We start from the raw sequence: 56785 nt of genomic DNA, 5'->3' as shown, positions 1-56785 counted from the left end.
GCAACCCTCGGCGGGGTGTATCTGCTGCTGCCGGCAGACCGCTGGATGCCGGCGATCACCGATGCGGCCGGGTCCCTGCTGCACATCGAGAACTGGGTGCTGATCCAGCGAGGCGTGGACTACTACGCGGCCGACGACTCGGTCGCCTCTGCCTTCCAGCACTTCTGGTCGCTGTCCATCCAGGGCCAGGTGTTCCTCCTGTGGCCTCTGGTCATCGCAGCGTCAGTGCTCATCGCGCGGTGGCTGCGGCGCCCGGCCCGGATGGTGCTCGCGATCGTGTTCGCCCTGGTGCTGCTCGCCTCCTTCGCCTGGTCCGTGTACTCCACCGCGACCCAGCAGGAGATCGCCTACTTCGATACCTTCGCCCGGCTGTGGGAGTTCGCCGCCGGTTCCCTGCTGGGTCTCCTCCTGCCGGTGTGGGAGGCGCGTCGCGACGGGCGCATCAGCCGGAGCGGCCCCGCCGGATCAATGCCGCGGATGGCCGTGGGATGGGTCGGGATCCTCGCCCTGATCGCCTGTGGCCTGCTGATCGACGTGCAGGGCGCGTTCCCGGGCTGGATCGCGGCCTGGCCCTTGCTGGCGGCGGCGCTCGTGCTGATCGCCGGGACCACCGGACACCGGTTCGGGGTGGACCGCCTGCTCTCGACCGCCCCGGCACGACTGCTCGGCGACATCTCCTACGGCCTCTACCTCGTGCACTGGCCGCTGCTGGCCCTCTACCTCGCCGCCACCGGGAAGGCCCGCGCCGGTGCGCTCGACGGTCTGGTGCTGATCCTGCTCTCACTGCTCCTCGCGTATCTTCTGACCCGACTCGTCGACAGCCCGATCCGACGCTGGCCGTGGGCGGGCGAGAAGGCCTGGCGGGGCGGCCTGGTCGCCGTCTCCTGCCTGGTGCTGGGGCTCGCCCCGGTGTTCGGGGCGCAGCAGTACCTGCTGGGTGCGCAGCGCGAGGCGGAGGCCCGCGCGGTGGCCGACAACCCCGGAGCCCGGGTCCTGGATCCCGACTACACGGTCCATCCCGAGGCCGATCCGGATGCCGCGGTCCTCCCCACCGCCGCCCTGATCAGCAAGGACTGGGTCTCCGGCAGCGAGGCCTGCACCGACGAGCTCGCCCCGCAGGACGCGGAGACCGAGCAGCTCGAGCCGATCTGCCGTGTGATCCCCGGAGATCCGGGCAAACCCGTGATCGTCAGCGTCGGCGACTCCCGGATGGAACAGCTCTCCGGCGCCCTGATCCCCTTGGCACAGCGGGAGGGGTGGACCCTCGTGACGATATGGAAGGGCGGCTGCACCTACGCCCCCGACCAGGAGCTCTCCCCCGACTGCGATGCCTTCGGCGACGCCGCCGACGCCTACCTGCAACGGGTGCAGCCCGAGGTGGTCGCCGCCACCACCACCGCCTTCGGCCGCGACGGCGCCGAGACGGTGCCCGACGGCATGGAGAGCACCCTCGGCGACCTCACCGCCTCAGGCTCCACCATCATCGCCATGCGGGCCCTTCCCCGCCTGCAGATCGACCCTCCGGTGTGCGTCGAGGAGACTGGTCAGGACGCCTCCGAGTGCGCCCCGCCGCTGCCCGAACCCCTCACGCAGGAACGGCCCGACGCCGAGATCCTCGCCGCGACCGACGGAGAGGTGCACGCCGTGGACCCGAACCCCCTGATGTGCCCCGACGGGGTGTGCGCCCCGGTCATCGGCAATGTCATGGTCTCCCTGGACCGCGATCACCTCACCGGCACGTACGCGGAGTCCATGCAGGGCGGGATCGACGCCCAGCTCGCCGAATCGGGCTTCCGCTGGTGACCGCCGAGCCCGCCTCCGCCTCGACCCACGCCGGCCGTTTCCGCCCCGAGCTGCATGGCCTGCGCGGCCTCGCCATCGGCCTGGTCGTCCTGTACCACGTGTGGTTCGATCGGGTCTCCGGCGGCGTGGACGTGTTCCTCTTCCTCTCCTCCTTCCTGCTGGTCGGAACCTTCGTGCGCCGCCTGGATCGCGGGGACGCGATGCGCCCGCTCGCCTACTGGGCGCGCACCTTCAAGCGCCTCCTGCCCCCGACCGCGGTCGTGGCCCTCGCGACCTTGGCCGGGGTGTACCTGATCCTGCCCCCGGACCGCTGGGTCCCTGCGATCCATGACGCGATCGGCTCCCTGCTGCACGTGGAGAACTGGGTGCTGGTCCAGCGCGGCGTGGACTACTACGCGGCCGACGACTCCGCGGCCTCCGCCTTCCAGCACTTCTGGTCGCTGTCGATCCAGGGCCAGATCTTCCTCGTCTGGCCCCTGCTCATCGCCGCCGCCGTGCTCACCGCGCGCCGTCTGCGCCGTGCACCGCAGTCCGTGCTGGCCGTGGTGTTCGGTGCGGTGCTGCTGCTCTCCTTCGGATGGTCCATCTACTCCACGGCGACGCAGCAGGAGATCGCCTACTTCGACACCTTCGCGCGAGCGTGGGAGTTCGCCGCCGGCAGCCTGCTGGGATTGGCGCTGCCGGCCTGGGAGGAGCGCCGGGACGCCCGGCGCGGTCGGCACCATCGACGAGCTGCGGCCCCGCCGTCGGTTTCCGTGCTCAGGATGGTCGCGGGCTGGACCGGCATCGTCGGCCTGATCTCCTGCGGTTTGCTGGTCGACGTCCAGGGCGCTTTCCCCGGATGGATCGCCGCCTGGCCGCTGGCGGCCGCGGCGCTGGTCCTCGCCTCCGGAACGACCGGTCACCGGTTCGGGGTGGACCGGGTGCTCGCTACCAGGCCCGCCCGGATCCTCGGCGACCTCTCCTACGGCCTGTACCTGGTGCACTGGCCGCTGCTCGCGCTCTACCTCGCCCATGCCGGGAAGGACCGCGCGGGCCTCGTGGATGGCCTCGTGCTGATCCTCCTGGCCCTCGTGCTCGCCTGGCTCCTGACCCGTCTCGTGGACACCCCGGTTCGCCGCTGGCGCTGGGCCGGGGCGCGCACCTGGCGCTCCGGTCTCGTCGCGCTCAGCGCTCTGGTGCTCGGGCTCTCTCCGGTGGTCGGTGCGCAGCAGCACCTGCTGAGCGAGCAGCGAGAAGCCCAGATGCGCGCCATCGCGGACAATCCCGGTGCCCGGGTCCTCGATCCCGAGTTCGCCCCGCATCCCGACGCCGACCCGAGCGCGGAGCTCCTGCCGACCGCGGCGGCCGTCGGCAGCGACTGGGTGTACGGCGACGAGGAGTGCTCGGGGGATCTCGCCCCGGCCGGCGAGGAGCGCGAGATGCTCGCCCGCTGCCGCGTCGTCCAGACGGATGAGGGCGCCCCGCTGCTGATCACGGTCGGGAACTCGCGGCTCGAGCAGGTCAGCGCCTCGATCATGGAGGTCGCGAAGGAGGAGGGATGGACCGTCGTCACCCTGTGGAAGGGCGGGTGCGTCTACACCCCGCACCACCGGGTCGACGAGGAGTGCAATCGGTTCATCGACGCCGCCCACTCGTACATCCGCCGGGCCTCCCCGGACGCCATCGTGCTCAACACCACCTTCAACCACCGCGATCAGGGCGAAGACGTCCTGGACGGGATGAAGGAGACCCTCGACGAGCTCGTCGACGACGGGACCCACGTGATCGCCATGCGGGACCAGCCTCGCCTTCCCGCAGATCCGCCGGCCTGCATCGCGGAGCACGGCCCGGAGAGCCCGGAGTGCACGCCAGCGATGAACCAGGACCTGACGCACGAGCGTCCGGATGCGGCCCTGCTCGCGGAGCTCGGCCCCGCTGTCCATCCGATCGACGTCAACGACCTGGTGTGCCCCCAGGACGTCTGCACTCCGGTGATCGGCAACGTGATCGTCTCCCTCGACGACGATCACATCACCGGGACCTATTCACGATCCATGCAGGACGGCGTCGCCGCACGACTCCAGGACGCGGGGTTCCGATGGTGACGCCGAGCGCCGGCCAGCACGCCGCAGCGCCCTCCGACTACCGCACCGAGCTGCACGGCCTGCGCGGCCTCGCCATCGGCCTGGTCGTGCTCTATCACGTGTTCATGGACCGGGTCTCCGGCGGCGTGGACGTCTTCCTGTTCATCTCGGCGTTCTTCCTCACCGGCAGCTTCGTGCGGCGCCTGGAGACGGGCAGACCCATCGCCCCGCTCGCCTACTGGGCGCGCACCTTCAAGCGCCTGCTGCCCCCCGCTGCAGTCGTGATCCTCGGGACCCTGGCCGCCGTGCGGCTGTTCCTGCCGGCGAGCACCTGGATGCCCACCATCCACGACGCCATCGCCTCGATCCTGCAGGTCGAGAACTGGCTGCTGATCCACCGCGGCGCCGACTACGAGGCCGACGCGAGCATCGCGACCTCTCCGCTCCAGCACTTCTGGTCGTTGTCCATCCAGGGGCAGGTGTTCCTGCTGTGGCCGCTGCTGTTCGCCCTGTGCGCGCTGCTCGTGCGTCGTGTGCGCATCTCCCCGCGCAGGATCCTGCTGATCACCTTCGCCCTGCTCGCCCTGGTCTCCTTCGTCTGGTCCGTGGTCTCGACCGCGACCCAGCAGGAGACGGCGTACTTCGACACCACCGCCCGGGTCTGGGAGTTCGCGGCCGGGTCCCTGCTGGCCCTGCTCCCGGACTCCGGTCTCGGCGAGCGCCCGCGCACCGCACGGGTCCGCCGCACCCGGGTGGCCCTGGGCTGGGCCGGACTGGCGGTGCTGATCTCCACCGGCGCCCTCATCGACGGCCGGTCGATGTTCCCGGGATGGATCGCCGCGGTCCCGCTGCTGGGCGCGACCGGGGTGTTCCTGGCCGGGACCAGTGGTTCCCGCCTCGGAGCGGATCGCCTGCTCAGCTCGAGACCGTTCACCCTCCTGGGCGACATCAGCTACGGGCTGTACCTGATCCACTGGCCGATCCTGGCGATCACCCTGCTGGCCACCGGGCGCTCCGCGGCCGGCCCCGTCCTCGGCCTCTCGATCATCGCGGTCAGCCTGGTCCTCGCCTACCTGCTGACCCGCTGGGTGGACACCCCGATCCGGCGCTGGCGATGGGCGAACATCTCGGCGCCGCGTGCGGGCCTGGTCGTCCTGTCGGTGCTGGTGCTCGCCCTGGGCCCCACCCTCGGCGCGAGGGCACTGCTGGAGCGGGCGGCCGACGAGGCCGAGCGCCGTGCGGTCGCCGACAATCCCGGTGCGCGGGTCCTGGATCCCGATTTCGTGCCGCACCCGGACGCGAACGGCGACGCCGCGCCGCTCCCGTCGGCCGCAGTCCTCACCCAGGACTGGGAGAACCTCGAAGCGGGCTGCGAGGGCGAGTTCGAGCCCGCGGACAAGGCCGTCGCGGATTCCTGCCGCATGATCGACGCCCCCGAGGGCGCGCCGGTGATCGTCGCGGTCGGCAACTCCCGGTTGGCGCAGAGCGCGGTCGCCCTCGAGGAGGCGGCCCGGGAGCATGGCTGGCGCCTGATCATCCTGCGCGCCCCCAGCTGCATGTTCACCCCGGGCATCGCCTCGTACCTGGGGCCGGAGTGCGACGCCCAGAACGACGCCGCCCTCGAGTACCTGCGCACCCTGCAGCCCGAGGCCGTCGCCGTCTCGACGACTATGGTCCTGCACGAGGGGCCCGAACGGGTCAGCCCGGTCACGGAGCAGACGGTGCCCCAGCTGCTCGACGAGGGATTCGAGGTGATCGCCCTGCGCGATGCGCCGCGCGTGGCACAGGACCCCGTGGCCTGTCTGGAGGCGGGCGGCACCCCGGAGGACTGCACGCAGCCCCTCGACCCCGCGGTGATGCCGCAGGAGCGCCCGGACGCCGCAGTGCTCGCGGAGCTGTCCGATCGCGGTCCGGGCGGGCTGTACCCGGTGGACCTGCTCCCGGTGATCTGCCCCGGGTACTCGTGCCCGCCGCTGATCGGCAACATCCACGTCATGTTCGACGAGGACCATGCCACCGCGACCTACATGCGGTCCACCGGCGAGGAGACCGACCGGCAGCTCACCGAGGCCGGTTTCGGATGGTGACTCAGACGCCCTCGACGGAGCGTCGGGCGATCTGCTCGACGACCGCGATGACCTCGCGCGCCCGCGTCACGTTCTCGTGGTCCGGGCCGTACTCGCGCTGGGCGTCCTTCAGCAGCTCGTCGACCTGGTAGAACGCATCCTCGAAGTGCCCTGCCTCGGCCGTGGCCTCGGCGAGCTCGCCGCGCAGCGCGATCGCCTCCGGGGTCAGGGACTCACCGTGCTCGAGCAGGTCGAGCAGGCGTCGGGTGGCGTCGTGGACGCGCTGCTGCGGGGTGCTCATCGCGGTCTACTCCGGGGGCAGGTCGGTGGTCGGGGGCAGGGATGATCCTACGCGGGCAGTAGTCTGGGCAGGCCATGGAGATCAATCCCTACGAGTCGCGTCTGCGCATGCTGCAGCAGATCGACGGCGTGCAGATGCAGCGCGAAGCGGCCCCCGACGAGGAGACCGCTGGATGTCCGGGATGCCCGTACTTCTGGACCTGCCCCGTCCCGCACCGCGGCGAGGAGGTCAAGGCACCCCTGGAGATCGAGCTCGCAGACGTGCAGGACGATATCGGCCCGCGCGCCGCATACCAGCCGCGCGACGAGACCGACGTCGGCTGGACCGACGACTGGGTCGACGAGAACGGTCACCGCCTCGAGCAGGCGGAGCTCGCGGAGATCACCGCGCCGGAGCCGCCGGAGCCAGCACCGAGCCCTGGTGACCGCGGTCGCCGACGAGTCCCCCGCCGCGGCCTGTTCCGCCGCCGCGGCTGAGCTCGAGAGTCCGGGTCAGGCGTCCAGCGGGGCGCTCGACCCGGCGTCGGCGTCCACGGGGCAGCGCCCCTCGCGCAGCGCGACGCGGCCGAGATCCGCAGAGGACAGCGCCGCGGCGACCTCGCCGTCCAGGCGCGGCGGGACCGTGCGGTCCACGCGCATCCAGCCCGCCGGGGAGACCTCGCCCCCCTCGCCGTTCTCGCCCGGAGATGCCTCCGCGGCGTCGCGAACAGTGGAGATGTCGATCCCGAAGATGGTGTGGAAGGCCTCGACGTACGCGTCGGCGAAGCCGGTCTCGGCGAGGTGTCGGGCGCGTTCGGCCGGCTGGTGCATGACCTTCGCGAGAATCTTGCGGATGCTGCGTTCGAGCACGTCGGCGGTCTCCCCGGCGACGTCGCGGCGCAGGCGGTCGATCTCGTCGTCGGCGGAGTCGGCCACCTCACGGCGCAGAGCGGCCATCGCGGGGTCGATCCGCCGCACCTCCTGCTGCACCCGGAAGGCCTCGACGTTCTCCGCGACGATCCCCCGGGCGGTGACCAGCGCCGGATCATCCGTCACGTCGACGCCGACCCTCAGATCGGTCAGACCGAGCACGGTGACGCCCTTGAGGTGACGCACCAGCGGGTGCAGGTCGGAGTGCAGGGCGAGGTCCAGCACGACGGTGCGACCCGCCGCGAGGAACTGCTCGGGGAACAGGGAGGTGCCGCGACCGGAGCAGGCCAGCACCAGATCGGCGTCGGCCAGCGCCGCATCCAGGCCGTCCGGTTCGATGATCGTGGCACCGTGGCGCTGCGCGAAGCCCGCGGCGCGCCCCGAGGGCGAGAAGACCCGCAGGTCGGTGACGCCGCGGCGGGCGAGGTCGGCGAGGCCCAGTCGGGCGTAGGCGCCGGTGCCGACGATGAGGGCGGTGCGCCCCTCGAAACCGCCCAGCTCGATGCCGGCCCGATCCACCGCGACGGCCGCGCCGGAGCGCCCGGCGGCGCCGACGGGTGCCTGGGTGGCGACCTGCTTCGCGCAGCGGAAGCCGTGCTGGAAGAGGTCATGGAGCATGGAGGTGGTGCGGCCGTCCCGGCGCGCGGTCTCGTAGGCCTGGCGCACCTGCCCGGCGATCTCGGCCTCGCCGAGCACCAGGGAGCGCAGTCCCGAGGTGACCTCGTAGAGGTGCAGCGGGACCGGGGCGTCCATCGCCGCGTCGAAGCAGAGGGAGACCGCCTCGCGCTCGAGTCCGCTGGTGCGGGCGATCGCGTCGATCACGAGATCCAGACCCTCGTGGAAGCGGTCGGTGTCGAGGTACACCTCGAAGCGGTTGCAGGTGCTCACCACGACCTGGCCGGCGACCACCGGGGCGGCCCCGGTCGCGGCGGTGCGCTGCGTCTGGAGCTCCTCGATGACCGCGGGGAGGGTGTCCGCACCCCGGGTGAGGGCGTCGAGCACATCGAGATCGACGTGCTCGTGGGTGGCGCGGAGGGCAGCGAGCATGGGCGCCAGTGTAGGCCTGCCCGGCGGCGTGTTCCACGCTCTCGGGAAGCATGTGCACAATAGGTGCGTCATGACACAGAACAGCACGTCAGAGCCACCTTTTGCCGACATCGCGTCAGATAGTTCGCGACGCGTGTCAGAAACCGGGATCGCCGCAGGCCCGGCCGTTGGCACCACCCCTGACACCCCCACTCCGGCCCCGTCCTCCATCCGCCCCGAGACCCCTGCCGAGCTCTCCGCGCTGCCCGCCGAGCACCCCGCCCGACGGCCCGTGGCCGAGGGCGGTGTGGCAGGCGCCTCTGTCCTGAGGGAGCTCCGGGGTGACCGAGCAGACACCCCCAGCGTGTGGTTCATGCGACAGGCCGGGCGCTCCCTGCCCGAGTACCGCTCCCTGCGCGAGGGCACCACGATGCTCGACTCCTGCGTGCGCCCCGACATGGCGGCGGAGATCACCGTGCAGCCCGTGCGCCGCCACCGGGTCGACGCCGGCATCTTCTTCTCCGACATCGTGGTCCCGGCCCGCCAGGCGGGCCTCGGGGTCGAGATCCAGCCCGGTGTGGGCCCCGTCTTCGATCACCCGATCCGCACGGAGGCCGACGTCGACGCCCTGCCCGCGCTCGGCGACGACTACGAGGCGGCCCTCGAGCCGATCCGAGAGGCCGTGCGCCTGACCGTCGCGGAGCTCGGCACCACTCCCCTGATCGGATTCGCCGGCGCCCCTTTCACCGTGGCCAGCTACATGGTCGAGGGCGGGCCCAGCCGTGACCACCTGCGCACCCGCGCGCTGATGCGCTCCCAGCCCGAGGTGTGGGCGCGCCTCGCCGCCTGGGTCGCGGAGCTGTCCGGTCGCTTCCTGCGCGCCCAGGTGCTCGCGGGCGCCTCCGCCGTCCAGCTGTTCGACTCCTGGGTGGGGGCGCTGAGCGCCGATATGTACACCACCCATGTGCAGGCGCACTCCGCCGCGGCCCTCGCCCGGGTCTCGGATCTGCCGGTGCCGCGCATCCACTTCGGTGTCGGCGCCGCGCACCTGCTCACCCCGATGTGGGAGGCCGGCGCGACCGCGATGGGGGTGGACCACCGGCTGCGCCTGGACCAGGCGCTCGACATCCTGCCCGCGGGGACCCCGGTGCAGGGCAACATCGATCCCGCCGTGCTGTTCACCTCTGAGCAGGCCCGCTTCGAGGAGGCGCGCGCCGTCCTCGACGCCGGTGCGCGCGCGAGCGGGCACGTGGTCAACCTCGGCCATGGCGTCGCGCCGGATACGGACCCGCAGGTCCTGACGGACCTGGTGAGCTTCCTCCACGAGCAGGACGCGCACCGGGCATGACGCAGCGCACCCTCGTGATCGGCGGCGGACTGGCCGGGCTGCTCGCCGCCCGGCGCCACCAGCGCGCTGGGCGCCAGGTGGTGCTCCTGGAGGCCGGCCGGAGCGTCGGCGGCGCGATCGCGGCCACCACGGTCGCGGACGTCGCGCTGAACGCCGGCGCCGAGGCGTATTCGACCGGCTCCGGCGCGGTCGACGCCCTGGTCACCGAGCTCGGCCTCGCAGGGCGGGTCCAGTCCCCCCGCGAGGGCCTGGGCAGCCGCGTGGTCTCCGACGCCGGGGCGCACCGCGCCCCGGGAGCCTCGCTGCTGGGTATCCCGTCCCGTCCGCTCGCGGCCGACGCGCGCGCCGTGCTCGGCTGGCCCGGTGCCCTGCGCGCGAGCCTCGAGCGTTTCCTGCCCTCCGGCTACGGAGCCCGCCCCGGCGCGACCGTCGCGGAGGTGGTCCGCGACCGACTCGGACCCAAGGTGCTCGAGCGCCTGGTGGCCCCGGTGGTCGGCGGGGTGCACTCTGCGGATCCGGCCACCCTCGAATTCGCCGCCGCCTCGCCGCAGCTCACCACCGGCCTGGCGGAGCACGGTTCCCTGACGGCCGCCGTGAAGCGCCTGCGCGGCGGTTCCACCGCGAGCGCCGGCACCCGCGTGCACAGCCTGTCGCCCACCATGGCGGCCCTGCCCGAAGCGCTGGCCGCGCAGATCCTGGCCGACGGCGGGGTCCTGCGCACCGGCGTCGAAGCCGCGAGCACCGCACACTCGAACTCGGACTCGGACTCGGACTCGAGCTGGACTGTCCGCACCACCGGCGACGAGACGCTCCAGGCAGACCACCTGGTCCTCGCCTGCCCGCCCGATACCGCCCGGGGCCTGCTCCTCGAGGCGGTGCCGGAGATCGCGGCCGCCATCCCGCAGGCCCCGTCGGCCGCGGTGCGCCTGGTGGCGCTCGTGCTCGACGCGCCGGCGCTGGACGCCTTCGCCTCCGGCACCGGCGCCCTGGTCGCGCCGGGCACCACGGGGATCCGCGCGAAGGCGCTCACGCATGCCAGCGCCAAGTGGGAGCACGTGCAGCGCCTGGCCCGCGAGGCCCTGCCGTCGGCCGAGAGCCCTCACGTGGTGCGGCTGTCCTACGGGCGTCCCGGCGAGGAGCTGCCTGAGCGGGGCTCCCTCGTGGATCTCGCCCTCACCGACGCCTCCCGCATCCTCGGCGTGGAGGTCGGGCGCGAGCACCTGCTCGACGCATGTGTGATCGACTGGGACCGCGCCATGCGCCAGTCCCTGCCGGGGCATCGCGCAGCCCTCGACGCGCTGGGCGGCCTGCTCGAGACTCTCCCGCCGGCGCGCACCCTCGAACTCGTCGGCTCCTGGAGGGCCGGCACCGGCATCGACGCGATCGTCCGCGCCGATGCCGCGTCCCCTGCATGACGACCTGCATGACGACTCGCACGACCAGCACCTCACCTGCGACGGAAGGACCCCGTTCATGACCGACACCCAGCACCCCGGACCCGCCACGGACACCACCGATCCCGAAGCGCTCGCGAAGATCACCCGCTACACGAGCTACACCGTGTTCCGTCGGCTCTCCGGGCTCACCGAGGACGGCGAGGTCACCCCCGAGCAGATCACCACCGCGCTCGGCGAGGCGACCCAGCTCATGGAGGCTGAGGGCGTCGAGATCCTGGGCTTCTACGACGTCTCCGGCTTCCGCGCCGAGGACGACCTCATGCTGTGGCTGTCCGCCGACAGGCCCGAGGCGCTGCAGTCCGCCCTGCGCGAGTTCGAGAACTCGCTGCCGGGGACCTGGCTGAACCGTGAATGGGCCTCCGTCGGCGTGCACCGCATGGCCGAGTTCGCGAAGGGCCACGTCCCGTCCTTCATGGTCCCCAGCGCCCAGCGCAAGCAGTGGATCACCGTGTACCCCTTCGTGCGCAGCTACGACTGGTACCTGCTGCCCGACGACGAGCGCAACCGCCTCTTGCGCGAGCACGGTCTGCTGGGCCGCGACTTCCCGCAGGTCAACGCCAATACGGTGGCGGCCTTCGCACTCGGCGACTACGAGTGGCTGCTGTCCTTCGAAGCGGATGACCTGCACGACCTGGTCGACATGATGCGCCACCTGCGCTACTCCGACGCCCGCCTCCACGTGCGCGACGAGCTGCCGTTCCACACCGGTCGCCGCCTCGCGTCGCTCGAGGACGTCGCCGCCCTGCTCGCCTGAGCCCGCTCCGATCATCTGAAGGAACACCCGTGACTGACACCGCACCGATGATGCAGCGCCCCCGCGCCGTCGATCCCGCGTCCCCCACCCACACCCGTCGCGGCGAGGCCACGCCGTTCGACGCGATCCTGTTCTCGTCCTTCGGCGGGCCCGACGGGCAGGAGGACGTGATCCCCTTCCTGCGCAACGTGACCCGTGGCCGCGGGATCCCGGACGAGCGCTTGGAGGAGGTGGCGGGCCACTACCGCGCCCTCGGCGGTCGCAGCCCCATCACCGCGCAGAACGAGGCGATGATCGCCGCGCTCGAGCAGGAGCTCGCCCGCCGTGAGATCGACCTGCCCGTCTACTTCGGCAACCGCAACTGGGCGCCCTACAACGCCGACGCGGTGCGGGCTCTGCACGCCGACGGCCATCGTCATGCTCTGGGCCTGGTGACCAGTGCCTACTCCTCCTACTCTTCGTGCCGGCAGTACCGCGAGGACTTCGGGATGGTGCTCGAGGAGACCGCCCTGGCGGGCGAGGTCAGCATCGACAAGGTGCGCGTGTACTTCAACCATCCGGGCTTCCTGGAGCCGGTGGTCGATTCCCTGGGCCGCGCACTCGCGAGCCTCGCAGTGCAGGGCCATGACGCCGAGCGCGTCGCCGTGCTGTTCTCGACCCACTCGGTGCCCACGGCCATGGCCGCGGCCTCCGGCCCCGAGGAGACCCGGGTGGAGGGCTCCGGCGGCTGGTACGTCGAGCAGCACCTGGCCGCGTGCCGCTGGGTCATGGACCAGCTGCACGACGACTCCCCGGAGCTGCCGGACTGGCAGTTGGTGTACCAGTCCCGCTCCGGCGCCCCGCACACCCCGTGGCTCGAGCCCGATGTCAACGACGTGATCGCCCAGCTCGCCGCCGACCAGACGGCCGACGCAGTGGTCGTGGTCCCGATCGGGTTCGTCACCGATCACGTCGAGGTGGTCTGGGACCTGGACACCGAGGCGAAGGAGACCGCACAGGAGCACGGCCTGGCTTTCCGTCGCGTGGCGACCTCCGGTGAGAATCCCCGGTTCATCGCGGCGCTGGCCGACCTGATCCAGGAGCGGCTGGACGCGGACTTCCCGCGCCGTGTGGTCACCGACTTCGGCGGCACCCCCGATGTGTGCGGGGTGAACTGCTGCGTGGGTCGGATGTGCCGCCCCACCACCAGCGCCCTGGACTCCGCACAGGACGTCGAGCGCGCCCGCGCCGAGGCCGTCACAGCCGGTACCTCGTCATGACGTCCCTGTCACCGCTCCTGTCACCGCTGCAGATCGGCACCCGCGCCTCGAAGCTCGCCCTGACCCAGTCGCAGCAGGTGGGCGAGGCACTGGTGGCCGGCACCGGGCGCGAGGTCGAGCTGGTGCACGTGAGCACCCACGGCGACCTGGACCGCACCAGCCCGCTCGCACAGATCGGCGGCACCGGCGTGTTCGTCACCGCCGTGCGCCAGGCCCTGCTGGACGGGAAGGTCGACGTGGTCGTCCACTCCTGCAAGGACCTGCCCACCGCACCGCTCGAGGAGATCGCCCTGGCCTGCATCCCGGCACGGGAGGACCCGCGCGACGCGCTGTGCGCCCGTGACGGGATGACCCTGGACCAGCTCCCGACGGGGGCGAGGATCGGCACCGGTTCGCCGCGTCGAGCGGCCCAGCTGCTGCGTGCCCGCCCGGACCTGGAGGTGCTGGGGATCCGCGGCAACATCGAGACCCGCCTGGCCCGCGCCCTCGGCGCCGAGGCGGACCTCGACGCCGTCGTGCTCGCCGCCGCCGGCCTGCAGCGTGTGGGCAAGGGCGACGTGATCAGCCAGCTGCTCCCGGTCGAGGTCATGCTGCCGGCGCCCGCACAGGGTGCGCTGGCCGTGGAGGTGACTCTCGCCGCGCTCGAGGGCGCCTCCCCGGACTCCGCTCCGGCCTGGTTCGGCGAGGCGCTGACCGCGGTCGATGACCCCGCCACCCGCGCTGCGGTCACCGCGGAGAGGGCCCTGCTGCGCACCCTCGAGGCCGGCTGCTCCGCGCCGGTCGCGGCCTTCGCCGAGATCGACGGCGGGGAGCTGTCCCTGCGCGCGCTCGCGATCCGCACCGACGGTTCCCATGTCGTCGAGGGGACGGCGCGCGTCGCCTTCGACCTCGCCGACGATGATGCGTCGGGCGCCGACTCGATCCCGTACCTGCTGGGCGCGGAGCTCGCCGACGATCTGCTGGAGCGGGGCGCCGGCGAGATCCTGGCCGAGGCGAAGGCCTGATGAGCGCGCCGATGCCTTCCCGCCCTGTCCTGGTCACCCGACCGGCGGAGCGGGGGGACGCCCTGATGTCCCGACTCGAGGAGCTGGGCATCCCGGTCGAGCATCGGCCGCAGATCCGCCTCGTCCCGGAGACGGGCGGGGAGCTGGCCTCGGCGCTCGAGAGCCTCGCTGCGGGGGCCTTCACGCATCTCGTCGTCACCTCCCGCAGCGCAGTAGACGCGATGGGCCCGGTCGCCGTGCCACCGGCCACACAGATCGTCGCCGTCGGCGAGGGCACCGCTGCGGCCCTTGCCGCGGCCGGCATCCCGGCCGATCTGGTCGCCGCGGGCTCGGGGGCGGCAGTGGTGGAGGCGATGCCGGACGCCGACAGGGGGGCCTCCGTCCTGTTCCCGGCGTCGGCCGCTGCTTCTGCGACCGTGCCCGAGGGGCTCGCAGCCAAGGGCTACCGCGTGCACCGGGTGACCGCCTACCGTCCGGAACTGCTCGAGCTGCCCGCGGCGACCATCCGCACCCTGACCGGTGGCGGGTACGCCGCGATCGTGCTGACCAGCCCGATGATCGCCCGCGCCGCGGCCGGGATCGGCGTCCACGAGTCCACTGCCGTGGTCACGATCGGCGCCCCTACCAGCGACGCCGCCCGCGGCGCCGGGATGCGGGTCGCCGTCCAGGCCGAGGAGCCCACCGACGAGGCCCTCGCCCGCGCGGTCCAGGCTGCCCTCGCGTCGCCTCCGGGCGCCGGCCCTGCTGTCCCTGCTCCCTCTGACCCCTGACCCTCTGCCCCCGGACCTCTGTCCCCGGACCTCTGCCCCCGTCGCTCGAAGGAGTGCCCCCCCATGACCAGCCCGATGCCCGTCGGCCCCACCCCGATCGACCGCCCCCGACGCCTGCGGTCGAACACCGCGATGCGCTCCCTCGTGCGGGAGAACACCCTGCGCCCCGCGGATCTGGTGCTGCCGATGTTCGTGCGCGAGGGCGCGAGCGAGAGCTCCCCGATCAGTTCGATGCCCGGCGTCGTCCAGCATTCGATGGACTCGCTGGTCGCGGCGGCGACGGAGGCCACCGAGCGCGGCGTCGGCGGGGTGATGATCTTCGGAGTGCCGGAGCGCAAGGACGCGATCGGCTCCGGCGCGACCGACCCGGACGGCATCCTGAACCGGGCGCTCACGCGCCTGCGCTCCGAGCTGGGGGACTCGACCGTGATCATGGCCGATCTCTGCCTGGACGAGTTCACCGATCACGGCCACTGCGGAGTGCTCGACGCCGATGGTCGCGTCGACAACGATGCGACGCTGGTCCGGTACCGCGAGATGGCGCTCGCGCAGGCCGCAGCGGGTGCTCACCTGTTGGGGCCCTCCGGCATGATGGACGGCCAGATCGCCGCGATCCGCGAGGCGCTCGACGACGCCGGGTACCTCGACACCGCGCTGTACGCGTACACCGCGAAGTACGCCTCTGCCTTCTACGGGCCGTTCCGCGAGGCCGTCGATTCCTCGCTGCAGGGTGATCGCCGCACCTACCAGCAGGATCCGGCGAACGGCCGCGAGGCGCTGCGCGAGCTGGAGCTGGACCTGGCCGAGGGCGCGGATCTGGTGATGGTCAAGCCCGGGCTGCCGTATCTCGACGTGCTGCGGGACGTGGCGCAGGCCTCCCCTGTTCCCGTCGGTGCCTACCAGGTCTCCGGCGAGTACTCGATGATCGAGGCCGCGTCCGCGCACGGCTGGATCGATCGCGACCGCACCGTGCTGGAGTCGCTGCTGGCGTTCCGTCGGGCGGGCGCCTCGACCGTGCTGACCTACTACGCGAGCGAGGTCGCCGGCTGGTACCGCGACGGCCTGCCGGCGCATCTGCGTGAGTTCCTGTGACCCCACCCCTCGCGTGCTGACCGCTCCCACCAGCTGCGCCCTGCCCGCACCCGACCGTCCTGCTCCCGCAGTCCGACAAGGAGAACCCTCATGACCACCACCTCCTCCGCAGATCTCTTCACTCGCGCACAGAAGGTGATCCCCTCGGGGGTCAACTCGCCGGTGCGGGCCTTCGGCTCCGTCGGCGGGACCCCGCCGTTCCTCACCTCGGCCAAGGGCGCCCTGCTGCACGACGCCGACGGCCGCGAGTACGTGGATCTGGTGGGCTCCTGGGGGCCCATGATCCTTGGGCACGCGAACGATCAGGTCGTCGACGCGGTGCGCGAAGCCGCCGGTCGCGGGCTGTCCTTCGGGGCGCCCCAGCCCGGTGAGGTGACGCTCGCCGAGGAAGTCGCCTCCCGCATCGCGCCGATCGAGCAGCTGCGCCTGGTCAACTCCGGGACCGAGGCGACGATGAGCGCTCTGCGGGTGGCCCGCGCGGCGACCGGCCGCGATGTGGTCGTGAAGTTCGCCGGCTGCTATCACGGGCATGTCGACGCGCTGCTGGCCGAGGCCGGCAGCGGCGTGGCCACGTTCGCGATGCCCGGCTCGGCCGGCGTGACGGCGTCCACCGCGCGCGACACCGTGGTGCTGCCCTACGGCGACCGGGATGCGGTCACGGCACTGTTCGCCGAGCGTGGCGGCGAGATCGCCGCGGTGATCACCGAGGCGGCGCCCGCGAACATGGGAGTCGTCCCGCCGCGGGAGGAGGGCGGGGTCGGCTTCAATCGCTTCCTGTCCGAGACTGCGCACGCCAGCGGCGCGCTGCTGATCAGCGATGAGGTGCTCACCGGATTCCGAGCGAGCCGCGAGGGCTATTACGGGATCGACGGCCCCACCGGCACGCACGATGCCTGGGCCCCGGATCTGATGACCTTCGGCAAGGTCATCGGTGGTGGCCTGCCGGTGGGGGCGTTCGGTGGCCGCCGGGACCTGATGGGCCTGCTGGCACCGGCAGGGCCGGTCTACCAGGCGGGCACCCTGTCGGGAAATCCGCTGGCCACCGCGGCGGGGCTGGCGACCTTCGCGGGGCTCGACGATGCGGCGTATTCGACGCTCGGCGCGGCATCGCGCACCCTGCAGCAGCTGGTGGCGGACGCGTTCACCACGGCAGGCGTCCCTCACGTGATCCAGAGCGCCGGCACGCTGTTCTCGGTGTTCTTCCGCGAGGAGCCGGTGGTGGGCTACGAGGACGCGAAGGCGCAGGACACTGCCGCTTTCACTCGGTTCTTCCACGCCATGCTGGAGGCGGGTGTCTACCTGCCGCCCTCGGCATTCGAAGCCTGGTTCGTCTCCACCGCGCACACCGAGGAGGTGCTGGACCGCATCGCCGAGGCGCTCCCGGGCGCGGCGAAGGCGGCCGCGGCGGCCTGAGAGGTGCGCGGCCGGTCGGCGCTGGTTCATTCCCGGTGCCGGCCGTGGCGTCGCGGACGGTCGGCCTCTGCTGACCGGCCCGATCGCCTGGGCGGTCTGGTTCGTCCGGTCGTTCTTGGTCGTCCGGTCGTGCTTGGTCTTCCAGTCGTGCTGGATCGCCCCTCCTGATGGAGGCCGCCGGCCCGCCCGGTCGTCGTGGTGCTTCGCCCGGCGCCGCGCCATCGTCGCGATACGTTCGCTGCACTGCTCCGAAGACGGCGGGCCGCGCCATCTTCCGGCCGAGCGCCCGTCTCGCGAGGCGGACGTCGTCCGGGCCCCGCATCGTTGTCCGGGCCTCGAGCCTCGTGGGTCCCGACGGGTGTTCCCTCGGTTGCGTCGCCAGCGTCGCGCGCATCTGCGCGGCCGCGAGAATCTGGTCGGGTGAGCGCATCGGGCGTGGTGGTGCGGGTGACTCCGGTACGGCTGGTCCACGTGACCCGGTGGCCCGGGACATTCGGATCGGTCTCGCGCTCGACGCTTCGGACCTGCTGCTCCTTGTCGTTGCAGAAGCCGCAGAGGCCCTCGCCGTTGTCGAGGCAGGTGTGACCCCCGGCCGCATAGGGCCGGATGTGGTCGGTCTGTCGGATAGGAGCGTCGCAGAAGGGCCCGCGACATGTCATGTCCCGCCAGAGCACGAATCTCGCGAGCGCTCGCGGGAACGCTCGTGCGATGGATTCCACGGCGACGAGTTCGCCGGTGGTCGGGTGCGTGTAGAGCCTCCGCAGGGTGGCACGGGCGGCGGGCCCGTCGTCGCCGAGCGCCGTGTCCATGTCGTTCTTCCGGTTGCTGAGCACACTGCGCAACTCCTCACGGATGGACTCGGAGGGGACAGGGCCGTAGCCCTCGATCTGGGCGATGTCGCCGCGGCTCGGGGTGAACAGGGCGCGATCGGTGATGATGACGCCGATGTCGAGATCGGTGGCGTCCATGCCCCCCTCGTGGCCCAGCAGGGTGGCAGTGAAGGAGTCTGCCTGGATCGCCTGGTGCCCGCGACGGTCACCGTGTGCGCGCAACTGCTCTGCTTCCAGGGAGAGACGCTTGCCGATCTTCGCAGCGTCAAGAGCTGGAAGGCGTGCAGACACCGTCGCCATACCGTGCTCCCCCGGGCGCACGGTGACATGGCGACGAGTGCGCGCATGCTGGTGGCGCTTCCTCTCACCGCCGGGATCGACCGCTTCGATCAGACCGGCGATCTCGCGCTTCCACCGCTTCCTGCCGGCGGCATCCAGCGTCGGCAGCCGGTCCCCGAGATGGCGGTCGACCTCTTCGCGCTGTTCTGGTGCCAGGGGCGCGAGCGAGTTCGCCGTGCTGTGGACGACGTCTGCTGCGACCTTGCCGCTCAGGAGCGCGTGGAACATCTGGGGCATCGACTCCACGAGGCGTCGACAGGAGCCGACGGAACGGCCGGCAGCGGCCGGCGAACGCCGGGTGATCATCGAGAGCTCACGGGCCGCAGTTCGTTCCGACTGCTCGTCGGTCTCCTCGACAGGTATCGCAGTATCGCTATCCTGCGCGGCGTCCGCCAGGGCCTCGGCGCGCGCTTCCCGGCGGAACGCATCGGCCAGGTCGACCACCGCACGGGCCTCCAGGGCATCCATCGCGGCCCGCTGTTCATGCAGACGCCCGAGCACGGCGGCATAGTGCTGAGGCTCGTACTCCGCGGCCCCGAAGATCGCACCGGGTTCGGCAGCGAGCTCCGCGAGGAGGAAGGACTGATCACCGAGCAGCTCGGCGAGCGCTCGAGGGCCTGCTTCACGCACACCGTCGAGCTGACGCTGGACGGGGTCCTCAGCGTGAGCGTCGAAGTCGTGCACGGAAGCCGTCATGCACCCCATTCTTTCGCGGTGCACCCGCACAGGGAAGGCCTTGAAGAAGGATGTGGAAAACTTCGAGTGGGGAGGGACGATTATCGCTCGCGGGCTTCTGGCGACCCGGCCAGACGTCATCAGATCGCGACCCAGGTCCGCTCAACTGCGCAGGTTCGGCGACACGGGCAGACCATCGTCGCTGGCCAGCGGAACATGGAGCTCTATCCTCCCCGCAAGGGGCCCACCCGAGTGCCGCGAACATGCACCCGTCACTTCTCGCATTGTGGATAACCATCATCTGTGGAGGAAAAATGATTACACGGGAGTCATGGGCTGCATTTCTCTCCCTGACCTCCGCACTGTGGAAAAGCGTCCAGTGGGGAGGGAAGATCGCCGACTCCCCTGCCGCCGGCGCACTCTGCTGACGCCCCGAGTCAGCATGCGACAGTTCGTGACGGGAGGGTCGACAACGTCCGGTCCGGCCACGCACGATGGAGGCGTGTCGTCAGCAGTGCTCGACGCATCGCTCCGTAGCTCAGCCCGGTAGAGCAGCTCCCCCATAAGGAGGCGGTCGCTGGTTCGAATCCCGCCGGAGCGTCCCGAAGTCTGCACGTCCCCAGCTCTCCGACGGGGCCTCGACCCGCAGGAGCACCACGATTCTGCGATCATCTCCGTGCTCCGCATCTCGCCCCCGCCGGGCCGTCCACCTGGCGGGCACCCCGTTCTCGGTGTTCTTCCGCGAGCAGCCGGGGAGAACTCCCCATGGTCGTGGCGGACAGTTCGCCATAGCATTCTGGGACCGACAACCCCGCAAGGAGCGCGGGGACGCCCCGTGCTGGTTGAGCCGTTGCCCCGGCCCGCGCAGCGGGCCTCGATTTCGAGGAGCGACGATGATCCCCTCCCCCAGCCGCCGGAAGCTGCTCGGCGCGAGCGTTCTGCCTGTGGCGCTCTCCCTGGCCGGATGTGGCCTCTTCCGTGGGACCGGTGGCGCTGGCGAGGAACCGGTCTACGCGGACGGCCCCGCCACCGTGGACCCGTCGGCCTCACCGGAACGTTGCCTGTCGGCCGACGAGGCAGCGCTGAGATCTCGTCCCACCCCTCCAGAACGCAGCGACATCGGCCCGGAGAACGAAGCGACCCCGGAGGACCACCTGTCGGCGTACGGGTTGGCTCTGTTCGCGGGCGGTGACCGGATCGCCGCCAACCAGTCGTCGGACGCGCTGATGCTCGGCGAGTCGGACACCTTCGGGACGGTGGTGTGGAACACCGCCGACGGATCGATCATCGAGTCCTACGACAACGGACTCATCGGAGCTATCGCCGCCCACCCCGACGGGCGCCTCGCCATCGCCGGCGCTGCGAACGTCGAGATCCGGGAGAGCGACGGCGAACTGCTCCGGGCCCTCACCGGAGGCGACGAACCATTCGGCCCCATCGTCGGCCACCTCATCAACGATCTCGCCTTCACCGCAGACGGCTCCCGCCTGGTGGTGCTCGGCGCCGACGGACGCGTCACCGTCTGGAACATCGACGCAGACACCTGCGAGATCGAGCACGAACTCGCCACAGAACTCACCTCCGTGATCGCGCTCAGCATCTCCCCCGCAGACGACAGCCTCGCCCTCTGCGGGGAGGGAGGCCCGGTCGAACTCTGGGACCCGAACACCGGAACGCGAACAAGCACTGCGCGGGACATCCCGGGAACCGCTGCCGGACTGGCCCACGCCGACGACGGCACGCTGATCATCTGCACCGACGACGACCAGGCAGTCCACGCCCTCTCCCCCTCCGGGTCGCTGACCACCGGCCCGACCCTCACGAACTCGGGCCCCTACTGGGCGGCAACCGCCCCCGGAGGACGCGTCGCCGTCGTGTCCAGAGGCGGCAACCGGGTCCACCTCTGGGAGCGCGAGACCGGTGAGACCACGGAGCTTCCCGTCGTGCCGGGCTCCGTGGGCCGGCTGGTGTTCTCACCCGACGGCGGCACCCTCTTCGGCGCTTCCCCGGCGCAGGGTGTGATCGCCTGGTCCGGATCGGACGACTGGCTCCGCTTCGAGACCCCCTGACGATCGCCGCGTCGCCGACGCCGAGAAGCCTCCGACGACCCTCCACGACGCTCGGCGTCGGCCGATGACGAAAACCTCGACGGTACTCCTCGCTCTTCCGCTGTCTGAGCCCGTCGCACCCACCCCGTAGCCTCGACGCTGACACCCGCCGCTGCGGGACCCGACCCCCGAGGAGCACCGTGCGCATGGCGCTGACCACCAAGAAGCCCGTGCTGAGTCGCCTCACCCTGTCCGCGCTGGAGCACGGCGACGTCGATGAGCTCGAGGAGCACGGCAGCTACGAGGGCCTCAGCATCGAGGGGGCGGACCTCTCGGGCCGCGACCTGACCGGCGCGACCTTCACCGAATGCGAATTCGTGGGCGTCACTGCGCACGAGACGGTGCTGCAGTCCTCGCGCCTGATCGAGACCCGGATCGAACGCCTCAATGCTCCCGTGCTGGATGCGACCCGCTCCACCTGGCGGGACGTGGAGATGACCGGCTCCCGCCTGGGCGCCTGGGACATCTACGACGCGCAGGTCCGCTCGACCCGCATCGTCGGCAGCAAGTTCGACTGGATCAATCTGCGCTCCTCGACCCTCGAGGACGTCCTGTTCGAGGACTGCATGATCGAGGAGCTGGATCTGAACGGCGCCGTCGCGACCCGCGTCTCCTTCCTCAACTGCCGCGCCGGCAGCGTCTCCCTCGCCCACGCGCGATTGCAGGACGTGGACCTGCGCGGTCTCGAGATGGGCGCGATCAGCAATCTGGAGGGGATGGCCGGGGCGACGCTGGATGCCCAGCAGGTGACCGCCCTGGCGCCGGCCTTCGCGAATCATCTCGGGATCCGCCTGGAGGGGTGAGGCAGGCACCCGCTACCCTGGCGCCCGAACCTGCTTCCCGACGAAGGAGTCGACCGGTGACCGGAATCCGTGCCCTCACGCTCGTCCTCGAGGACCCCTCGGTCGCCGCGGCCGAATTCCACGACGTCCTCGGCTGGACGGTCGAGGCGGACTACGGCAGCTTCGCCTCCGTGACCTCGCCCGACAGCATCCCGCTGTGGATCAATGCCCCGGCAGACGGCCAAGCGACCACTCGTGGCGTGGTGGTCCACGTGACCTGCGACGACGTCGACGCGGCCTTCGCCCACGCGGTCACCGCCGGGGCCCGGGTGGTTCGCGAGCCGACGGATATGGACTTCGGCGAGCGCTCGGCCTGCGTGGCCATCGCCGCCGCTGCGGGCGTCACGATCGATTTCTCCCGGCCCCTGGGCTGATCGCTTTCCATCCCTGGGCAGCAGAACGCGGGCCGAGGTAGTCCTCAACCCGCGCCTGATCACAGATCGTACGCTCAGCCGCGCCGGCTGACCCGCTGCTTCTTCGAACTGATCTCGCCGGTGTTGAACCCGGCCAGGTGCAGCCCGCCGTGGAAGCGGGCGTGCTCGATCTTCAGGCAGCGGTCCATGACCACGTCCAGGCCCGCACGCTCGGCGACCGCGGCGGCCTCCTCGTGCCAGGAGCCCAGCTGGAACCAGATCGCCTTCGCCCCCACCTCGACGGCCTCGGCCGCCACGCCCGGCAGATCGTCGTGCCGGCGGAACACGTCCACCAGGTCCGGCACCACCGGGAGGTCGGCGAGCGAGTCGTACGCCGGCCGCCCCAGGATCGTCTCGGCTCGCGGGTTCACGAAGTACACCTCGTACGGCGAGCTGGAGAGCAGATAGGTCGCCACGAAGTAGCTGGCCCGCGACGGATTCGCCGAGGCGCCGACGATCGCGATGCTCCGGGTGCGGCGCAGGATGCTGAGCCGCTGCGGGGCCGAGGGGCCCTGCCAGGTGCGCGCGGGGGCGTCGACGTCGGCCGCCGGGACCGCGCAGGCGGCGCCTGCGCCCTGGACACTGATCTGGTTCATCGCGAGACTCCCGTCGCCGCCGTGATCGCTTGGTCGAGGTCCCACAGGATGTCGTCCACGTCCTCCAGGCCCACGGAGATGCGGATCAGATCCGGTCGCACCCCGCCCGCGAGGAGCTGCTCGGGGCTGAGCTGCTGGTGGGTGGTGGAGGCCGGATGGATCACCAGGGTACGGGCGTCGCCGATGTTCGCGAGGTGCGAGGCCAGCTGCAGGTTCTCCATCACCTTCTCGCCGGTGGTGCGGGCCGCGGCGGCGCGCTCCTCGTCGGTCCCGAACGTGCCGACGGGCTCCACCCCGAAGGCGAACACGGCACCGGGGCCCAGCGGCAGGTACTTCTGCGCGCGCTCGGCGTGCGGATGCGAGGGCAGGCCCGCATAGGTCACGAAGGACACCCGCGGATCCTCATCGAGCCACTGCGCGACCGCACCAGCGCCCGCGAGGTGGGCGTCCATGCGCTGCGGGAGCGTCTCGACGCCCTGCAGCAGCTGGAAGGCGGACTGTGCGGAGAGCGCCGGTCCGATGTCGCGCAGCTGTTCGGAGCGCAGTTTGGTCAGGAAGCCGTACTCGCCGAAGTTCGCCCACCACTGGACGCCGCCGTAGGACTCCACGGGCTCCGTCATCGACGGGAAGTTCCCGTTGCCCCAGTCGAAGCGGCCGGACTCGACGACCACCCCGCCGAGCGTCGTGCCGTGCCCGCCGAGGAACTTGGTGGCGGAGTGGATGACGATGTCGGCCCCGTGCTCGAGCGGCCGCGCCAGGTACGGCGTGGCCAGGGTCGCGTCGACCACGAGAGGCACACCGTGCTCATGGGCGAGCGCGGCGAGCCCCTCGAGGTCGGCGATCTCCCCGGAGGGGTTGCCGATCATCTCGACGTACAGCACCTTCGTCTCCTCGCGGAACGCCGCGCGGAAGTCCTCCGGGTCGGAGGAGGGCACGAAGGTGGTCTGCACGCCGAAGCGGCGCAGGGTGACATCGAGCTGGGTGACGGTGCCGCCGTACAGCTGCGAGGACGCGACGACATGATCGCCAGCGCCGACGAGAGCCGCGAAGGTGATGAACTCGGCGCTCATCCCCGAGGCGGTGGCGACCGCGCCGATCCCGCCCTCCAGCGAGGCGATGCGCTCCTCGAAGGCCGCAACGGTGGGGTTGCCGATGCGGGAGTAGATGTTGCCGTACTTCTGCAGCGCGAACAGGTTCGCGGCGTCGGCCGCATCGTCGAAGACGAACGACGTGGTCTGATAGATCGGCACCGCGCGGGCGCCGTGGACGGCGTCGGGCGTGCCGCCCGCGTGCAGCGCGCGGGTGCGGAATCCGAAGGTGCGCTCCGGGGCCGATGGAGTCGCGGCCGACGGGGTGGCGTCGGGGGTGCCCGGCTGGGTCTGCTCGTTCATGCGGCGGCCCCTGCCTTGGCCGGGTGATCCGCCGGCAGCGTCTCAGCGGTCGCCGCCTCCGCCTCCTGTGCGCTCACGCCGGGGACGACGGGGAGCAGGTCGGTGTTCAATTCGGTGCCCTGGGCGCGAGCGAGGTCCTTCTCCTTCTCGCGCACGATCGGCATCACGTCGCGGCCGAAGGCGGCGACCTCCTCCTGGAAGTGGAGGTAGCAGGTCAGCAGGAGGTTCACGCCCACCTTCTTGTACTCGATGATGCGATCCGCGATCTCCTCGGGGGTGCCGATGAGGCGGGTCTTGAAGCCGTCGTTGTACTGCACGAGGTCCTCGAAGGAGGAGTCGGCCCACATGCCCTTGCCGTCCTTCGTGGACGCTCCGGCCTCCTGCACGGCCTGCTTGAAGCCCTCCACGGCAGGGCGGTGCGCTTTGGCGACGATCTCGCGCAGGGTCTCCTCCGCCTCCTTCCGGGACTCGCGGGCGATGACGAAGCCGTTCAGCCCGAACTTCGGCTGGCGGCCGGCCTGCTGCGCGGAGGCCAGCACCCCGGCGACGTTCTCCTCGTACCCCTCGAGGGTGCGACCGTTGGAGAAGTACCAGTCGGCGACGCGACCGGCGACGCCCTGGGCGGCGGTGGAGTTGCCGCCGAAGAAGATCTCCGGGTGCGGGCGGCCGGGCACGTCCACCGGCTTCGGGGAGAGGGTGAAGTCGTCGATCGAGTAGTACTGGCCGTCCTGGCTGTACCCGTTCTCGGTGAGCAGTCCGCGCAGCGCGCTGATGAACTCCTCGGTGCGCACGTAGCGCTCGTCGTGCTCGAGCCAGGGCAGGCCGAACTTCACGAACTCGTCCTTGAGCCAGCCGGAGACGATGTTCACCGCGGCGCGTCCGCCGGAGAGGTGGTCGGCAGTGATCAGCCACTTGGCGAGCACACCCGGATGCCACATACCGGGGTGGAAGGCGGCGATCACGCGCAGGCGCTCGGTCGCGCCGAGCAGGGCCATGGAGAAGGCAGAGGCCTCGTGCTGCTTGTCCGCGCCGTAGCTGGCGGCGTAGCGGGTCTGGGTCAGGGCGTACTCGAAGCCGGAGTTCTCGGCGATCTGCGCGAGGCGCGAGTTGTACGGCAGCTGCCAGTCGGTGCGCTGCTCGATCGTGGAGACGACGAGGCCGCCGGAGACGTTCGGCACCCAGTACGCGAACTTCAGCGGCGTCTCGAGAGTCGAGACGGGGACGATGGTGGTCATGGGTCCTCCAGGGTCGGGGTGGTGCAGTCGGGGGTCGAAGGGTCCGGATCGAGCGTCCGGATCACGGTCAGGGATGCGGGGCCACGGCGGGGTCGTCCGCAGGGAGCGCCGCGAGGGCCGCGGCCACCTCGTCGACCGCTTCCGGATTCTGCAGGGAGGTGATGTCCCCCAGCGGCTGCGGCGAGATTCCCGCGCGACGGTCGCGCTCGGCGTGGACGAGCTGGGCGAGCAGGCGGCGCATGATCTTGCCGGAGCGGGTCCGGGGCAGGTCGGGCACCTCGACGAGATGCTTGGGCTTGGCGATGGGCCCGATCTCGCGGGCCACGCGGTTCCGCAGCGCGGCACCGTCCGCAGCCGCCTCTCCTCCCGACGACATGAAGAACACCGCCACGGCCTGGCCGGTCAGCGGATCGTCCACCCCGGCGGCGCCGGCCTCGGCCACTGAAGGGTCCGCGACCAGCGCGGATTCGATCTCGATGGTGGACAGCCGGTGCCCGGAGACGTTCACGACGTCGTCCAGGCGGCCGAGGATCCAGAAGCAGCCGTCGGCGTCGACCGTCGCGGAGTCTCCGGCGACGTAGTACCCGCCGTGCTCGCCGCAGCCGGCGTAGTCCCTCCAGTACGAGTCGCGGTAGCGCTGCGGGTCGCCCCACACGGTGCGGGCCATCCCGGGCCAGGGCCGACGGGCCACCAGCGTGCCGGCGACGCCCGGAGGCTGCTCGGCGCCCTCGGCGTCCACCACGGCCATGTCGATGCCCGGCAGCGGCACGGTCGCCGAGCCGGGCTTGAGCGTGGTCACCCCGGGCAGGGGCACGAGCATCGCGGCGCCGGTCTCGGACTGCCACCAGGTGTCGATGATCGGCAGCTCGCCGCGGCCGAAGGTGCGGTGGAACCACACCCAGGCCTCGGGATTGATCGCCTCGCCGACAGTGCCCAGCAGGCGCAGAGTGGACAGGTCGTGGCCCGTCGGCAGCTCCTCGCCGAACCAGCTCATGAAGGTGCGGATCAGCGTGGGCGCGGTGTAGTAGACGGTGACGCCGTAGCGTTCGATGATCTCCAGGTGCCGCTCGCGATCGGGCTGCCCGGGGGTGCCCTCGTAGATGACCTGGGTGAGCCCGTTGGAGAGCGGGCCGTAGATCTCGTAGGTGTGGGCGGTGACCCAGGCGAGGTCCGCGGTGCACCAGTGCACGTCGTCGCTCTTCGCGTCGAAATGGGCCCAGTGCGCCCAGGAGGTGTGGGCGAGATAGCCGCCGCTCGTGTGCACCAGGCCCTTGGGCTTCCCGGTGGTGCCGGAGGTGTAGATGATGAACAGCGGGTGCTCGGCGTCGAAGGACTGCGCCTGGTGGTGCGCGCTCGCGGTGCCCACGCTCTCGTGCCACCACACGTCGCGGCCCTCGGTCCAGGCGATGTCGAGGCCGGTGCGGCGCACCACCAGCACATGCTCGAGATCGGGGAGATCGCGGGCTGCTTCATCGGCGGCGGACTTCACCTCGATGGCCTTCCCGCGACGGAACTGGCCGTCGGAGGTGACCAGCAGCTTCGCGCCGGTGTCCTGCAGGCGGAAGCGCACGGCCTCCGCGCTGAAGCCGCCGAACACGAGGGAGTGCACGGCGCCGAGGCGGGCGCAGGCCAGCGCGATGACGATCGTCTCGACCAGCACCGGGAGGTACACGACGACGCGGTCGCCGGGGACGATCCCGAGATCCGTGAGGGCGTTCGCCGCCTGGCTGACCCGCCGCTGGAGGTCCTCGTAGGTGACGGACTCGCGGTCCCCCGGCTCCCCCTCGAAGTGCAGGGCGACGGTGGCGCCGTTCCCGGCGCGCACGTGGCGGTCCACGCAGTTCTCGGCGACGTTCAACCGGCCGCCGACGAACCAGCGGGCCGCCGGGACGCTCCGCTCGCCGGTCGCCGGATCCGGCGCGGGCGGTTCCCACTCGTGGGCGGTGTGCCACGGCTCGGTCCACTCCAGGCGGCGCGCGGCCTCCTCCCAGAACGCGGTCGGATCGGCCGAGGCTGTGGCGTAGATGCCCGCGTCCACATTCGCCTGCGCGGTGAAGGCGGCGGGCGCCGGGTAGCTGCGGTGCTCGACGAGGCGGACTTCTTCGGTGATGCTCATGTCCACCTCCGCAGCAGCTTCTTCTCGGCGAGGCCCAGCAGAGCGTTGGTCACGGTGCCGAGCAGTGCGAGCAGCACGATGGCCAGCAGGATCCGGTCTACGCGGCCGGTCTGCTGGGAGTCGTTGAGGATGAATCCCAGCCCCATCGACGAGGCGATGAGCTCGGCGGCGACCAGGAACAGCCAGGCCTGGGCCAGCGCCAGGCGCAGCCCGGAGACCACCGAGGGCACCACAGCGGGCAGCTGGATCGTGCGGAACAGCGACCAGCCGCGCAGGCCGAAGCAGCGCCCTGCCTCCACCAGATGAGGGTCGATGTGGCGCAGCGCGGCGGCGACGGTGGTGAACACCGGGAAGAACGCGCCGATCGCGATCAGCGTGATCTTCGATTCCTCACCGATCTGCAGCCACAGGATCAGCAGCGGAACCCAGGCCAGCGAGGGTACCGCCCGCAGAGCGGCGAGCGTCGGGTTCAGCAGCGCATCGCCGGCGCGGGACAGGCCCACGATCGCGGCGACGGCCAGGCCCACGACGGAACCGACCGCGAAGCCGATCAGCACGCGCTGCACGGAGATCGCGATATGCAGTCCCAGCTCGCCGCGTTCGAGCAGCTCGGCGCCGGCCTGCAGCACGGTCAGCGGGCCGGGCAGACGGTAGGCGGGCACCAGCTCGGCGGCCGTCGTGATCTGCCAGGCGATCAGGATCAGCAGCGGCAGCACCGCGCCGGCGGCGAGGCGCACCCCGATGCGGTCCCAGAGGGTGCGGGGGCCGGCGGGCCGAGCGGCCGACGGCGCGGTCTCCGGCTCGGCCGGCCCGGTCGAGGTGGGCAGGGGGATGTCGGTCGGAATGCTCACTGCTTCGCCACCGCGGCGGTCGCGAAGGCGTCGTGGACGATCTCGCCGCGGGCCTTCTCGACCGCGTCGGCCCCGCCCCGGACGTCCCCGGACTCCGAGAGCATCGGGGAGATCGCCTCGAGCACCGCGAGCTGGTCCTCGCCGGGCACGCCGCTCACGTCGAGGTTCGAGCGCTCGGTGATCACCGTGGTGGCGACCTCGAGGTCGATGCTCGCGGCGTCGGCCAGCAGCTGCGCGGTGGCGTCGAGGTTCTCCAGCGCCCAGCTGCGGGCCTGCTCGTAGGCGTCCACGACCACCTGGGCGACGTCCGCGTGATCGTCGATGAACGCCTCGGTGGCGTTGAGGAAGCCGTAGGTGTTGAAGTCGACGTTGCGGTACACGAGCTGCGCACCGGACTCGACCTGGGCGGCGGCCATGATCGGGTCCAGGCCCGACCACGCCTCGACGCTGCCTCCTTCGAGGGCGGAGCGTCCGTCGGCGTGCTGCAGCGGCTGCAGCTCCACGTCGTCGACGCCCAGCCCGGCCTCGGCGAGGGTCTGGACCAGGAAGAAGTAGGGGTCGGTGCCGGGGGTGGCGGCGACCGAGCGGCCCGCGAGATCGGCGGGGCCGGTGATGTCGCTGTCCTTCCCGACCACCAGCGCGGACCATTCGGGCTGGCTGTAGATGTCGATCACCTTGATCGGGGAGCTGTTGGCCCGGGCCAGCAGCGCGGCCGAGCCCGCCGTGGAGGCCACGTCCGCCGAGCCGGAGCGCAGGAACTCGTTGGCCTTGTTGGAGCCGGCCGACTGCACCCACGTCACCGTCACCGAGTCGCCGAGGGCGCTCTCGATCAGCTTCTGGTCCCGCACGACGAGGCTGAGAGGGTTGTAGGTGGCCCAGTCGATCGTGAGGGTGCCGGTGCTCCACTCCCCCTCGCCGCCGGAACCGCCCGCAGCGCTCTCGGAGCCTTCGCCGGGCACGCAGGCGGCCAGCCCCATCCCGGCGACGGCCGAGAGTCCGAGGGCGGTGGCGGTGCGGCGGCTGATGCGAGGGCTCATGAGGGGATCTCCGTGGGGGTGGATGCAGAGGGGGCGGACGGGGTGGGGGCGGACGCAGTGGGGGTGGACGGGGAATGCACGCCGAGGCCGGCGAGCAGCTCGACGCGGAGGTCGGCCAGGGAACGGTCGGCTCGGTCGCGCGGCCGGACGCCGGGCACCTCGACGGTGCGGGCGATCGAGCCGGAGGTGGGGTCCTCGCGCAGGGAGCGCAGCAGCAGCACCCGATCGGCGAGGTACAGGGCCTCCTCGACGTCATGGGTGACGACCAGGACGGTGGTGGGCTCGGCGGCGTGGATCTCCAGCAGCAGGTCCTGCATGCGCAGACGAGTCAGGGCATCGAGCGCGCCGAAGGGCTCGTCCAGCAGGAGCACCTCAGGGCTGCGGGCCAAGGCTCGGGCCAGCGAGGCACGCTGGGCCATGCCGCCGGAGACCTCGCGGGGCCGCTGGGTCGCGGCATGCTCGAGGCCGACGAGCTGCAGCAGTTCACGCACGCGCTCGCGGCCCGCGCGCTTCCCGGTGCCGCGGGGCAGGCCCAGGGCCACGTTGTGCTCGAGCGTGCGCCAGGGCAGCAGGCGCGGCTCCTGGAAGGCGACCGCGGTGCGAGGGTCGGTGCCCCGGAGCGGGCTGTCGCCGATGCGGATCTCACCGGCGCTGGGCCGGTCCAGGCCCGCGATCAGCCGCAGCAGGGTGGACTTGCCGCAGCCGGAAGGGCCGACCACGGCGACGATCTCGCCGGGGACGACGGAGAGGTCGACCTCTCGCAGGACGACCTGGCGTCCACCGGGAGCGGGGAAGGACCGGCCGACGGTGTCCAGGCGCACTTCGTGAGGCCGCGGGCGCGCGTGCTCTGCGACGGCTGCGGAGGTCCCGGGATCCCGGTGACCGCCCGAGCTGGTGCTGGGAGCGTCGATGATGCTGGTCATGCTCTCGATCATGAACGCCGACGGCGCATCGACGCCAGAATCGCGTCATAAGCCGTCATAGTCACGGTGCGAAGACGGGGAGGAGCACGAGGACGGCGACGGCGAGCGGAAGGCAACGGTCCCTCAGCGGGTGTGGCGCAGGCCATGCGCGAAGGTCAAGTCGCACCAGGTTCCGGGCACTTCGACCCGCCACAGGTCAATGGCCGACAAATCCCTCGACCCGGCTCCTTCAAGCCGCTTCAGGATCGAGGGAGCTGCTCCTAGCGTGGATGTCGCATCCCCCGGACGCCCCGGCTGTGGGCACCGATCCCTCAGGACATCACCGCTCCCCCGAGCGCCGCGCCGCGAGATGCCGCAGACCACCAGCAGCAGCAGAGAAGGACCAGAACCCCATGACTCACCAGAACACGCACCGCGCGCTCGGCCGCGCCGTCACCCCGCTCACCAGCACCCGCCGCGCGGCCCACGTCTTCGGCGGAAGCGCCGTCCTGGGCACGGTCCTGGTCGGCACCGCCTTCGCCGGCGGCTCCGCCGCGATGGCCAACGACGGGGCCCTCGCCGGCTCCGACGAGGGACCCAGCACCACCCAGTCCGCACCCGCCCAGTCCGCACCCGCGGAGACCGCCTCGCAGTCGTCCTCCCAGGAGAAGCTGCGCCAGGGTGACTCCGGCGAGGGCGTGAAGTCGCTGCAGGCCTCGCTGAACGCTCAGGGCGCCGACCTGCCCGAGACCGGCTACTTCGGCTCCATGACCGTCGACGCGGTCCTCGAGTTCCAGGCTGAGAACGGCCTCCAGGCCGACGCCGTGGTGGGACCCGATACCCACGGCGCGCTCGGCGGCGGATCCGCACAGTCCGCCTCGGCGGAGACCGCCTCCACCGAGACCGCCCCGACCGGCGTCCCCTCCGCAGGAGCGTCCGCGGTCCCGGCGAGCGCCTCGTCCGGCAGCGGCAACTCGATCATCGACGCCGCCCGTACCGCCGTCGGCACCCCGTACTCCTGGGGCGATGCCTCGCTCAGCGGCATGGACTGCTCCGGCCTGGTGAACTTCGCCTACGAGGCCGCCGGCATCGACGTGCCGCGCACCAGCGGCGAGATCGCCGCCCAGGGTCGCAGCATCTCCGAGTCCGAGGCCCAGCCCGGCGACCTCGTGATCTGGCCCGGCCACGTCGCGATCTACGCCGGCGACGGCCAGATCATCGACGCCTCCGGCTCCAAGCAGCAGGTCGTCGAGCGCTCGATCTGGGGCAACCCCACCGGGTTCGTCACCTACCGCTGATCGATCCGTCCGGCTTCTCGCCGGCTCTCCGAGGCCCGGTCCCGCATCTCGCGGGGCCGGGCCTCGCCCATGCCGGGCCCGACGAGGGTGCCCGGCAGCGGACGGGGCGGGGCGCAACCCCGCGAGAACCCTCCGGCCGCGCGGCCTTGTGACCTTGCGCAGGTCTTCCCGCCACCAAACCCTGCCGTCGGTCACAACGCCGCGGAACGAGCGGGGCTCGGCAGACGCAACGCACGGAACTCGACACGCAGGCAGGCATTCGACGATCAGCGGCCAGTGATCGGTGCCCGACGATCAGCGGCGCAGGCGGTGCTCCAGGGAGGCCTTCACGCCGCTCCACTCGTCGGCGAGGATCGAGTAGACGACGGTGTGGCGCAGGGTGCCGTCAGGCATGATCCGGTGCGCGCGCAGGATGCCGTCCTGCTGCGCCCCGAGGCGTTCGACGGCGCGGCGCGAGGCGATGTTCAGGTGATGGACGCGGAACTCGACGCCGAGACAGCCGAGCTCCTCGAAGGCATGCGTGAGCAGAGCGAGCTTCGTGGCCGCATTCAGTCCGGTGCCGTGGCTCGAGCCCGCCATGTAGGTGGTGCCCAGCTCGAGGCGGCGATCCCGTCGGGAGATGTTCAGGAACGTCGTCTGGCCGACGACGCGTCCGCTGCCCTGCTCCAGCACGGCCCACGAGACCGTGCGGCCTGCCTCGTCGGACGCGCACTGGGCGGCGACTCGATCGGCGACCTGATCCGGCGCCGGGACGTGCGGCGCATAGGGGATGCGCCAGATCTCGCCGTCGGCCACCACGGCCTGCAGACCCTCGACGTGCTGCGAACCCAAGGGCTCCAGGCGCACGTGCGCGTTCTCCAGAGCGACCCCCAGCGGCTGCTCCATCGCGGCGGTGGGAACAGCGGCCAGCGTCACGGGAACAGTCGGGGTGGGGGCAGGCAGGGTGGGAGGAGTGCTCATCGGTGGTTCTCGATCGCCATCTCGTAGTAGCGCAGCAGATCGTCCGAAGCGTTCTCCCAGGAGTACTTCTCCGCCTCGGCGCGCGCCTCCTGGCGGATCCGTCCCCGCAGCTCGACATCGTCGAGCCGGTCCAGCGCCGCGTCCAGGCTCGCCTCGTCCTTCGAGGTGAACAGGAGCCCGTTGGTCCCGTCGGTGACCTGCTCCATCGTCGGCCCCGAGCGGGCGGCGACCACCGGGAGTCCGGAGGCCATGCCCTCGAGGATCACCAGACCGAGGGTCTCGGTGACCGAGGGGAACACGAAGCCGTCGGCGCTGGCGAAGGCGCTCGCGAGCTCCTCGCCCTCCATGAAGCCCGGGAACAGCGTCGAGGTCCCTGCGAACGCCTGCTCGAGCTCACGCCGGTACGGACCGTCGCCCACGATCGCCAGCGCGACGTCGTCGCGCCGCTCCATCATCGGCCGCAGGGTGTGGATCTCCTTCTCCGCGGCCAACCGGCCCACGAAGACCAGCAGCTTCTTCTCCGGATGCCCCTGGGTCAGGCGCTCCCGCATCGACTCCGCGGCGAAGCGGGGATGGAAGGTCTGCGTGTCGACCCCGCGCCGCACCACGTGCAGGTTGTGGATGCCCTGCTCGACCAGCTCCTGCTTCATGGACTGCGAGGTCGCGAGATTGACGTCGGCCAGCGCGTGGTTGCGCTTGATCTGCCACCACACCGCGGGCTTGCCCCAGCGAGCCCGGTACAGGTCCAGATAGCGCGGGATGTGCGTGTGATAGCTGGCCACCAGCGGAATCCGCTGCCGGCGTGCCGCGTAGGCCCCCGAGGAGGCCAGCAGGATCGGCTGGGCGGCATGGACCACGTCCGGGTGGAACCCGCGGATGATGCCGTCCACGTTGGGGCTGGGGAGGGTGAAGCGCCGATGCTTGTAGAACGGCAGCGTCACCGGGCGGATGCCCACCACCCTGGCCCCGTGATGCTCGGTGACACCCAGCTCCGGGGCGATCACCATGACCTCGTGCCCGAGGTCCACGAACCGTTCGACGGCGTGGCGCAGTCTGGTCACCACGCCGTCGACGGAGGGCAGGAAGGTCTCCGTGACGATCGCGATCTTCACGGAAGGACTCTCACTTCCAGGTGACCGTGGGCATGACCAGCTCGCGCGTGACGCGATCGGTGTTGTTCTGCGCGACCTTGAGGACCTCGGTGAGGTGCTCGTCGGTCAGCAGATGGGGCTCCAGGCCCAGGCTCAGGAGGTTGGTGTTGACCGCGTTGTAGTAGTGGTCGTACTTCTCCACGCGCGGGTTCTCGGTGGTCGCGAGCCCCACCTCGAGGCCGAGGCTGCGGGCAACCTTCTGCACCTTCTCGGCGAGCTCCTTGACGGAGAACTGCTCGGTGAACTGGTTGTACACGCGGAACTCGCCGCGGTCCGCCGGGTTCTCGCAGGCGATCTCGATGCAGCGCACGGTGTCCTGGATGTCCAGGTAACCGCGGGTCTGGGAGCCGTTGCCGTAGACGGTGAGGTCGTGACCGATGGCGGCCTGGACGATGAACCGGTTCAGGGCGGTGCCGAAGATCGCGTCGTAGTCGAAGCGGTTGACCAGGCGCGGGTCCAGTCGGGTCTCGTCGGTCTCCAGGCCGTAGACGACGCCCTGGTTGAGGTCGGTGGCGCGGATGCCCCAGATCTTGCAGGCGAACATGATGTTGTCGCTGTCGTGCACCTTGGTGAGGTGGTAGAACGAGCCGGGCTGCTTGGGGAAGGGCAGGCGGTCCTTGCGCCCCTTGTGCTCGACCTCGATCCAGCCCTCTTCGATATCGATGTTCGGCTGGCCGTACTCCCCCATGGTGCCGAGCTTGACGAGGTGGCAGTCGGGAGCGTGGTCCTTGATGGCCCACAGGACGTTCAGGGTGCCCTCGACGTTGTTGCGGTGGTTCTCGATCGCGTGCTCGCGGTCGATCATCGAGTAGGGCGCGCTGCGGTGCTCGGCGAAATGCACGAACGACTCCGGCTGGATGTCCTGGAAGATCGAGGTGACGGCGTCGTAATCGGTGAGGTCCGCGATCCGCACGGCGATGTCCTTGCCCGAGACCTCCTTCCAGGCGTCGACGCGCTCCTGGAGCGGCAGGATCGGGGTCACCGAGTTGGAGCCCAGCTCCACATCGATCTCACGACGCACCAGGTTGTCCACGATGGTGACGTCATGGCCCTTCTGCGAGAGATACAGGGCAGTGGGCCATCCGCAGAATCCATCTCCACCGGCAACGACGATCTTCATCTCGTGAGTCCTCCCAAAGGTCCAGGTCCCGGCATACGGATGGACACCACAGCCGGATTGTGAAAGTTCGTGTCCACTCTTAACGTAGTGCAGGTCGGGCGCCGCTCAAAGACGAGGTACGCCCGCATTAACAGCGAAGGAACAGGCCATGAAGAACGCGAACGATGACGGATCGACGGTGCGTTCCCCCATGGCGGACGCCACTCTAGCCCGCACGGCTGAAGCTCCGGTGGAGGCTCCGGACGTTGCGGCCGGGTCGGGCCCGACGAGTGCCCCGGCGGTGCTGCCCGTCGCGCTGACCGCTCCCCGGGATGCTCCGGAGGCCGACGCCTCACTCCCCTCCCCCCGGGCTCTGCCGGACACCAGCCATCGCGTGCTGGTGATGGGCATCGTCAACCGCACCCAGGACTCCTTCTTCGACGAGGGCCGCACCTGGCAGCTGGAGGCCGCGGTCGAGGCCGGGCTCGCCGCCGCCACGGAGGGCGCCGACCTCGTCGACGTCGGCGGCGTGAAGTTCGCACCCGGCGAGCCGGTGCCGGTGGCCGAGGAGATCGACCGGGTGGTGCCGGTGGTCGACGCGCTGCGCCGCGAGCTGCCGACGCACGTGCTGCTGTCGGTGGACACCTTCCACGCGGCCGTGGCCGAGGCGAGCATCGGGGTGGGCGCGGATCTGATCAACGACACCACCGGACTGTCGGACCCGGCGATGGCGCCCACCGTCGCCGGGGCTGGTGCCTCGCTCGTGCTCACCCACTCCGTGGCGCGCCCGCGGGAGTCCTTTCCTCACCCCCGGTACGACGACGTGGTGGAGGAGGTGCGGGACTTCCTCGCTGCCCGGCTCGAGCGGGCGCTGGAGGCAGGCATCGATCGCGGCCACATCATCCTGGACCCCGGACCGGACCTCAACAAGAACACCCTGCAGACCCTCGAGGTGCTGCGCGACTGGTCCGAGTACTCCTCGCTCGGGCTGCCGGTGCTGGCCGCCCTGTCCCGCAAGGACGTGATCGGGGAATCCCTGGGGCTGCCGAAGCAGGAACGCCTGGAAGGGTCCCTCGCCGCAGCCGCCTGGGTGATGCATCTGGGCGCGCGCATCCTGCGGGTCCACGATGTGCAGGCCACCGTGCGCATGGTGCGCATGTTCGAGGTCCTCGCCGGCTGGCGCGAGCCCGCCGGCCCCCTCACCCACAACACCTGACCAGGATCCCGCCCACCGGACCGGACCACGTCGCAGCACGTCGCGCCACGTCGCGGCACGTCGCGGCACGTCGCGAATATCCAGGTTTCCTGCCGTTTCTGGCCGAATCGGGCAGAGAACCTGGAAATCCGCGGTCACCGGGCGGGGCGGGGGCTGGGCGGGGCGGGTCAGGGCGGGGCGGGGCCGGGCGGCGCGGGTCAGGGGCGGGTGATGCGCAGGGTCTTGATCTCGAAGGGGCGGAAGGTCAGCTCGACGATGCGGTCGTCCCCGCCGGCGCCGCTGTCCTCCCCACGAGTCAGTGCCGATCGGAAGGCGGGGGCGTCGTCGGCGAAGGGTCGCTCGAGCAGGTCGACCACGGAGACTTCTCCCCCGGCGAGTGCCGCGTCCAGCTCCACGCGAGCGGAGGCGCGGGCTCCGAGGGATTCGTACAGGCGCATCACGAGGTCTCCGCTGCGGTCCTCGGCGAGCTTCACGGTCTCCAGCAGCACGCTCGGGGAACCGACGGTGACCAGCGGCGCGGCGACCGCGGCGGCCACCGCGGCGCTGACCTCGCGCTCGGGCAGATTGAGCCGGTACCCCTCTTGGATCGCTGCGGCGATGTCGGCACCGGGGCGCACCGAGACGCGCAGGGTGTACTGCCCGTGGTCGGCGGTGGGGTCCGGGTACTCGGGGGCGCGCACCAGGGTCAGGCGCGTCGTGGTGGTGGTGCCGCCGTCGTCCGCGCGCATCGTGCGCAGCACGTCGTGCCCGTAGGTGGAGTCGTTGGCGATGGCCACCCCGAAGCCCCCTTCGGCCACGTGCACCCAGCGGTGCGCGCAGGTCTCGAAGCGGGCGAAGTCCCAGGAGGTGTTCACGGGGATCGGGCGGTCGATGTGGCCGAACTGGATCTCACTGCTCATGTGCGAGGCCCGCACGTCGAGGCCGAAGGCGAGCTTGAGGGCCTTCTTGCGCTCGACCCAGTCGATGTCGTGGACGATCTCGAGGGACTCGTCGGCCGGGCGCAGCACGAAGGTCTTCACGATCGTGGAGCCGGCACCGGTGACGCCCGAGCTCTGCGCTGCGTCGGCCGCGGCGGTGGAATAGGTGAAGCCGACGCGCACCCCGCCGTCCTTCTCCGTGACCTCCACCGCGGTGGGGGCGTCGAGGTCTCGCACCACGTGACGGTAGAACTCGTCGATGTCCCAGGCATCCCAGGCGTTCGGGGTGTCCCGGTGCAGCTGCAGCAGGGCGCCACGGGCCCCGGGGGCGATGGAGTCGCGGCCGCTGCGTCGATCCACCAGCGAGGTGATCGCGCCGGAGGCATCGAGCACGGCGCGCAGGGCGGCGTTCTCCACGGTGATGGTCTCGCCCGCGCGGATCACCACCACGCCTTCGGCGCCTGTTCTGGCGGTGCCTGCCCCGTAGGCGGCGACGCCGCGGCGCGGCACCGGGGCGGTGTTCATCAGGACGGTGCTCCCATAGCCGACCGGCCCGCCGGCCGGTTCCCCCGCCTCCGCGCCGTGCTCGCCCAGGGCCGTCAGGGCCTGCGCGATGATGCTCGCGGCGCGCTCGGCGGTCGCGGCGTGACCCTGCTCGGCCTCGCGGTGCACCCAGGCGATCGAGGAGCCCGGGAGGATGTCGTGGAACTGGCCCAGCAGGGCGTTCTCCCAGAGCGCCGCGAGCTCCTCGTGCGGGTACTCGAACCCGGCGCGGATCGCGGCCAGGGAGGACAAGAACTCAGCGTCGTGCAGCACGTGCTCGCTGCGACGATTTCCCTGCTTGGTGCCGAGCTGCGCCGAGTAGGTGCCGCGGTGCAGTTCCAGGTAGAGCTCCCCGTTCCACACCGGGGCGTCGGGGTATTCCTCGCGGGCGCGCTCGAAGAACTCCTGCGGGGTGCCGAACTCGACCTTCGGGGAGCCCTCGAGGTCCGCGGCGCGGCGCCCGGCCGCCATCATCTCGCGGGTGGGCCCGCCGCCTCCATCACCCCAGCCGAACAGGTCCAGTCCGATCGACGACCGACCCTTCTCCTTGAAGTTCCGCTCGAAGTACGCGAGCTCCTGGCCGCTCAGCATGCCGTTGTAGGTGTCCGCCGGCGGGAAGTGGGTGAAGACGCTGGTGCCGTCGATGCCTTCCCAGCGGAAGGTGTGGTGGGGGAAGGTGTTGACCTGGTTCCAGGAGACCTTCTGGGTCAGGAAGTCGTGCTGTCCGGCGAGCGCGGCGATCTGCGGCAGCGCGGCGGAGTAGCCGAAGGAGTCCGGCAGCCAGGTCTCCCGGGTCTCGACGCCGAAGTTCTCCAGGAAGAACCGCTTGCCGGCGATGAACTGACGGGCCATCGCCTCGGAGCCGGGCAGGTTGGTGTCGGACTCGACCCACATCCCGCCCACCGGCACGAACCGGCCCTCGGCGACGTGCCCCTGGATGCGGGCGAACAGTTCCGGGTAGCGGTCCTTGAGCCACGCGTACTGCTGGGCGGAGGAGGCGGAGAAGGTGAGGTCCGGGTCGCTCTCCAGCAACGTGCAGGCGTTGGAGAAGGTGCGCGCCACCTTGCGGACTGTCTCGCGCACAGGCCACAGCCAGGCGGAGTCGATGTGGGCGTGTCCCGTCGCCAGCACAGTCAGCGCCGACCGGTTCGCAGGCCTCTCCAGCGCCGGGCTCAGCACCGCACGGGCGGTCTCGGCGGTGCCGGGCATGTCGTCGGGATCGGCCGCATCGCAGGCGGCCTCCAGCGCGCGCAGGATCTCGTGCCGGCGCTGGCTGGTGGTGGGCAGCTCGACCATCAGCCCGGCGAGCGCCCGGATGTCCTCGGCGAGCTCCCAGATCCGAACGTCACGACGGGCGAGGTGCAGCTCCCGGATCGTGTAGAGCTCGTCGTCGGGGACGGTGGCGAGGTCGCCGAGCGGGGTGGGCTCGAAGGTCCAGTCCCCCGAGATCATCGGGTTCGCCGCGCATTCGAGGTAGTAGTCCAGTTCTTCGCCGGGGGCCACCGGGAGGTAGCGGTTGTACGGGTTGATGGCCTTCACGGGCACGCCGTCGGGCGTGAACACGAGGGCTTCGGCCTGGAAGCCGGGCTGACCGGTGAAGGCGAGGTCCACGATCAGCTCGGGGGCGGAGTTCGCGTCGGTCGCCCACTGGGCGGGGACGGTCCCGGTCACGTGCAGCCAGGTGGTGGACCAGGCGCGGCCCAGCGGTGCGCCCACCTCGAGCCGGGAGTACTCCGCGGCGCGCTGGTGGATCGCGTCGTGCGGCGGGATCGGCTCCCCGGGGACGCGGAACGCCGTGATCTGCACCGGCGCGGTCTCCTGGTAGATCTTCGGGGCGAGGTGGTCCTGGGCGAAACGGCGGATCCGGGACTCCGTGAGTTCCCTGTCGTCGAACATGATGATGCTCCTCAAGGCGCGCACGGCGCCGAGCTCGTAGGGGCCGGTCGCTCCGGCCGGTGGGTTCGCGAGGCGGCGGCAGGACCGCCGACGATCCCTCGACCTTATCGACCTCGCGAGGCGCGCGTCACATCCAGGGCGCGCGGGCCGACCTCAGCGGACGTGGTCCTCGAGCACCGCGTCGGCCAGGCGCGGCATGACCTCGCGGTGGGCGTCGCAGAAGTCGTGGGAGCTCCCGACCACGAGTGCGAGGTCTGCGACCGGGTCGACCCAGAAGGCGGTGCCGCGCATCCCGAAGTGACCGACGCTCGCCTCGCTGTTGCGCGCGCCCGTCCAGTGGGGCGACTTTGCCCCGCGCACCTCGAAGCCCAGGCCGAAAGGATTGGGGGTCTGCTTGCCGAAGCCGGGCATGATGCCCACCAGCTCGGGGAACTGCGCGGTGGTGGCCTCCCGGAACCAGGTCTCCTCCACCAGCGTGGGACGCAGCACCTCGGCGGCGAACAGGGCGAGGTCCGCGAGCGGGCCGACGGCGCCGACCGACGGCGACCCCGTCCACTCCAGGCGCGTCATGCCGAGCGGACCGGCCACCTTCTCCTGCACCCAATCCCCGATGTCGCGGCCGGTGGCGCGTTCGAGGTGGCGGGCGGCTTCGTCGATCCCGTAATTGGAGTAGTGACGGCGCAGTCCCGGCGCCTGCAGGGTCGCCTCGGACTCGTAGAAGTAGCCGGAGGCATGGGCGAGGAGGTGGCGCAGGGTCGAGCCGGGCGGGCCGGCCTCGTCGTCCAGGCCCACGCGCCCCTCCTGCAGAGCGACCGCGCTCGCGTAACCGGTGAGGGTCTTGGTGACGGAGCGCCAGGGCCGGGTCACGTCGATATCGCCGCGCTGTTCACGCACCCCTTCGGGACCGAGCACGAGGGCGGCGGCCTCGAAGCCGAAGTCGTCGAGCAGGTCCAGCGCGCTCATCGCACCCGGTCACCGGCTGTGCTGGCGTAGCGCACGAGGATCTCGTCGGTCAGGCCGGGCCAGATCCGCACGTGCGTCGCCCCGAACCGCTCCGCACCGAGGAAGGCCGCGGTCAGCCCGGCTGCCGGGTCCACCCAGAGGAAGGAGCCGGACTGCCCGAAGTGGCCGAAGGTCTCCGGGCTCGAGGTCGCGCCGGTCCAGTGCGGGGACTTCCCGTCCCGGATCTCGAATCCGAGGCCCCAGTCGTTGGGCTTCTGGCGGCCGTACCCGGGCAGGATGCCGGTGAGCTCGGGGAACTGCACGGCCGTCGCCTCCTGCCACAGCTCCGGGGAGATCAGGGTGGGCTCGAGCAGCTCGCGACCGACGGCCAGCAGGTCGCGGATGCTGCCGCGGTATCCGGCGGCTGGGGAGCCGATCACCTCGACGTCCTGCAGCCCGAGCCCCTGGACCACGGTCTGTTCCATCCACTCGTCGAAGTCGTGGCCGGTGGCCTGCTCGACATGGGCGGCCAGCGCCTCGAAGCCGGTGTTGGAGTAGATACGACGGGCCCCCGCGGCACCGACCACCTCGTCGCCGTCGAAGCCGTAGCCGGCGGTGTGGGCCAGCAGGTGGCGCACGGTGGCACCTTCTGGGCCGGCGGGCTCGTCGAGGTCGACGAGGCCGCGGTCCACGGCGACCAGGGCGCCCAGTGCCGCGAGCGGCTTGGAGACGCTGGCGAGGTCCCAGATCCGTGCGGGATCACCCTGGGTGTGCACGGTGCTGTGCGCATCGGAGACCCCGAGCGCGTGCTCGAAGTCGACATCGACGGGGATCTCGGGCTGGTTCGCAGGCTCCACGCTCTCAATATGGCACAGACCCGCCGGGCTCCTTTCCAGCACCCCCTCCAGTGCGCCCTGCCGGCACTCTTGGCACCATCGCGCATATCAGACATACTGGGCGCCGATTGCGGCAAGACAGGTGTCCAGCATTTCTGACGATCAGGCAGGGCCGCGAACCGCCGCTCCGACCAGCAGAATCGCTCGCTACCCTTCGGGAACCACAGGACCTGCACATTTTGCCTCTTGTTTACTCGCTCTTGACCAGTGCATGCTGTAGCTGTCGTCACATCGACGTGGCGTCGGGGAGGCCGGCCCAGACCGAGCCGACAGCACACACAAGGGGACGAGATATGAGTGCGAGAACCACGCACAGACCCGAGGACCTGCACGCGGACCACGGACCGGGCGACCCGGAGGGAGGCGGCCGTCCGCTCCTGCCGATCGCCGCACCCTCGCGCCGAACCCTGCTGCTCGGGGTGGGCACGCTGGGCGCTGGCCTCACCATCGGCATGGGCTCCGCGAGCGCCGCCCCGCTGCTGCGCAAGGGCAGCAGGGGCTCCGCGGTCACCGGGCTCCAGAGGGACCTGGCTCGCCTGGAGTACTGGTGCGGCGCGGCCGACGGCAGCTTCGGGCACCTCACCCAGCAGGCCGTCTTCGCGCTCCAGAAGGTCGCGGGCCTGAGCCGTGACGGCGTCGTCGGGCCCAAGACCTACCGCGCCCTGGCGAACGGCGCCCGGCCCTCCCGTCGCATCACGAGCGGCGTCGGCTTCGAGGTCGATCTGGGGAAGCAGATCATCATCGCCACCACCGGAGGGAAACTCTCCTACATCCTGAACACCTCTACCGGCAGCGGCAAGCGCTACTACTCCGGCGGCCGCTGGAAGACGGCGACGACGCCCCGGGGCGACTTCTCGATGTACAGCCTCTACAGCAGGGGCTGGCAGAGCGGGCCGTTGGGCAGCCTCTACCGCCCGGGGTACTACGACCGAGGATGGGCGATCCACGGATCCAACTCCATCCCGACCTATCCGGCCTCGCACGGCTGCTGCCGCATCTCCGTCGGCGCGACGGACATGCTGTGGACCCGGTCCTGGTTCAAGAAGGGTCGCCGGGTGCTGGTCTACTGACCCGCCGGAACCGGGCGGGCCCCGAGGGGACGGGGAATGGACGGCGGTGGGCCTCGGGGTCCGCCGCCGTCCACTGCGCCCGCAGGCCCCGCGCCCCACGCCGCACGCCACCGCTCAGCCGTTCTTTACGAGTCCTGCACGAATCCCTTGCCACCCCACCGCCCTGTCACCCGGTCGATGACCTGGCCACGCGCTACGATCGGGAGGGCGAACAGCCCCGTCTGCCGGCGGGGTGACGGGACAGCGACAGTGAAGGACCACCGTGGGGATCTTGGATCGGATCGAGCGCGGACTCGACCGCGGCGTGACGAGCATGTTCTCGCCAGGCCGCGGGCAGTTGAAACCACTCGACCTCGCGCAGGGACTCAAGCGTGAATGCGACGACCAGATCCAGGTGCTCGACCGCACCCGGACCCTGGCACCGAACGTCTACACGATCTATCTGCACTCCCAGGACTTCGACCGCTTCGACTCCTGGCAGGACACCCTGATCGACGAGCTCCAGCGCGTCCTCATGGAACATGCCGAGAAGCAGCGCTACATGTTCGTCGGCGGCGTCACCGTGGGCCTGCGCAGCGACGACGACGTGCGCCCCGGCCGCTTCGAGACCGAGTCCCTCACCGAGCGCGGCAGCGTGGCCCCGGCGACGGGCGCCGCCCAGTCCGAGGCCGGTGGCAGCCCGATCGTCGAGATCGACGGGCAGCAGTACCTCCTGACCGGCCCGGTGACCGTGATCGGCCGCGGCGGCGACGCGGACATCATCCTCGAGGACACCGGCGTCTCGCGCCATCACCTCGAGCTGCGGACCGACACGGCAGGCGGAGCTGGAGACGCCGGCGCCCTGGTGGCGACCGATCTCGGCTCCACCAACGGCACCTTCGTCGACGGCGAGCGCATCCACACCCCCGTCACCGTGCAGGACCGCTCGCTGATCAAGATCGGTCGCACCCGCCTGACCGTGCTGATCCCGGCGGCCGGCCCGGTCAGCTGGTGAGAGCCCTATGAGCGAACTGACCCTCGTCGCCCTCCGCCTGGGTTTCGTCCTGGCGCTATGGGTGTTCGTGATCGTCGTGGTCCTCGTGCTGCGCAACGACCTGTTCGGCACCACCGTGGTGACCCGCTCCAGCCGGGACCCGCGCCGTGAGCAGCGGCCCGCCTCCGGCCCCATCGGCGGCGCGGCCGCCCAGGCCGGCACCGATCCGGCGTCCCTGCGCACCGACCCCGAGGTCACAGCGACGGCGATGGTCGTCACCGCCGGGCCCCTGCGCGGCACCTCGCTGACGCTGGGGTCCACCCCGATCCTCATCGGTCGCGCCCCCGAGTGCACCCTCGTGCTCGACGACGACTACGCCTCCAACCGTCATGCCCGCGTGTTCGAGCGCGACGGGGAGTGGATGGTCGAGGATCTGGGATCCACCAACGGCACCCTGGTGTCGGGCCGACGGATCGAAGGGTCCGTGCCGTTCCGCCCTGGCGCCCAGGTGCGGATCGGCCGCACCGAGATCGAGCTGAGACGAGGTCCGCGATGAGCATCGCCCTGCGGTATTCCGCCCGCTCCGACGTCGGGCTCGTCCGGTCCAACAACCAGGACTCCGGCTACGCCGGCAGCCACCTGCTGGTGGTCGCCGACGGCATGGGCGGCCACGCCGGGGGCGACGTCGCCTCCTCCGTGGCGATCGGCCGTCTGGCCCGCCTGGACTCGGAGACCCCGGCCTCCGACATCGTCGCCACCCTCGAGGAGGCGGTGCTCGACGCCAATCAGGAGATCCTGCGCCGAGCCCGCGACGAACCGCAGCTGCGGGGCCTGGGCACGACGATCTCCGCCCTGCTGCGCGCCGAGGGCAAGTTCGCCCTCGCCCATATCGGCGACTCCCGCGCCTACCTGCTGCGCGCCGAGGAGACCGTCCAGGTCACCAAGGACCACACCTTCGTCCAGCGCCTGCTCGACGAAGGCCGTCTGACCGAGGAGGAAGCGGAGCGCCACCCGCAGCGCTCGGTGCTGATGCGCGTGCTCGGCGACGTCGACGCGGACCCCGAGCTGGACCTCTCGCTGCGCCCCGCCCACCCGGGCGACCGGTGGATGCTGTGCTCGGACGGGCTCTCGGGCCTGGTCTCCCTGGACACCATCGATGCGACGCTCAAGGGGATCCAGGATCCTGGGGAATGCGCCGACGAGCTGATCCAGCTGGCCCTCAAGGGCGGCGGCCCGGACAACATCACCTGCATCATCGCCGACGTCGTCGACCTCGACGACCTGCCCCGCGGCGAAGATGCCCCCTCCACCTCCCCGCAGATCGTGGGCTCGGCCGCCCGCAACCGCCACCAGCCGACGTCGGCCTCCGGACCGGCCGCGAAGGCCGCAGCGCTGACCCGCGAAGAGCCCGACGTCCCCTACGAGGACGAGGACTTCTCCGAGGACGAGCCGCCGCGCCGCAGCCCCTGGCCGGCACTGGTGGCCGTGATGCTGCTGATCGCCCTGCTCGGTGGGGTGCTGTGGGCCGGCTACGCCTGGTCGCAGCGCCAGTTCTTCGTGGGCACCGACGGCACCGATGTCGTGCTCTACCAGGGTCTCTCCCAGGACCTGGGGCCGATCTCCCTGTCCGAGCCGGTCGAGGACACCGACATCGCCCTGGAGGACCTGCCCGAGGTGACGCGGAACCAGGTGGAGAACACCATCTCCGCCGGCAACCGGGAAGCCGCGGACCAGATCATCGACCGCCTCGAGCAGGCGGCGCTGGCCAACCAGCCGCCCGCCCCGACGCCCACCGAGCCGGCACCCTCCGATGCCGGGGGTGACCTCGACTCCGCCACGCGATCCTCCGAGGGCTCCGGTGCCCCGACCGAGCGTCCCGAGCCCACCGCCACTCCCCCCGATGAGGGCGAGGAGTCCTAGTGGCCACTATCGTCTCCTACACCGCGCGCCCGCGCAGGCTCACCCAGGCCCTGCTGCTGGCGTTCGCGGTGGTCACCGGGGTGGGTGCCTATGCCCTGGTGGGGCTCGGACGCTCCGACGAGCTTCCGTCGGGCCTGATGACGTACGGCATCGGCGCGGCAGTGCTCGCCCTGGCGCTGCAGGTCGTCGTCATGTGGCGCACCCCGTACGCGGACCCGGTGATCCTGCCGCTCGTCGTGCTGCTGAACCTGCTGGGCATCGCCATGATCGAGAGCGTGCACGCCGCGAACGAGAACTACGGACTGCGCACCTCTGCCGGCGCGGACCGGCAGATGCTGTGGGCGATCGTCGGGGTGCTCCTGTGCATCGGCGTGCTGCTGTTCCTGCGGGACCACCGCCGCCTGCGCCGCTACACCTGGATCTCCGCCGTGACCGGAGCCGTGCTGCTGCTGCTGCCGCTGGTCCCCGGGATCGGCTCCTCGCGCAACGGCTCCCAGATCTGGATCTCGATCGCGGGCAACAGCTTCCAGCCGGCAGAGCTGGCCAAGATCGCCTTCGCGATCTTCTTCGCCGGCTACCTCGTCTCCCGCCGCGACACCCTGGCTCTGGCCGGCCCCAAGGTCCTCGGGATCCACCTGCCCCGCTGGTCCGACTTCGGCCCGATCCTGGTGGCCTGGGGATTCGCCATGGCGGTGCTGGTGTTCCAGACCGACCTCGGCACCTCGCTGATGTTCTTCGGGCTGTTCGTGGTGATGCTGTACGTGGCCACCGATCGCCTGAGCTGGCTCGTGATCGGCGCGATCATGTTCCTGCCCCCGGCAGTGTTCGCCGCCACCCAGATGGGCCATGTGCGCACCCGCATCACCTGCTGGCTGGATCCGCTCTCGAGCGCGAACTACAGCAGCTGCGAGCAGATCAACCAGGGCCTGTTCGGCCTCGCCAACGGCGGCATCACCGGAGCCGGTCTCGGCGAGGGCCGACCCGACGTGGTCCCCCATGCGGAGTCCGACTTCATCTTCGCCTCCTTCGCCGAGGAGCTCGGCATGGTCGGGGCCTTCGCCCTGCTGCTGCTCTACCTGCTGCTGGTCCAGCGCGCCATCCGCGCGGCCGTCGGCATCTCCGACGGGTTCGGCACCCTGCTGGCCGGCGGCCTCGGCTTCGTGATCGCGCTGCAGGTCTTCGTCGTCGTCGGCGGGGTGACCCGCGTGATCCCGCTGACCGGTCTGACCCTGCCGTTCCTCGCCGCAGGCGGCAGCTCGCTGGTGTGCAACTGGATCATCGCGGGCATCCTGGTGCGGCTCTCGGACGCCGCCCGACGACCCGCTGCCCGCCAGGTGGCCGGGCTCGGCGCTCCCACCGCCGCGCGGCCGGCCCCGGAGGTGATGGCATGAACAAGCCCCTGCGCCATGTGTGGCTGGTGGTCAGCGTGCTCTTCGTGCTGCTGTTCACCTCGACCACCTACTTCCAGGTGGTCGCCCAGGGCCGGCTCAACGCCCACGGGCAGAACCTCCGCACCACCTACAACGAATACGGCCGCCATCGCGGACCGATCGTCGTGGACGGCGAGGCGATCGCCACCTCGCAGGCCTCCGGCGACACCTACGGATACCTGCGCAGCTACGACCCGGGAGCGATGTACGCCCCGATCACCGGGTACTACTCGGTGGTCTACGGCTTCTCCGGCATCGAGCGCGCCCTGAACGACACCCTCTCCGGTGAGGCCGATGCGCTGTTCTACCACCGCATCTCGGACATCCTCTCGGGCAAGCAGGGCCGCGGCGCGAGCGTCGAGCTCACGGTGGACTCCGAGGCCCAGCAGGCCGCGTGGGACGCGCTCGACGGCCGGCGCGGCTCCGTCGTCGCCCTGGATCCCGAGACCGGCGCGGTGCTGGCGATGGTCTCCGCCCCCAGCTACGACCCCAACCGGCTCGCCTCGCACGACACCACTGCCGTGCAGGAGTCCTGGTCGGAGCTCAACGACGATCCCGAGCGGCCGTTGACCAACCGCGCGATCGGCGGCGACCTCTACCCGCCGGGCTCCGCGTTCAAACTGGTGGTGGCCTCGGCCGCTCTGGAATCCGGTGACTACACCACGGACTCGGTGATCCCCGGGCCCGGCACGTTCCAGCTGCCCAACTCCTCGTCGGTCATGAACAACTTCTCCGCGGGGCGCACCGACCCCTGCGGTCCGGACGACGAGTCCACGCTCGCCGAGGCGCTGCGCCAGTCGTGCAACACCTCCTTCGCGAAGCTCGGGATCTCCGTCGGCGAGGACCAGCTGGCCTCGACCGCGGGAGAGTTCGGATTCGGGCAGCGCCTGGAGATCCCGCTGTCGGTGACGCCCTCGACGCTGGGCACCGACCTCGACGACGCCCAGCTCGCGACCACGTCGATCGGCCAGTACGAGACCCGGGTGACGCCCCTGCAGATGGCCATGGTGGCCGGTGCGTTCGCGAACGACGGGGTGGTCATGGAGCCGCAGCTGGTGGAGGCGGTGCGCACCGGTGACCTCTCGACGGTGGCGGAGCTGACGCCGAAGGAGCTGGGGCAGCCGCTGAGCGCCTCGAACGCCGCGCAGATGCGCCAGATGATGGTCGGCGCGGTCGAGGACGGCACCGGCACGGCGGCCGCCATCGACGGCGTCGAGGTCGGTGGCAAGACCGGCACCGCCGAGTGGGGCGAGGATCGTGCTCCGCATTCCTGGTACGTGGGATACGGACAGATGGACGAGAAGAAGATCGCAGTCGCGGTCGTGGTCGAGGAAGGCGGATACGGGTCGCGCACTGCGGCACCGATCGCCCAGGACGTGATGGAGGCGGTGATCAAGCCATGAGGACCGAGGCAGGGCTCGTTCTCGAAGGACGCTATGAACTGACGTCACTGATCGCCACCGGCGGCATGGGACAGGTCTGGAAGGGCCGGGACCGGGAGCTGGAGCGCGACGTGGCCGTCAAGGTGCTGCGCGAGGAGTATGCGGGGGACGAAGGCTTCCTCAAGCGGTTCCGGGCGGAGGCCCGCCACACCGCGGCGCTCTCGCACGACGCGATCGCCGCCCTGTACGACTACGGCGAGATCGACGGGCGCGCCTACATCGTGATGGAGCTCTGCCCCGGGCGCCCGCTGTCGGACATCATCGAGGAGAACCCCGGCGGCCTGCCCGAAAAGCGCGTCGTCTCCGTGCTCATCGAACTGGCTCGCGCGCTGGACGCCGCCCACTCCAAGGGCGTCGTGCACCGCGACGTGAAGCCGGAGAACGTGCTGGTCGACGAGGCGGCCGACTGGTCCATGAAGATCACCGACTTCGGGATCGCCCGCAGCAAGGACCAGGCGCGGCTGACCAAAACCGGGCTCGTCATGGGCACCGCCCAGTACCTCTCCCCCGAGCAGGCGATGGGCAAGCAGGCCACCTCGCTGTCGGACATCTATGCCCTGGGGATCGTGGCCTACGAGATGTTGGCAGGGCATCGGCCCTTCACCGGGTCCAGCCAGGTCGAGATCGCGATGGCCCAGGTCAAGCAGCAGCCACCGGAGCTGGCCGACACCATCACCGCGGATCTGCGGCGCCTGGTCATGATGACGCTGGCGAAGGCCCCGGCGAACCGGCCCCGCTCGGCGGCGGCAGTCTCACGGATCCTCGAGGCCATCCAGCGCGGGGTCGAACCGCGGTTCACCACCGGCGCGATCCCCGTGACCAGGGTGGAGGACCACGACTGGACCGGCGAGAACGCCGTGCGGGCCACCGGCGAACGGCCGCGCACAGGGCCCGGAGCCTCCCCGACGGGGACCCGCACCGCCGCGATGCCCTTGCCGCTGTCAGGTCGAGGGCGGGGCATCCGCCACCGCTCAGGGCCATCCGCGACATCGGCAGGTTCTGCTCTGTCCGCCGCGTCCGCGTCCTCGGCCGGCTCGGTCTTCTCCGCCGCCTCGGCGCGGTCTGCCGCCTCGCCCGCGCCCCCGCCCCGCTCACCGCGGACCAGCTCGAAGGACAAGGACAACGGTGCGACGCCCCCTGCACGCGGTGCGACCGACCGGACGGACAGCACGGTCGGTGCGAGCAGTGTCACCGACGTCGACACCGCCGCCTCGACCCGGACCGTGCGCGGGACCACGACCGGTCGGCGCATCGGCCCGCTGTCCCTGCCCGGCCTGATCCTGCTGATCCTGCTGGTCGTGGTGATTGCGGCCGCGGTGGCCGGCGGCATGGGATGGCTGCCCCTCGGAGCGATGGCAAGTGATCACATCGGCTCGGGCAACGCCTTCGATGCACGTACGATGAATGGATCGGTCGGTGTCGACCACGGCACGAGGACAGGTGTGGAGTGAGCGAAGAGAACGTGGTCCTAGGAGGCCGCTACACCCTGGGGAAGATCCTCGGGACCGGCGGCATGGCCGAGGTGTTCCTGGCGGAGGACTCCCGCCTGCATCGCACGGTCGCCGTCAAGGTGCTGCGCTCGGACCTGGCCCGGGACTCGAACTTCCAGGAACGGTTCCGCCGTGAGGCGCACAGCGCCGCCTCCCTGAACCATCCCTCCATCGTCGCGGTGTACGACACCGGCGAGGAGCACCAGAGGACGATCACCGGGGCCGACGTCATCATCCCGTACATCGTGATGGAGTACGTGCACGGCACCACGCTGCGCGAGCACGTCGATCCCGAGCACCCGATGGATGCCCACAAGGCCGGCGAGATCATGGCAGCGCTGCTGAGCGCTCTGGAGTACTCGCACCGGGCGGGGATCGTGCACCGCGACATCAAGCCCGGCAACGTGATGATCAACGATGCGGGCGCGGTCAAGGTCATGGACTTCGGCATCGCCCGCGCGGTCGCCGACGCCACCAGTGCCATGACCGCCACCCAGGCAGTCATGGGCACCGCCCAGTACCTCTCCCCCGAGCAGGCCCGCGGCCAGCTGGTCGACGCCCGCTCCGACATCTACTCCGCCGCCTGCGTGATGTACGAGCTGATGACGGGCCGTCCGCCGTTCACCGGGGACACCCCGGTCTCCATCGCCTACCAGCACGTGCGCGAGGAACCGCTGGCCCCGTCGGCCTACAACGCCGCCATCACCCCGGCGCTGGACGCGGTGATCCTCACGGGTCTGGCCAAGGATCGCGAGCAGCGCTACCCGAGCGCTGTCGTCTTCTCCCGGGACATCGCTGCCGCAGTGGCCGGGCGCTCGCCGGCTCTGGTCGAGGGCGCGGTGCCCGTGGGCTCCGACGCCGAGGCCACGACCGTGCTGGGACCGACCGACGACGCCACCGAGGCGCTCCCCGCCCTGGCGGGTGTCGGGGCCGGTGGGGCGGCCGCGGCGAACTGGAGCAGCGGATCGCCCGCGACCCCCGCCGCAGCGGGTGGCCTCGCCCCCCACTCCCCCGATGAGATCGAGGAGGAGCCCAAGCGCAAGCGCCCCTGGTGGCTGATCATCCTCGTGATCCTCGCAGCGCTCGCCCTGGTGGCCGCGGCGCTGTGGTACTTCAAGCCATGGGACAACGGTCCCGAGATGGTGCCGGTCCCGGCCCTTGCCGGGGAGACCGAGGAGGAGGCAGGCACTCTCCTCGCGGACGTCGGGCTCGACGCGGAGTTCATCCAGGTCATGTCCCAGGACGTCCCGGAAGGCGAGGTCATCGAGTCCTCCCCGGCCGAGGGCACCGAGGTGGAGGTCGGCCGCACCGTCGAGGTCTCCGTCTCCGGAGGGCCCGAAGCAGTCGAGGTCCCGGACCTCCAGGGGCTCACCCGGGACGAGGCCCAGGCGGCTCTCGAGGACGCCGAGCTGGTGATGCAGGAGGGTGACGAGGAGGACGCTGCCCAGGAGCAGGGCACCGTCACCCGTACGAGTCCGCAGGCCGGCGCCAATGCCCAGAAGGGCGACGAGGTCACGGTGCGCTTCGCCTCCGGCAACGTCCCCATCCCGAGCGTCGAGGGCACTCAGCTCGAGAAGGCGACGGAGATTCTCGAGGCCCGTGGTTTCGAGGTCCCCGAGCCGTCCGAGAAGGAGGATGCCGAGGCCGATCCCGGCACCGTGCTGACCCAGACGCCGTCCGCGGAGAGCGGGACCGCGCCGTTCGGCTCCCGAGTCGATCTGGTGGTGGCCGCGGCTCCGGGACCGGTGACGGTCCCGAACGTGACCGGCCGTACGGTCGAGGAGGCCCAGGCGACGCTGGGAGATGCGGGCTTCGGTACCGCGACCGAGACCGAGGTATCGGACTCCGTCGAGGAGGGCCGCGTGATCCGCACTGATCCCGAGGCGAACGCGCAGGTCGACCGCGGCTCCACGGTGACGATCATCGTCTCCAGCGGTCCGGAGGAGACCCCCTCGCCGACGCCGGACACCCCCACCCCGACCGAGGAGCCCACCCCCACGCCGACCGAGACTCCGTCGGAGGAGCCGAGCGAGACCCCGACCGAGGATCCCGAGAGCGATGCCGGGAACACCGGGGGCGGCAACGGAAACGAGAACGGAAACGGGAACGGGAACGGCAACGGGAACGGAAACGGGAATGGTTGAGCCGTCGACACCCGCGCCGGCGTCGAGCACGGCCTCGACCTCCGGTGCGCGCATCCTGGTCATCGACAACTACGACAGCTTCGTCTACACGATCGTCGGCTACCTCCAGCAGATGGGCGCGGACACCGTCGTGGTGCGCAATGACGAGGTGCCCTCGGAGGCCTCCGGCGCCGTCGACCTCGCCGGGTTCGACGGGGTGCTGGTCTCCCCCGGCCCCGGCAATCCCACCACGGCCGGTCGTTCGCTCGAGGTGATCGGTGCCTGCGCCGAGCGCTCGGTGCCGATGCTCGGTGTGTGCCTGGGCCACCAGGCGCTCGGTCAGTACTTCGGGGCGACCGTGGGTCACGCCCCGCACCTCATGCACGGCCGCACCAGCGAGCTCACCCATGCGGGCGGCAGCGTGTTCGCTTCCGCCCCCTCGCCGATGATCGCGACCCGCTACCACTCGCTGACGGTCGACCCGGCCACGATCCCCGACACGCTCGAGGTCACCGCCCGCACCGCCGATGGCATGATCATGGGTCTCGCGCACCGCGAGCTGCCGCTGCACGGCGTGCAGTTCCATCCCGAGTCCGTGCTCACCGAGAACGGGCATCTGATGCTCGCCCAGTTCCTGGAGCTGTGCGACGGCATCGATGCGGGAGCACGCTCGGCGGGGCTGAAGCCCCTCATGACCGCCGTCTGACCCGCGCGCCGGTCCAGGCCCCGGGCTCGGGCCGCGAGCCGCTCAGGGCGTCGCTGTGGGCGGTGCGTGGCCTGCGGCTCCGACGAGACCGTCGTTGAAGGGCATGTAGGGCGCGACCGCGGGGAAGACCCAGGCGAACAGCACCACGATGAGCGCCGCGAGCAGCACCACGGTGATCCCGATCCGCGCCCACAGCGGGCCGGGCAGGTGACGGAACATCCAGGCGTACATCAGTTCTCCTCCTCGCGGGCGGTGGCGGTCGTGAGCGCTGTCGCGGCGGCGGCAGCCCCTGTGGCACCGGCCGCCTCCTCGCCGTCGGACGTCCCCTCGCCGGATGTCGATTCCTCGGAGGCGAGCGCCTCGGGGATGCCGTCCTCACGGTCCGTCCAGTACGCGAACTCCGCGTGGACGATGTAGCGCTCTCGGGCGGAGTACATCGGGTGGCACGCGGTCAGGGTCATCATCTGCTCGGTGGGCTCGACGCCCGGTTCCCCTGGGGCCGGGGCGATGACCTCGACGTCCTCGGGGTTCACGATCAACGACTCGGTGACCTCGTAGACGTAGAAGGCGTCGGCCGTCTCGATGACGACCGGATCTCCGCTCTGCAGGGCTGCGATGTCCTCGAAGACGCGTCCGTAGGTGTTGCGGTGGCCGGCGACGGAGAAGTTCCCGACCTCACCGGGCAGTGCGGTCTCCGGATAGTGGCCCGCGCCCTTGACGTTGAGAACCTCTTCCAGGCTGACGCCCTCCGCGAGCGGGAAGCGGTCGCGGTCGAAGGCGGGCACGTGCATCGTGCCCCAGGTCATGGTGTCCCCGAGGGTGTCGGGGACCGGGGGCGGGCCGTCCTGGGCGGGGGCGATGCGCTCCTGGTCGACCGACCCCCACTCATCGTCGAGACCGGCGATGATGCCGGCCTGCTCGCGGTCGGCGATGACGTCGGTCCACCACAGCTGCCAGACCAGGAAGAGCAGGAGCAGGGCCCCGACGGTGAGCAGCAGTTCTCCGAGGAGGCCGATCGCACCGCCGAGGAATCCGGCGCCGCCAGGGCGCGAGCGGGAGCGGTGGGTGTGGCGAGCGGCCATCATTCTGCTTTCGCGAGGTCGAGGGTCAGGGAGCCTTCGAAGGCGGGGAGGGTCGCAGTATCCAGCGTGTCGATGCGTTCGCCGAGGCCCACGTAGTCGACCCACTCACGATATACCTGCACCCCCTGGGTGTCCTCGAGCACGGCCAGCATCTGCTCGGTGGGCCCGATGACGGTGATGACGAACGGCGGTGAGTAGACCCGACCCTCGAGCAGGAGCGTATTGCCTGCGCAGCGGAAAGCGCTGCCGTTGACGACTCGCTGGTCCTGCAGCATCATCGCCTCGGCGCCGCCGGCCCACAGAGCATTGATGTAGGACTCCATGTCCTGCTGGTGGACGACGAGATCGTCCGGCTCGATGTCGGGCATCGAGCCGAGCTTGCTGGTGGGCGCATCGGTCAGGGTGATCTTCACGGCCTCGCCGCTGACCTCGCTGAGGCCGACGGCGTTCGCGACCCGGGAGGTGCGCTCCTCCGTGACGGCATCGGCGCTGCTCGAGGACAGCTCCGCGATCTGTGCACGCTTGTCCGCCGCGTCCTCGGTGAGCTCCTCGATGGTGCGGCCCCGATCACGCAGCACCCCGGCGACATCTCCGCTCTCGTCACGGATCGAGCCGCCGCCGGAGATCCGGGCGGTGGTCGCGAACAGCACGCCGCACAGGACCATCACCAGGGCGAGGCCGACGCGGCCACGGCGGCCGGGACCTGCGCTGCCCGGGGGCTTCACCGCCGAGGAGGACGGATCGCCCGACGGCGGCTGCCCCTGCGACGGCGGGCGCTCGGGGTCGGGCGTACTCGCGGCATGCTCGACCATTGTCACTCCTCGCTTCGCGCCCTCACCCGACGACCATTACCCTAGGCCAAGGTCCGCGTCGGCGGGCCCGTGCGGAGCCGCCGCGCGCAAGCAGTCTTGAGGGAGCACCGTTTCATGGCCAGGAGCAAGAAGAAGTCGTCCGCACGGGCGGCGTCGACAGCGAAGGCCCCGGCAATCGCGCCCGAGACGGAAGACCTCGACGACCCCACGACCGATCGGGCCGATGGAGCGGAAGGGGCCACGGGGGCTGAAGCCGTCGACACCGCCGAGACGGCCACCGATGCGGACGAGAGCGCGAAGGACGACGCCCAGGGCAGCGCCTCCGGCAAGGATCCGGTGAAGAAGTCCCGCCCCGCCGGAGCGAAGGATCCGGTCGCGAAGAAGAGCACCGGCCCGAAGGCCGGCAAGGGCAAAGGCGCCGACCAGGGCACGCCCACGGAGAAGACCGCGGGCAGCGAGGTCACCGAGAAGGCGAAGGACGCGACCCGGTCCACCTCCCCGAAGAAGGCTGCTGCCGCGGAGTCCGCGCGCACGGGTCGTCGCCGCGTCGCCGCGGAGGCACCGAACCCTGCCTGGCTCGCACCGGCTGCCGTCGCCTTCCTGATCCTGGGCCTGCTCTACCTGGTCACCTTCTACCTCTCGGGCGGCACGCTGCCGCTGCCGATCGGCGACTGGAACCTGGCGGCCGGCTTCGGCGTGATGCTCGTCGGCGGCGGCATGCTCATGTTCTGGAAGTAGACCTCTCCAGGTTCTGGCGCGAGCATTTCGCGCCCTTCATGCGCACGCGATGGGGAGTTCTCCCCACCGCGTGAATGACCCTGCGCAGGTAGTCTGATCTCGGTGCCACCCACGGTCTGGGCGCGCCTCAGACAATCCAGCACTTCGGGGGAACCATGAACACCATCTCGGCACGGCGCCGGCTCTACGCCGTTCTCGTCCTACCGTTGATCCTGATCCTGGCCGGGTGTGGTCGCCTCTACGCGGATTACGAGATCAACGATATCGATTCGATGAATCTCTCCATGGATTTCGGCGTCGATTCCACCTACATCGAGAGCGAGTACAGCTCCGCCGAGGAACTGTGCACGGAGATGGAGGACGAAGGAGACACCTTCGGCGAGGTGGAGATCACCGCCTACGACGAAGACGGCATCTGGGGCTGCCGCGCGTCGGGCGCGATGGAGCGCTCCGATTTCGGCGACGGCATGGAACTGACCGAGGAAGATGGCGAGTTCCACCTGACCTTGGACTTCGGGTCCGATCAGATCACCCAGGAAGATATCGAGCTCCTCTACGGCGACCAGGCCGGTGACTTCGATTTCCGGATGTCCTTCGCCTTCCCGGGCAAGGTCCTGGAATCCAAGGGCGGCACCGTCGACGGCAAGACCGTCACCTACACCGACATCTCCGAGGTCTCCCAGGGCGTGGACATCACCGCGAAGTCCGGTGGCTTCCCCTGGCTCATCGTGATCATCATCGTGGTCGTGCTCGGCTTCTTCCTGCTGCTCGCCCTCGCCGCGGTCGCCTTCTTCGTGATCCGTGCGCGCCGCAGCAAGGGCTCCGGCACGGGCGGCCCCGGCGGAATGCACGCGGCGGCAGCCTTCGGTGCCGCCGGCGCCTCCTCGACGGCGTCCGGCAACGCCCCGCCGGCTGCTCCGCAGGGTGGTCAGCAGAATGGTCAGATGTGGGGCCAGACGCCCCCGCCGGCCGCACCCCAGGGTGAACAGGGCCAGCAGTGGGGCCAGGCGCCGCCCGCCGCACCGCAGGGCGGGCAGAACTGGGGCCAGGCCTCTCCGCCTCCCGCCGCACCGCAGGGCGAGCCGTGGGGTCAGGCGTCTCCCCCGCCCGCACCTCAGGGCGATCAGGGCCAGCAGTGGGGCCAGCCGGGTGACGGCCAGCCCGGCAACGGTCAGCCCGGCGACGATCAGCAGAACCCACAGGGCTGGAGCCAGCCCCCGCAGAATCCGGGCTGGTGATCACGGGGGCGGCGCGCCACTCCAGGACCATGTGAGCAGGGTCATGGCTCCTGGATTGGCGCCGACCTGGGCCGAGCATTAGACTCGATCAGGTCGCAACGCCGACGAAGCGCCCGTAGCTTAACGGATAGAGCATCTGACTACGGATCAGAAGGTTGGGGGTTCGAATCCCTCCGGGCGCACTTTTGTCCTGAGTCGCGTCATCGTTTACGAACGGTGACGCGGCTCAGGTTTTTTTGTG

The 56785-nt window shown here is 70.9% G+C and carries 47 protein-coding genes and 2 tRNA genes (1 of these 49 cut by a window edge); 30 read left to right on the top strand and 19 right to left on the bottom strand.

From position 1 onward, the window contains the following. The 3 genes in view from INT51_RS19045 to INT51_RS19035 are tightly spaced (each overlapping or abutting the next) and all read left to right on the top strand, a layout consistent with a single transcriptional unit that may run on beyond the window. A protein-coding gene (locus tag INT51_RS19045) for an acyltransferase family protein (RefSeq protein WP_193106931.1) crosses the window boundary here: on the top strand, window positions 1-1803 show its 3' portion. The gene continues 297 nt to the left of window position 1, outside the view; 1803 of the gene's 2100 nt are visible here — the last part of the coding sequence; its start codon lies beyond the left edge, outside the window; it ends in the stop codon at window positions 1801-1803. Beyond that, window positions 1800-3890: an acyltransferase family protein gene (locus tag INT51_RS19040; RefSeq protein ID WP_304502258.1), complete on the top strand. Its 2091-nt coding sequence runs from the start codon at window positions 1800-1802 to the stop codon at window positions 3888-3890. Before INT51_RS19045 ends, INT51_RS19040 begins: the two co-directional genes overlap by 4 nt. Further along, entirely contained in the window at window positions 3884-5956 is a 2073-nt protein-coding gene (locus INT51_RS19035; RefSeq protein ID WP_193106930.1) for an acyltransferase family protein, read from the top strand. Before INT51_RS19040 ends, INT51_RS19035 begins: the two co-directional genes overlap by 7 nt. A 1-nt stretch (window position 5957) precedes the next feature. On the opposite strand, the gene INT51_RS19030 is transcribed toward INT51_RS19035, so the two are convergent. Beyond that, window positions 5958-6236, bottom strand: coding sequence for a hypothetical protein (locus tag INT51_RS19030; protein WP_193106928.1), 279 nt, complete (start codon window positions 6234-6236; stop codon window positions 5958-5960). A gap of 74 nt (window positions 6237-6310) precedes the next feature. Between INT51_RS19030 and INT51_RS19025 the strand changes: the two genes are divergently transcribed. After that, window positions 6311-6712, top strand: a complete 402-nt coding sequence (locus INT51_RS19025) for a hypothetical protein (protein WP_193106926.1) — start codon at window positions 6311-6313, stop codon at window positions 6710-6712. Window positions 6713-6727: 15 nt separating this feature from the next. Here the strand turns inward: INT51_RS19025 and INT51_RS19020 are convergent, their stop codons facing one another. Continuing rightward, window positions 6728-8191, bottom strand: coding sequence for a glutamyl-tRNA reductase (locus INT51_RS19020; RefSeq protein WP_193106924.1), 1464 nt, complete (start codon window positions 8189-8191; stop codon window positions 6728-6730). 286 nt (window positions 8192-8477) lie between these two features. On the opposite strand from INT51_RS19020, the gene hemE reads away from it, so the two are divergent. The 8 genes from hemE to hemL all read left to right on the top strand — a co-directional run bounded on the left by hemE (window position 8478) and on the right by hemL (window position 17267). After that, a complete protein-coding gene (gene hemE / locus INT51_RS19015) occupies window positions 8478-9518 on the top strand; it encodes a uroporphyrinogen decarboxylase (RefSeq protein ID WP_193106957.1) in 1041 nt (346 codons plus the stop codon). Beyond that, window positions 9515-10933, top strand: coding sequence for an NAD(P)/FAD-dependent oxidoreductase (locus INT51_RS19010; RefSeq protein ID WP_193106922.1), 1419 nt, complete (start codon window positions 9515-9517; stop codon window positions 10931-10933). The genes hemE and INT51_RS19010 overlap by 4 nt, the downstream gene beginning before the upstream one ends. Window positions 10934-10991: 58 nt before the next feature. Continuing rightward, on the top strand, window positions 10992-11729 hold the full coding sequence (hemQ, locus tag INT51_RS19005; protein WP_193106920.1) for a hydrogen peroxide-dependent heme synthase: 738 nt from the start codon (window positions 10992-10994) through the stop codon (window positions 11727-11729). A 47-nt stretch (window positions 11730-11776) separates the two neighbouring features. Next, complete coding sequence (locus INT51_RS19000; protein ID WP_370540836.1) at window positions 11777-12988, top strand: ferrochelatase; 1212 nt, start codon at window positions 11777-11779, stop codon at window positions 12986-12988. Next, on the top strand, window positions 12985-13992 hold the full coding sequence (gene hemC, locus INT51_RS18995; protein WP_193106919.1) for a hydroxymethylbilane synthase: 1008 nt from the start codon (window positions 12985-12987) through the stop codon (window positions 13990-13992). The genes INT51_RS19000 and hemC overlap by 4 nt, the downstream gene beginning before the upstream one ends. An 11-nt stretch (window positions 13993-14003) precedes the next feature. Further along, window positions 14004-14762, top strand: coding sequence for a uroporphyrinogen-III synthase (locus INT51_RS18990; RefSeq protein ID WP_226985937.1), 759 nt, complete (start codon window positions 14004-14006; stop codon window positions 14760-14762). A 63-nt stretch (window positions 14763-14825) separates the two neighbouring features. After that, the gene (gene hemB, locus INT51_RS18985) at window positions 14826-15854 is read left to right on the top strand and encodes a porphobilinogen synthase (RefSeq protein WP_193106917.1); all 1029 of its coding nucleotides are present in this window, start codon (window positions 14826-14828) and stop codon (window positions 15852-15854) included. A 90-nt stretch (window positions 15855-15944) separates the two neighbouring features. Continuing rightward, window positions 15945-17267: a glutamate-1-semialdehyde 2,1-aminomutase gene (hemL, locus tag INT51_RS18980; RefSeq protein WP_193106916.1), complete on the top strand. Its 1323-nt coding sequence runs from the start codon at window positions 15945-15947 to the stop codon at window positions 17265-17267. Window positions 17268-17293: 26 nt separating this feature from the next. Here the strand turns inward: hemL and INT51_RS18975 are convergent, their stop codons facing one another. Then, window positions 17294-19132: a DUF222 domain-containing protein gene (locus INT51_RS18975; RefSeq protein ID WP_193106914.1), complete on the bottom strand. Its 1839-nt coding sequence runs from the start codon at window positions 19130-19132 to the stop codon at window positions 17294-17296. Between the two features lie 506 nt (window positions 19133-19638). Between INT51_RS18975 and INT51_RS18970 the strand changes: the two genes are divergently transcribed. The 4 genes from INT51_RS18970 (at window position 19639) to INT51_RS18955 (ending at window position 22435) form a co-directional block, all read left to right on the top strand. Then, window positions 19639-19712 (top strand) — tRNA-Met (locus INT51_RS18970). A gap of 292 nt (window positions 19713-20004) precedes the next feature. Next, window positions 20005-21180 carry a WD40 repeat domain-containing protein gene (locus INT51_RS18965; protein WP_193106912.1) on the top strand — a complete coding sequence of 392 codons (1176 nt, stop codon included), beginning with the start codon at window positions 20005-20007 and terminating at the stop codon, window positions 21178-21180. A 185-nt stretch (window positions 21181-21365) separates the two neighbouring features. Continuing rightward, window positions 21366-22022: a pentapeptide repeat-containing protein gene (locus INT51_RS18960; RefSeq protein ID WP_226985936.1), complete on the top strand. Its 657-nt coding sequence runs from the start codon at window positions 21366-21368 to the stop codon at window positions 22020-22022. Window positions 22023-22078: 56 nt separating this feature from the next. Beyond that, window positions 22079-22435, top strand: coding sequence for a glyoxalase/bleomycin resistance/extradiol dioxygenase family protein (locus tag INT51_RS18955; RefSeq protein WP_193106908.1), 357 nt, complete (start codon window positions 22079-22081; stop codon window positions 22433-22435). 74 nt (window positions 22436-22509) lie between these two features. Here the strand turns inward: INT51_RS18955 and INT51_RS18950 are convergent, their stop codons facing one another. The 7 genes from INT51_RS18950 to INT51_RS18920 all read right to left on the bottom strand — a co-directional run bounded on the left by INT51_RS18950 (window position 22510) and on the right by INT51_RS18920 (window position 30623). Next, entirely contained in the window at window positions 22510-23070 is a 561-nt protein-coding gene (locus INT51_RS18950) for a CoA-binding protein (protein WP_193106907.1), read from the bottom strand. After that, a complete protein-coding gene (locus tag INT51_RS18945; protein WP_193106906.1) occupies window positions 23067-24461 on the bottom strand; it encodes an O-acetylhomoserine aminocarboxypropyltransferase/cysteine synthase family protein in 1395 nt (464 codons plus the stop codon). Before INT51_RS18945 ends, INT51_RS18950 begins: the two co-directional genes overlap by 4 nt. Continuing rightward, the gene (sfnG, locus tag INT51_RS18940; protein WP_193106905.1) at window positions 24458-25696 is read right to left on the bottom strand and encodes a dimethylsulfone monooxygenase SfnG; all 1239 of its coding nucleotides are present in this window, start codon (window positions 25694-25696) and stop codon (window positions 24458-24460) included. Before sfnG ends, INT51_RS18945 begins: the two co-directional genes overlap by 4 nt. A 67-nt stretch (window positions 25697-25763) precedes the next feature. Continuing rightward, complete coding sequence (gene acs / locus INT51_RS18935) at window positions 25764-27812, bottom strand: acetate--CoA ligase (protein WP_193106904.1); 2049 nt, start codon at window positions 27810-27812, stop codon at window positions 25764-25766. Then, complete coding sequence (locus tag INT51_RS18930; RefSeq protein WP_193106903.1) at window positions 27809-28663, bottom strand: ABC transporter permease; 855 nt, start codon at window positions 28661-28663, stop codon at window positions 27809-27811. The genes acs and INT51_RS18930 overlap by 4 nt, the downstream gene beginning before the upstream one ends. Next, complete coding sequence (locus INT51_RS18925) at window positions 28660-29700, bottom strand: aliphatic sulfonate ABC transporter substrate-binding protein (protein WP_193106902.1); 1041 nt, start codon at window positions 29698-29700, stop codon at window positions 28660-28662. Before INT51_RS18925 ends, INT51_RS18930 begins: the two co-directional genes overlap by 4 nt. Continuing rightward, on the bottom strand, window positions 29697-30623 hold the full coding sequence (locus INT51_RS18920; protein ID WP_193106901.1) for an ABC transporter ATP-binding protein: 927 nt from the start codon (window positions 30621-30623) through the stop codon (window positions 29697-29699). Before INT51_RS18920 ends, INT51_RS18925 begins: the two co-directional genes overlap by 4 nt. Before the next feature lie 392 nt (window positions 30624-31015). Here INT51_RS18920 and INT51_RS18915 point away from each other — a divergent pair, with 392 nt between their 5' ends. Continuing rightward, window positions 31016-31900: an NlpC/P60 family protein gene (locus INT51_RS18915; protein WP_193106900.1), complete on the top strand. Its 885-nt coding sequence runs from the start codon at window positions 31016-31018 to the stop codon at window positions 31898-31900. 294 nt (window positions 31901-32194) lie between these two features. On the opposite strand, the gene INT51_RS18910 is transcribed toward INT51_RS18915, so the two are convergent. From INT51_RS18910 to INT51_RS18900, 3 genes are read right to left on the bottom strand one after another with little or no spacing between them, the layout of a single operon-like run. Then, on the bottom strand, window positions 32195-32860 hold the full coding sequence (locus INT51_RS18910; RefSeq protein WP_226985935.1) for a GNAT family N-acetyltransferase: 666 nt from the start codon (window positions 32858-32860) through the stop codon (window positions 32195-32197). Then, window positions 32857-33972 carry a glycosyltransferase gene (locus INT51_RS18905; RefSeq protein ID WP_193106899.1) on the bottom strand — a complete coding sequence of 372 codons (1116 nt, stop codon included), beginning with the start codon at window positions 33970-33972 and terminating at the stop codon, window positions 32857-32859. The genes INT51_RS18910 and INT51_RS18905 overlap by 4 nt, the downstream gene beginning before the upstream one ends. A 10-nt stretch (window positions 33973-33982) precedes the next feature. Continuing rightward, window positions 33983-35131, bottom strand: coding sequence for an NAD-dependent epimerase/dehydratase family protein (locus tag INT51_RS18900; protein ID WP_193106898.1), 1149 nt, complete (start codon window positions 35129-35131; stop codon window positions 33983-33985). 148 nt (window positions 35132-35279) lie between these two features. Here INT51_RS18900 and folP point away from each other — a divergent pair, with 148 nt between their 5' ends. Continuing rightward, window positions 35280-36326 carry a dihydropteroate synthase gene (gene folP / locus INT51_RS18895; RefSeq protein WP_226985934.1) on the top strand — a complete coding sequence of 349 codons (1047 nt, stop codon included), beginning with the start codon at window positions 35280-35282 and terminating at the stop codon, window positions 36324-36326. A 197-nt stretch (window positions 36327-36523) separates the two neighbouring features. Here the strand turns inward: folP and INT51_RS18890 are convergent, their stop codons facing one another. The 3 genes from INT51_RS18890 to INT51_RS18880 all read right to left on the bottom strand — a co-directional run bounded on the left by INT51_RS18890 (window position 36524) and on the right by INT51_RS18880 (window position 41481). Next, entirely contained in the window at window positions 36524-39682 is a 3159-nt protein-coding gene (locus INT51_RS18890) for an alpha-mannosidase (RefSeq protein WP_193106897.1), read from the bottom strand. A gap of 153 nt (window positions 39683-39835) precedes the next feature. Next, the gene (locus INT51_RS18885; RefSeq protein WP_193106896.1) at window positions 39836-40645 is read right to left on the bottom strand and encodes a serine hydrolase; all 810 of its coding nucleotides are present in this window, start codon (window positions 40643-40645) and stop codon (window positions 39836-39838) included. Next, window positions 40642-41481 (bottom strand): serine hydrolase, encoded by an 840-nt coding sequence (locus INT51_RS18880; RefSeq protein ID WP_193106895.1) that lies wholly within the window; start codon window positions 41479-41481, stop codon window positions 40642-40644. The genes INT51_RS18885 and INT51_RS18880 overlap by 4 nt, the downstream gene beginning before the upstream one ends. A 332-nt stretch (window positions 41482-41813) precedes the next feature. Here INT51_RS18880 and INT51_RS18875 point away from each other — a divergent pair, with 332 nt between their 5' ends. From INT51_RS18875 to INT51_RS18835, 9 genes are all read left to right on the top strand, one after another. After that, window positions 41814-42590, top strand: a complete 777-nt coding sequence (locus INT51_RS18875) for a L,D-transpeptidase family protein (protein ID WP_193106894.1) — start codon at window positions 41814-41816, stop codon at window positions 42588-42590. Between the two features lie 262 nt (window positions 42591-42852). Then, window positions 42853-43584, top strand: a complete 732-nt coding sequence (locus tag INT51_RS18870; RefSeq protein WP_193106893.1) for a DUF3662 and FHA domain-containing protein — start codon at window positions 42853-42855, stop codon at window positions 43582-43584. 7 nt (window positions 43585-43591) lie between these two features. Next, window positions 43592-44119: an FHA domain-containing protein gene (locus INT51_RS18865; protein ID WP_193106892.1), complete on the top strand. Its 528-nt coding sequence runs from the start codon at window positions 43592-43594 to the stop codon at window positions 44117-44119. Beyond that, window positions 44116-45483, top strand: a complete 1368-nt coding sequence (locus tag INT51_RS18860) for a PP2C family serine/threonine-protein phosphatase (protein WP_193106891.1) — start codon at window positions 44116-44118, stop codon at window positions 45481-45483. Before INT51_RS18865 ends, INT51_RS18860 begins: the two co-directional genes overlap by 4 nt. Further along, window positions 45483-46874, top strand: coding sequence for an FtsW/RodA/SpoVE family cell cycle protein (locus INT51_RS18855; RefSeq protein WP_193106890.1), 1392 nt, complete (start codon window positions 45483-45485; stop codon window positions 46872-46874). Before INT51_RS18860 ends, INT51_RS18855 begins: the two co-directional genes overlap by 1 nt. Continuing rightward, window positions 46871-48316 (top strand): penicillin-binding protein 2, encoded by a 1446-nt coding sequence (locus INT51_RS18850; RefSeq protein ID WP_193106889.1) that lies wholly within the window; start codon window positions 46871-46873, stop codon window positions 48314-48316. The genes INT51_RS18855 and INT51_RS18850 overlap by 4 nt, the downstream gene beginning before the upstream one ends. Beyond that, a complete protein-coding gene (locus INT51_RS18845; RefSeq protein WP_193106888.1) occupies window positions 48313-49806 on the top strand; it encodes a serine/threonine-protein kinase in 1494 nt (497 codons plus the stop codon). Before INT51_RS18850 ends, INT51_RS18845 begins: the two co-directional genes overlap by 4 nt. Beyond that, entirely contained in the window at window positions 49803-51989 is a 2187-nt protein-coding gene (gene pknB / locus INT51_RS18840; RefSeq protein ID WP_193106887.1) for a Stk1 family PASTA domain-containing Ser/Thr kinase, read from the top strand. The genes INT51_RS18845 and pknB overlap by 4 nt, the downstream gene beginning before the upstream one ends. Further along, window positions 51982-52674 carry an aminodeoxychorismate/anthranilate synthase component II gene (locus INT51_RS18835; protein ID WP_193106886.1) on the top strand — a complete coding sequence of 231 codons (693 nt, stop codon included), beginning with the start codon at window positions 51982-51984 and terminating at the stop codon, window positions 52672-52674. The genes pknB and INT51_RS18835 overlap by 8 nt, the downstream gene beginning before the upstream one ends. 42 nt (window positions 52675-52716) lie before the next feature. Here the strand turns inward: INT51_RS18835 and INT51_RS18830 are convergent, their stop codons facing one another. From INT51_RS18830 to INT51_RS18820, 3 genes are read right to left on the bottom strand one after another with little or no spacing between them, the layout of a single operon-like run. Further along, the gene (locus INT51_RS18830; protein ID WP_193106885.1) at window positions 52717-52905 is read right to left on the bottom strand and encodes a hypothetical protein; all 189 of its coding nucleotides are present in this window, start codon (window positions 52903-52905) and stop codon (window positions 52717-52719) included. After that, window positions 52905-53756, bottom strand: a complete 852-nt coding sequence (locus INT51_RS18825) for a class E sortase (protein ID WP_226985933.1) — start codon at window positions 53754-53756, stop codon at window positions 52905-52907. Before INT51_RS18825 ends, INT51_RS18830 begins: the two co-directional genes overlap by 1 nt. Next, on the bottom strand, window positions 53756-54568 hold the full coding sequence (locus tag INT51_RS18820) for a DUF881 domain-containing protein (RefSeq protein ID WP_193106883.1): 813 nt from the start codon (window positions 54566-54568) through the stop codon (window positions 53756-53758). The genes INT51_RS18825 and INT51_RS18820 overlap by 1 nt, the downstream gene beginning before the upstream one ends. A gap of 114 nt (window positions 54569-54682) precedes the next feature. On the opposite strand from INT51_RS18820, the gene INT51_RS18815 reads away from it, so the two are divergent. The 3 genes from INT51_RS18815 to INT51_RS18805 all read left to right on the top strand — a co-directional run bounded on the left by INT51_RS18815 (window position 54683) and on the right by INT51_RS18805 (window position 56726). After that, window positions 54683-55306: a cell division protein CrgA gene (locus INT51_RS18815; RefSeq protein ID WP_193106882.1), complete on the top strand. Its 624-nt coding sequence runs from the start codon at window positions 54683-54685 to the stop codon at window positions 55304-55306. A gap of 155 nt (window positions 55307-55461) precedes the next feature. Continuing rightward, window positions 55462-56544 (top strand): hypothetical protein, encoded by a 1083-nt coding sequence (locus INT51_RS18810; RefSeq protein ID WP_193106881.1) that lies wholly within the window; start codon window positions 55462-55464, stop codon window positions 56542-56544. A gap of 109 nt (window positions 56545-56653) precedes the next feature. Continuing rightward, window positions 56654-56726 (top strand) — tRNA-Arg (locus tag INT51_RS18805). Window positions 56727-56785: the final 59 nt, after the last annotated feature.

It is taken from the genome of Brachybacterium sp. FME24, assembly GCF_014897705.1.
Lineage (GTDB): Bacteria > Actinomycetota > Actinomycetes > Actinomycetales > Dermabacteraceae > Brachybacterium.
This window is presented reverse-complemented; position numbering and strand designations above follow the sequence as displayed.

Excerpts from the sequence above, each read along its gene's own strand:
- INT51_RS19035 (WP_193106930.1), top strand. The coding sequence starts at position 3,884 with ATGGTGACGCCGAGCGCCGGCCAGCACGCCGCAGCGCCCTCCGACTAC.
- INT51_RS19030 (WP_193106928.1), bottom strand. The coding sequence starts at position 6,236 with ATGAGCACCCCGCAGCAGCGCGTCCACGACGCCACCCGACGCCTGCTC.
- INT51_RS19025 (WP_193106926.1), top strand. The coding sequence starts at position 6,311 with ATGGAGATCAATCCCTACGAGTCGCGTCTGCGCATGCTGCAGCAGATC.
- INT51_RS19020 (WP_193106924.1), bottom strand. The coding sequence starts at position 8,191 with ATGCTCGCTGCCCTCCGCGCCACCCACGAGCACGTCGATCTCGATGTG.
- INT51_RS19010 (WP_193106922.1), top strand. The coding sequence starts at position 9,515 with ATGACGCAGCGCACCCTCGTGATCGGCGGCGGACTGGCCGGGCTGCTC.
- hemQ (WP_193106920.1), top strand. The coding sequence starts at position 10,992 with ATGACCGACACCCAGCACCCCGGACCCGCCACGGACACCACCGATCCC.
- INT51_RS19000 (WP_370540836.1), top strand. The coding sequence starts at position 11,777 with ATGATGCAGCGCCCCCGCGCCGTCGATCCCGCGTCCCCCACCCACACC.
- hemC (WP_193106919.1), top strand. The coding sequence starts at position 12,985 with ATGACGTCCCTGTCACCGCTCCTGTCACCGCTGCAGATCGGCACCCGC.
- INT51_RS18990 (WP_226985937.1), top strand. The coding sequence starts at position 14,004 with ATGCCTTCCCGCCCTGTCCTGGTCACCCGACCGGCGGAGCGGGGGGAC.
- hemB (WP_193106917.1), top strand. The coding sequence starts at position 14,826 with ATGACCAGCCCGATGCCCGTCGGCCCCACCCCGATCGACCGCCCCCGA.
- hemL (WP_193106916.1), top strand. The coding sequence starts at position 15,945 with ATGACCACCACCTCCTCCGCAGATCTCTTCACTCGCGCACAGAAGGTG.
- INT51_RS18975 (WP_193106914.1), bottom strand. The coding sequence starts at position 19,132 with ATGACGGCTTCCGTGCACGACTTCGACGCTCACGCTGAGGACCCCGTC.
- INT51_RS18965 (WP_193106912.1), top strand. The coding sequence starts at position 20,005 with ATGATCCCCTCCCCCAGCCGCCGGAAGCTGCTCGGCGCGAGCGTTCTG.
- INT51_RS18960 (WP_226985936.1), top strand. The coding sequence starts at position 21,366 with ATGGCGCTGACCACCAAGAAGCCCGTGCTGAGTCGCCTCACCCTGTCC.
- INT51_RS18950 (WP_193106907.1), bottom strand. The coding sequence starts at position 23,070 with ATGAACCAGATCAGTGTCCAGGGCGCAGGCGCCGCCTGCGCGGTCCCG.
- INT51_RS18945 (WP_193106906.1), bottom strand. The coding sequence starts at position 24,461 with ATGAACGAGCAGACCCAGCCGGGCACCCCCGACGCCACCCCGTCGGCC.
- sfnG (WP_193106905.1), bottom strand. The coding sequence starts at position 25,696 with ATGACCACCATCGTCCCCGTCTCGACTCTCGAGACGCCGCTGAAGTTC.
- acs (WP_193106904.1), bottom strand. The coding sequence starts at position 27,812 with ATGAGCATCACCGAAGAAGTCCGCCTCGTCGAGCACCGCAGCTACCCG.
- INT51_RS18925 (WP_193106902.1), bottom strand. The coding sequence starts at position 29,700 with ATGAGCCCTCGCATCAGCCGCCGCACCGCCACCGCCCTCGGACTCTCG.
- INT51_RS18920 (WP_193106901.1), bottom strand. The coding sequence starts at position 30,623 with ATGACCAGCATCATCGACGCTCCCAGCACCAGCTCGGGCGGTCACCGG.
- INT51_RS18915 (WP_193106900.1), top strand. The coding sequence starts at position 31,016 with ATGACTCACCAGAACACGCACCGCGCGCTCGGCCGCGCCGTCACCCCG.
- INT51_RS18910 (WP_226985935.1), bottom strand. The coding sequence starts at position 32,860 with ATGAGCACTCCTCCCACCCTGCCTGCCCCCACCCCGACTGTTCCCGTG.
- INT51_RS18900 (WP_193106898.1), bottom strand. The coding sequence starts at position 35,131 with ATGAAGATCGTCGTTGCCGGTGGAGATGGATTCTGCGGATGGCCCACT.
- folP (WP_226985934.1), top strand. The coding sequence starts at position 35,280 with ATGAAGAACGCGAACGATGACGGATCGACGGTGCGTTCCCCCATGGCG.
- INT51_RS18890 (WP_193106897.1), bottom strand. The coding sequence starts at position 39,682 with ATGTTCGACGACAGGGAACTCACGGAGTCCCGGATCCGCCGTTTCGCC.
- INT51_RS18885 (WP_193106896.1), bottom strand. The coding sequence starts at position 40,645 with ATGAGCGCGCTGGACCTGCTCGACGACTTCGGCTTCGAGGCCGCCGCC.
- INT51_RS18875 (WP_193106894.1), top strand. The coding sequence starts at position 41,814 with ATGAGTGCGAGAACCACGCACAGACCCGAGGACCTGCACGCGGACCAC.
- INT51_RS18865 (WP_193106892.1), top strand. The coding sequence starts at position 43,592 with ATGAGCGAACTGACCCTCGTCGCCCTCCGCCTGGGTTTCGTCCTGGCG.
- INT51_RS18860 (WP_193106891.1), top strand. The coding sequence starts at position 44,116 with ATGAGCATCGCCCTGCGGTATTCCGCCCGCTCCGACGTCGGGCTCGTC.
- INT51_RS18850 (WP_193106889.1), top strand. The coding sequence starts at position 46,871 with ATGAACAAGCCCCTGCGCCATGTGTGGCTGGTGGTCAGCGTGCTCTTC.
- INT51_RS18845 (WP_193106888.1), top strand. The coding sequence starts at position 48,313 with ATGAGGACCGAGGCAGGGCTCGTTCTCGAAGGACGCTATGAACTGACG.
- INT51_RS18835 (WP_193106886.1), top strand. The coding sequence starts at position 51,982 with ATGGTTGAGCCGTCGACACCCGCGCCGGCGTCGAGCACGGCCTCGACC.
- INT51_RS18830 (WP_193106885.1), bottom strand. The coding sequence starts at position 52,905 with ATGTACGCCTGGATGTTCCGTCACCTGCCCGGCCCGCTGTGGGCGCGG.
- INT51_RS18825 (WP_226985933.1), bottom strand. The coding sequence starts at position 53,756 with ATGGCCGCTCGCCACACCCACCGCTCCCGCTCGCGCCCTGGCGGCGCC.
- INT51_RS18820 (WP_193106883.1), bottom strand. The coding sequence starts at position 54,568 with ATGGTCGAGCATGCCGCGAGTACGCCCGACCCCGAGCGCCCGCCGTCG.
- INT51_RS18815 (WP_193106882.1), top strand. The coding sequence starts at position 54,683 with ATGGCCAGGAGCAAGAAGAAGTCGTCCGCACGGGCGGCGTCGACAGCG.
- INT51_RS18810 (WP_193106881.1), top strand. The coding sequence starts at position 55,462 with ATGAACACCATCTCGGCACGGCGCCGGCTCTACGCCGTTCTCGTCCTA.